Raw genomic sequence first — 57,671 nt, forward strand, 5'->3', positions numbered from 1 at the left:
GCCGCTGTCCCGGAGCAGGAAGGCGGCGGTTTCCGGCTGGACCGCTGCCGCCTGCGAAGCCGGAGCATCCCACTCCACAGCGGCAAGGAGTCTGGAGGCGCTTAGCTTGTCGCCGATATCCACACGCTGTCCCCGCACCAGTGTAGGGACAGCCGCAGCACCGGCGGCTGTCGGTGCTGCCGCCGGACGCAGGCCGGATGAAGCTGCTGGTGCTCCCCCTTCCGCGGCCACCGTTCCGCCTACCGGCAATCCCGCGCTTGCAGAAACCGCAGGCGCAGCCGCTGCCTTCTTCCCGGCCGCCGGCTTCTTCGCGGCCTTCTTGGGCACGGCCTTGAACGGCGTATACCCGCCGTCATACATCGTCCCGGGCTTGTAGCCCTGGCTGCCGGCTAACAGCAGCGGATCGAACTGCTGCCACTGCTCCATCAATTTCAGCAGAATCAGTGCCGAGGCTCTGGCGTCCTCCAGGGCATCATGGTGCTTCAGCCGGATGCCGAAATGCGCCGAGATGACATTCAGCTTATGGGAGGGGAGGTCCTGGAGCATTTTTTTGCCGAGCAGGTAGGTACATAAATATTGAAAGCCGGGATAACCAAGCGATGAGTCATCCAGGCAGTAGCGCAGCACACTCATATCGAAGGAGGCATTATGCGCGATCACAATCTCGCCCTGCAGCAGCGGCTCCACCGTGGGCCACAGCTCGGCGAAGGTAGGCTCGCCTCTGACCATCGAGGGTGTAATGCCATGAATGGCAATATTCATCCCGTCGAACCGCTGCCGCGGATCAATCAGCCAGTTATGTTCCGCTGTGACCACGCCGTCCCGGACCTGAACAAGCCCCAGGGCACAGGCGCTGGAGCGGCCGGAATTGGCAGTCTCAAAATCTATCGCAGTGAAGTCCATCAGGAAAAGCCCCTATCTATCATCTAATACTCTCATATTATAGGAGCTATGCAGGAAATACAATCTGTTCAGGTTGTGCAATGCGGCCTCAATGGGGTATACCTAATCTATGAACTTCTGGAACAGAATTCTATGAAGAGGAGATGAGTGCCTTGCTGCTGTCCAAAGGACAAAAGGTCGATATCACCAAAGGAAGAGATGTAAGCGATATAACGGTTCAGCTCGGCTGGAATACACGGCGTAGTGGAATAGGGGTGGATGTGGCGGCTTTTCTGCTCTCCGGCCAGAACCGGTGTGAGCGGGATGAGGATTTCATTTTTTATGGCAATCCGGTCTCCAAGGATGGGGCCGTAGCTCATTCTGCGGAGGGGGAGGACAGGGCGAGCCTGTCCATCGCATTGTCAAGAATCCCAGAGCAGTATGCCCGCATTGCGATAACCTTGACGATCTATGAGGGCGAGCAGCGCAACCAGCGGATGAAGGACTTGTCCGGCCTGCAGCTGACGCTGACAGACCGCAGGACTGGTGAGGAATTGCACCGCTTCGAGTACGGGGCGGATCTGTCGGAGGAGACAGCCGTCGTAGCCGGGGAGCTGTACCGCCATCAGGGAGAGTGGAAGTTCAGCGCCATCGGCAGCGGGTATAACGGGGGACTCGCGGCACTGTGCAGCAGCTACGGGCTTGAGGTGGAGCAGGAGTCCGGGAACGAAGCAGCAGCGGCGGCTGAGGTAACGGAGCGGGAGGCCGATGTAGTGGAGCAGGCTCCGCAGCCGCAGCAGGTCCCGCAGGTCATCCAGCAGCCCGCCGCCGAGCCTCCGGTGAATGTGCTGTCATCTATCAATCTGCGCAAAAAGCTCGTGGAGCTCACCCTGGTCAAAAAACAGCTGACCGGTGTAACCGCAAGAGTGGGGATCGTGCTGGACATCACCGGCTCCATGCGCAGCCTCTACGCCAGAGGCGTGGTGCAGGAGGTGGTGGAGCGCATCCTTGCCGTGGCCAGCAAGTTCGACGACAACGGCTCGCTGGATGTATGGGTCTACGACACGGAATTCAGCCGGCTGCCGCCCGTTACCGAACGGGAGCTGGGCAGCTATGTCTTCACCCATATTACAAATAATGACACCATTCATAAGTACGGACGCAATAATGAACCGCCGGTGATGCAGGATGTCATCCAGAAATACACCAAGGAGGAGCGGGACACGACTCCAGTGTTCATTATCTTCATCAATGACGGCGGCGTAGTGAAGCCGACCCGTAAAGTCATTATGGCCGCCTCCGCCCTTCCGATCTTCTGGCAGTTTGTGGGCATCGGCGACTCCGACTTCGAGGTGCTGAAGCAGCTCGATACAATGAGCGGCAGGCTGGTGGATAACGCCAGCTTCATCCATCTGGACCGCATCGAGGACGTATCCGATGAGGAGCTGTACGACCAACTGCTGAATGAATTCCCGCAGTGGCTGAAGGCCGCGAAGGCGAAGGGAATTCTATAATAAGAAAAAGGATGCCATCCCTATGCCAGGGAGGCATCCTTCTTGCAATTACAGACCATACCGTCAGCTTACTTCCGGTTACGCAGGCGCTCCAGCTCGGCTTCCACCGCGCTGTTCATGGACGAGTCATGAGCGGCTGCGGCCAGCCCGGCTTGCTCGGCCAGTGCTTCCTGCATGGCGATCTTGTCCTCCATCCGTTCGAAACCGCGTGAGGCAGCACCGTTGTTCAGCACCTGGCCGGGATAGCCTGCCGGAGAAGCAGCGCCAGATGCTTGAGCCGCTTGCTTGATTTCCGCCGCCTTGCGGGCGCGTTCGGCGAGCTCGGCTCTTTTGGCTTTGAGGCGTGTATGCTCTTCCTTAACACTGGCAAGCTGTATTTCAAGAGAGTCCAGCACAGTCTGGGTCTCTTTCAGACCGGCGGTGCATTCCTGTTCGCTCTCCGTGTAGCGGAGCTTAGCCATGACTGCCAAGCGGGCAGCAGGTTCATTGCCCTCGCTCATGAACTGGACCGCTTCCGCTTCACTGCGCTCTGCGAGCACCTTGTATTCGTAGATCCGGCGCTCCAGCACAGTGGCCGCTGCCTTCAGTTCACGCTGTTTGCCTTCTGCTCCGGTGATTTTATCCTCCAGGTCACGCAGGTATTGGCCGGTCAGCAGAATCGGATCTTCCAGCTTGTTCAGTCCTTCGTGAATAGCCGCTTTGGTCAGGGTGGTGATTCTTTGGAATATGCTCATTGTAATGATCTCCTTTAATGTTGGTTTAGTTGGTTAGATTGCTTTGGTTAGTTGGGAAGGCGTACGGCAAGTAATTAGAAGTTGAAGTTGTCATCGAATCCGCCGTAGGATTCCTGTGGGACAAGAAGGCTGCCGATGATATAGAGAAAAATAACAGTGCCGAAGCTGAAAAAAGCGGCAGCAGCTGTAATCAATCTGACAGCGGTTGTATCAACGCCCAAGTAGCGTGCCAATCCTCCGCATAAGCCTGTGAGTTTCTTGTCTGTTACGGAGCGGGTTAATTTTCTTGTCATAATGAATCTTCCTCTCTTATTAGATGACCGCCGGTAGCCGGCGTGTTCATTTCCGTTGTCTATGTATGTATTGTACGAATTTATCCTTCCTCGCAAAACGGCCTGCAGACTGTTCTTGATTCCAGACTTTAGTCGGGGATGGTGACCGCAATAGGGCGGGGATGAGGCTGGCAGTCACAACAGAATCGGGGAAAAGCCTGTCTTTTTACACAATCTGAGCCTGTGATTCATGCCGGGTTAACACTGGAGGGGTACACTGAACTCTAGCGTAGCCTATCTTGAACATACGGGAGGACTAGCCTCATGGGAATTCACAAGTATTTCCGGTCACTGAATGAGCTGGAGCGCATCATCCGCTGTCCGGGCAAATTCAAATTCGAGGAGCATAGCGTAGCGGCCCATTCCTGGAAGGTCGTGCAATACGCGAAGACGCTGGCGGATATTGAAGAGAAGCACGGCGCGGTGATCGACTGGAAGAAGCTGTACGAGATTACGAGCAGCCATGATTATGGAGAGATTTTTATCGGGGATATCAAAACGCCGGTGAAGCACTCCTCGCTCCAGCTCAGATCATTGATCCAGCAGGTGGAGGAGGGGATGATCGACAATTTTATCAGGGAGCATATTCCGGACGAATTCAAAAGCATCTTCTACCAGCAGCTGCGCGAGGGCAAGGATGAGTCGCTGGAGGGGCTGATTCTGGAGGTTGCGGACAAAATGGATCAGGTGTACGAGGCATTCGCCGAGCTGCAAAGAGGGAACACGGAGAAGGAATTCGTGGTGATGTACCGCAATGCGCTGATCAAGATCAAGCATATCGAATTAAAATGTGTAGATTACTTCCTGGCAGAGATTCTGCCGGACATGGTGAACGAGGAGACGCTGTCTCCGATCGATATCAGACGCATTACGGAAGAGGCGCTGGCTCTGTAGAGGAGCTGTGGCTCTTTTTTTGGTACCAGACAGCCGATCCGTTAAAAGCAATATGCAGCGCAAGCGTCAGCACCAGCGACTCCGTAACCTGCGCGAGCAGCCCGAAGAAGATCCCTCCGCTCAGGGCAAACAACATAAACCGGACGCTCTCGCGGTTCAGCCGGTAATACTGCAAATGGGACACAGCGAACAGGAACGCACTAAGGAGAATCGCGCCGCTGACATCAATGATTCCCGTAGCATGCAGCGGTCCAAGCACCGGATGCTGCGCTAATATAGGCAGGACAAGCCCCCGGAAGGCAATCTCTTCAAAAATCGGAAAAGCCAGCACGAAATTGACCGTATTAAATGTGCCCACGGGATTATAGCCGGAGGATCGGGAGATGATCAGGTTCACAAGCAATATGATAAGGAACAGTGGAAGCACCCTCATCACCTGATGCGGGACCCCGAACGTATAGCTGCCCCTCCACAGAATACTCGCGCCAATCATGGCGGCTCCCCAATAATAGATTGTATAGCGCACCTGAGTTTTAGAGATCAGTCCAAGTATCCGCTCGAAGATCCGGTAGGAGAAAGACAGCAGTACAGCAATTGCGCATAGCTTCATTAGCAGCATAAATAATACCCCTCCTAGTATGGTCAAATGTTATAATAGAGGAAAAATAAGGATGGTGCATTTTCGTTGCAATATTTCAATCTCATTCCGTTCTCGACTACGCTGGTCTGGTTCAGTGTTCTGTTACTGATTGTATGGGCCGTAGACTTCCTGCAGGGCGCGACCCCTGTACCGGTTCATGCGCGTAGCCTCCGGGAGCGGACTAAATGTATCCTGGCGGATATTCTAATTTTTGCTGCCTTGAACGGCTTGCTTATGTATGTCCTTCATCCCATGGGCAATCTGCTGCTAATTTCACTGGCTGCTGCGGGACTGCTCGTTACATACTACTTATCTTCAAAAACAGACGGGAAGCGCTTACGCCTCCGGCCTTGGATTGTGCTGATCCATGTTCTGCTCGGCGCAGGCTTCTACCTGCTGTTCGGTATGCTGCTGATGAGCAAGCTGGTCGTTACATATAACCTTAACATGACCAATCAATTTCATATACTCTTTTTTGCCTATGGCCAGGACCGGCCGGTGGTGTACGGAGTGCTGCTGATTATGGCTGTGCTGTATTTCGTAATCGGGAAGCTGCTGATGCACCCTCTATATAGCTGGTACAGGGTGAAATACTGCCAGCGTAGCTGTTCAAGTATAATAGAAGAAACATAGAATTTGGGCAAGCCGGACAGGAGGAGCAGGATGGAACAGACATGGGAACAATTCAGTTGGACAGGCAGCGAGGAGATGTATCTGGATCATCCGGCAACCTCCACACTGAACAGGATCGTTATCGGCCGGTACGGCGGGAACACGGCGGCAGGTGCTGATAAGAATGAAGACGGTGTCTATGTATTAAGCGAGCCGGGCAGCGGCTGGGAGTTCGCGGTGCTCCTGGATGCGCACAATACGGCGGAAAGTGCTGAACTGCTGGTTCGCACGATCAACGGCGAAGCAGCTGAGATCATCAGACTTCTGGCGCTGCCGGTTCAGCAGGCGTTCCGGGAGCTGGAGGCTTTTCTGTTGTCTATTTTCCAGTCGGAGGCATTTATTCGCCAGTGCCAGCAGGTAACGGGGGAGACCGCGTGCCTGATCTGTGTGCGTATGGAAAATTACCTCTGGTGGTTCTCGGTGGGAGATAACTCACTGTATCTGCTGCACCCCGAGCTGACGGCCCGCGGGCAGTATGCGCTTAATCAGCGCAATTATTATGAGTGGATCGGCTTCGTCAACACCTTCGCCCAGCCCGTCCCTTGTTACTCCTCCGGCATCCGCGAGCTGCGGCAGGGCCGCAACGTGATCGTGATGACCACAGACGGCCTGCTGGAGGTGGGCGCACGGCTGCTGGAGGACCCGCGAAGGCTGTATGAAGCTTTTACAGGGAAAGAGGATGAGGATCTGGAGAAATGTGTGGCGGAAGCATTGACGGGTGTGCATGAGCAGCTTGGGTGGGACAGCGCCACAGTGGTGGCTTGGAGCTATGATAATGGCAAGGCGGGGGCGATGCCGAGTGATTAGGGAAGCGTAGGTAGCCTGTACCTATTTTCCCCGTACATGCACTTCTAGGCACCTACCCACATACAATAAAAGGACCATGAACCCGTTGTTCTCCTAACTGATCGGTTTCATTGTACATGTGCGGGAGGTGTCGCCAACTTGCCTGGAATCATAAGCACGATTGCGCTGCTGATCAAAGAACTGACGCTGCTGGTATCTTACGTAAGGAACAACGCTTTTCCCCAGCCTCTATCGGAGCAGGACGAGAGCAAATACTTAGGCATGATGGCCGAGGGAGATGCCAAGGCACGGAACCTGCTGATCGAGCATAACCTGCGGCTGGTTGCCCATATAGTCAAGAAATTCGACAACACCGGCGAAGACATGGAGGACCTGATCTCTATCGGCACCATCGGCCTGATCAAGGCCATTGAGAGCTACCGCCCGAACAAGGGCACGAAGCTGGCTACTTTTGCGGCCCGGTGTATCGAGAACGAGATCCTGATGCATCTCCGGTCGCTCAAAAAAACACGTAAAGACGTATCCCTCCACGATCCAATTGGCACGGATAAGGAAGGCAATGAGATCACCCTGATCGACATCCTCGGCTCGGAGACCGACGATGTGATCAAGGAAGTGGATCTGAAGATTGAGAAGAGCAAGATCTATCGGAATCTGGATATTCTGGATGATCGGGAGAAGGAAGTTGTGGTCGGCCGCTTCGGACTGGACACGGGCGGGGAAGAGCGGACACAGCGGGAAATTGCGAAGGAGTTGGGAATCTCGCGGAGCTATGTGTCGCGGATTGAGAAGAGGGCGCTGATGAAGCTGTATCATGAGTTTTATAAGGCGAAGCGGTGAGATTATCGAGTCTGTCTTTTGACAGGCTCTTTTTTTGTCGAAATTAAGCCATATAGTGCAAAAGAATTATGTGAAAAGTCTGATTAACATGTAAAACATTTGAAGTATGATGTTATAATTTGGATAGCGTTATCCTATTTTTGTGTAATCTGGAGGGGTGAAGGTGGCTCGAAGTTTCGGAAGTACAGTTAATAGAATCATAAAAGAAACAGCAAAAGCACAGCGCGCAGCAGAAAGATCCAGAAATGCTACTATTCGTGAGCAGGAAAGGCATTTAAGACTGCAACGGCAATACGAACGTGAGCAGGAGCGTGCACTTAGACAAACGATACGTGAACAAAAGGCATATGAGAAAGAACAAAGAGTGTTATACATAGAAGGGCGTAAAGGAGAAACTAATGATTTAAATGCTGAGATCCATTACCGCCTGAACGAATTTAAATCCATTATAAGTGAAACACTCAGTGTGGACGGGAGGTTTTCTTTTGAAACATTATATAAGAAAGATGAATACCCTGCGTACGTGGAACCCTATGTTAAGCCAGTTCCTGCAAACTCTGTACCGGTGAGAGAACACTATTTTGGAAGAGTAGCTACGGAACCCCCTTTTATAGAGAGGATCATTGGCTTAGGGAAAAAGGCGCGCCTGAAGGTTATTGAAGCAGCGGAGAAAGAGTACAAGTATGCTCTTCGTGAATATGAAGCTGCAGAAATGAGAAGAAGTGAACGGATTAAGGAAAATGATATTTTTCTCAGCACTGCAAGAGAAGAATATGACGAGGCAAAGCGCTTGTATCTCGAGGAAATAGCTTCTTATAATAGCTCAATTGATGATTTTAAGAATAACTATTTCAATAAAGAAAAAGAGGAAATAGAAGCTTACAACACTCTGGTTTTGGAACGATCCAATTACGGTGACATCTTTCCGCAAACCTTTGATATGTTTTATTTGGAAGAGAGCAAAGAATTATTAGTAGAGTATGATTTACCTGATGTGACAACTGTGCCACAGAATAAGGAATATAAGTATATACAGAGCCGGGATGAGATTAAAGGGGTTCCTTTTAAACCCAAAGAATTGAATGAAATCTATTCTATACTTGTAGCTTCAATAGCCCTCAGGACACTTCATGAGCTGTTTGAAGCTGACCAAGGCGGACATTTGGATTCCATAGTGTTTAATGGAGTGGTATCTACAGTGGATTTAAGTACAGGGCTCGACATCCGGCCGTGTATATTAACCATTCAGACCCGTAAAGAAGAATTTATGAAATTCGATCTCGCTAGAGTTGATATTCTTGCCTGTGTTAAAGGTTTAAAAGCACAACTTTCTCCTTCAGTAACTGAACTAACCCCTGTCAAACCTATTGTCGATCTTGTCATGTATGATAAACGATTTGTAAATGAAAGAGATATGATATCTACACTTGATTCTCGGACTAACCTTTTGCACATGGACCCTTTTGATTTTGAACACCTGGTATGTAACCTGTTTTCGAAAATTGGTCTTGAATCCAAACTGACGCGTTCTAGCCGAGATGGTGGAGTGGATGTGATTGCTTTTGACCCGCGCCCTGTCTTTGGTGGGAAATATGTGATTCAGGCAAAAAGATATAAAAATACTGTAGAGATAGCTGCAGTCCGCGACTTGTACGGTACCATGATGAACGAGAATGCATCGAAGGGGATTTTGGTGACTACATCAACGTATGGACCTGATGCCAGAAGCTTTGCCAAGGACAAGCCTATTGAGTTAATTGATGGCCGGGTGCTTCTGCATATGTTAGAGGAGCAGGGAATTTATGCGAAGATACAGTTGTGAACTTGCGAAAATTCCTTAAAGAGAGAGAAAGGTATATTAATGGATACAATATTAAAAATTGTGCTCAGTGGTACGATCCCAATACTTATAAACTTAGTGATAAAAGCATTAACATCTTCGAGTTTTGATAATTTATTTTATTTGAAGCATCAGAAAATACAACAACGAATTATTTTATATGTGGTACTTGGGGTTCTTCTTTTAGCTTACGGTTCATTACTAACTGCAATCTATGCTTCATTTGCAAAAATGAAATACACCATTGTCGTAGCCGCAAGCAGCATAGTCTTATTCTTAATAGGGATTATAATTTTAGGAATTCTATGCTCCATTAAATGGATGAAGGGAAAGTGGTCAGTCAAAAAATTTACTTTATCAGAAACCAAGGCTAACCGACTAACCTTTACCATCTTCATGTGTAACATGGTTGTATTTGCAGTATCATTTTATAACACACTCAACCTAACTGATTTGGAGAGAATAGAACATGTAGCTAAGATTCTCATCTGTATAGGACAGTTTTATTTATACGCATTTCTTATATTAAAATCTTATTTTTACTTGATAGACTTTACCCGACATCAGTGGAATTATGTCATTTCACCAACTCCAGAAGACATTGATAAAAGGTATCTTTATGTTCTTTATTCACTATCACCAACTCAAATGGTGTTATCGGAGAGCAACGAAAATGTAGAAAATCCGTCGAGTGTTTATTTGTTTGATATTACTAAGCAGACGTATATTCATTTTGAGAGAGTGGCTACGTTGAAAGGGTGAAAAGTTGACAATCGTAGAAATGACAGCAGATGATATCGACTTTTATAATATAGTCTTTGGAATTAGATCAAGAGTTGGTTTGTAGGAGCTTCTTGCTTTAGATGGTAGTGGTTATTAATTAAGCTAATACCAATCGACAAAAAGAGTAAAACGCTAATTTGTTTGAAGTGTTAAGTCAAATACTAATTAATTTTCGTCTTGTATAAAAATCAATAAATAGAGGTGGAGTAAAAAATGGAAAATCAGAATAAGAGCATTACTGAGATTCTAAATAGAATCGAAAGGCTTTTTGAAGCGGCTAGTTTAGCATCAACTAAAGCAGATGCTAAACCTTTTCTCAACGAAATAAGATCACTAGAAGTTACTTTAAATTTAACCCCCTATCTAAGGATAGCTTTTAATGAATTTTTGGCATATGCGGAGGATGCTTCTGGTCAAGTGAAAGAAAAAGAGCACTGGAAAGCAGCTGCTGAACAAAGCCTATACAAATTAACTTCTGGATTAAATAGAAACAAGTAAAACAATAATCATTAACTCCAACTAAAAACATTTCTATTGAGTCTTTTCGGGAGGAGAAAGTAGCTTGTAGTTTTATAAAAATGAGCAGCGCTCATAGGAGGAGCTATGGCTAACATTTTTGAAAATTTAAAGTTATTAAAAAAGGATATGGAAGATAGAAGTTGGGTAATTGAGTCGTTTATATTTAGCTATAACAATGAAGATTTTATCGTATTAGTAAAGTTGTTTGTGGAAAATGAAAAAAAGAAAGAAAAATACGCACTATTAAAATTAGAATTTTTAAGACAGTCTGATTTAAAGAGTAGCCTGCAAGTCGAAGCAAACTCTAATGCATTGTTTATTGATACAAAAAGACTGAGAGAGTATTTTAAAATAGAATATAATGAAAATCTGGGAGATATACTTCGACAATTTAAGGAATATTTTTCGAGGTTCATTCCCAAAGAGGTGGTTGAAGATAAGACTGATGAACAATTGAGAGCAATTGTTGCTTCTTTGAGTAAAAGTGATTCTGAAAACCCTAATAAATTGTATTGCTATCAAGTTAGGAGGAATGGATGTAAATCGGATGGAACGTTAGCTCAAAGAAGTCTTTACAATGATAATAAGGCTAGAATCTTACGACCATTTTTGTATTCAAAATTAAAAAAGGAAAAAAATATAAGTTTTTGTTTTTCGGAAAATGAAAATGATGAAAATACTAATGAAACAATATTGGCAAATTGGGTTAAGAACAAGCAATGAAGTATTGGCTCACATTTTATTATCTTAGACTACTTCCATTCAAGTGATAAACAGCTTGGACGTAGGCAGGCTGTTTTTTGGATTTTTCGAAAATGAGTTTGCATTTACAAGAAAACTAGCATTGACTCATATTATGATGAATTTATTTCCATTCAGTAAGTTCATTGAAATAATATAGCCATGTTACAAAGTATATATAGGAGTCAAATGATATCAGTAGATGATAAGCTACCGAGAAAGTAGTGAACATTTTTCAATTACGCATAGAAATTCATTAAATATGTCTTTTTTCTCTTGTATACTACAATAACAGAGGGATATTTACCTATATTGTCGAACTTTTCTTAAGGAAAGAGGATACAAGTATGACAGAAGTGGAATGGTTTGTCTCGATTTTGAGCCCAAATGATATGAAAATGATTGGGCGTCTGATTCCTGGTTTTCCAACCGATCTTGTGACACCTGGACGATTACGGGAACAGTTGGAAAGGGCATTAGTCCTGGGATACAAAAAACAAGGGAATAAGGGTACCCAAAGGGCTTCCATTAATATTCGAGAACTATATATGAAACTTGGGAATGATTATGTAACCCGAAAGCCTGACTTGAAGCAAATCAACCTCCAGGCAACCTTATTCAAATTGCGTACCGCCTCCCGTCTTCGCCCGATGCATGCCGTAGGAATCTTGTATTTTTTATACGGTAGTGAATTTGACAATATTCTTCATCTGATGATGGAGAATACTACAAACAAGGTAGATTTCCTTGAGGGTATCGGCACCTCTGGAGAAATGAGTGAAATAGAGAAAATTGAGATTATCCTAGGCATTACACAAAAGAGCAGAATATCCCAAGTTCGAGAATTGTTTGAGAATTTCGCCCATACGGCTAAGATTGAAGGAGCAGTTCCTGCAGTGACCAACGAACATGAGCTTCTCCAAGCCCTGACCACAGCCGACAGGTTTGACAGCTTACTTCTGCTGGTCCAATTTTGCTTGTCCCAAAAAGATTGGGAACAAAACAATATTCGTCCCTTGCTCCTTTATGCAGAAACAGAATACTACAGTTACCTAATTGAGAATACCAAGAAATCACACCAGTACGAAAAATCCCAAACTGCTATACTTCATCAAAAGGAACAGCAACAGTGGGAAGAGGAAAGGAACGATCTCTCCAAACAGATCAATACTCTTACAAAGAACATGAACCAATTTGAAAAGACATTGATAGAGAAGGAAAATGAGCTCATTGATTGTCAAAAGAAAAAGGAAGAAGAACTACGCCCGTACACCGAACTTCTCATCCTTATAAAAGAACAGCTTTCAGTTCCTCTGTTGTTTGTAGCTCCTAATTCCGAATACCTGTGGGCTCAGCTTCTTCAATGTGAGGTTTTATCAAAAGAACAGCTGTTGAGCATGGGGAAAACGAAATGGAAAGGTTATGATAATCATGTCTTTTTTATTCTACGCTACGCCGTTGATTCCACTGCAGAATGGAGAACACTCCAAACGCTGCTCGAGGCCAATAATATTCGCTATTTTGAGTTGATGGACTATAACGAACTCGATCATTTCCAACAGTTAATCAGCCATATTAAGTTTCTTCGAGAGGAGATCTATGATGATGAGCTTAGCTATGAATACCATAACTGAAAATGAAAGGAGGGATATTTCAAACTGTATATTACTGGGGAAACTTATAGAAGACTATGACGATAATATTCCAGGCCTTGGGATAACACGAACAGCTATTACGTACCGATCAGACGACCGAGTCGTTATTTACATACAACCCCTTTCCGATGAACCGAAACTTCTCAGGAGATTAGGGAAAGATCCTAAGGGTGTATATATTACATTTGATAACCGCAGCCAAGCATTTTTTCGATCAATTAAATATCCTTACGGTGAAAATAATGTCAATTTGAAAATGGAATTCTTAAAGAATCATTTGAAGGATAGACTTATCTTATTTCGTCCCCAATTAAATTATCGTACAGATGGCACTCAGAATTTTCATTATAATTTTGATTTCGTTTGGGTGGGAGACAAGATTGAAAGTGACTGCTACTACGCAGTTCCTTACGTTGAACGTAACTTGTCTTCCCAGCGGTTTGAAAAATTTCTTACAGAAACAAATAAATTTGCTCCATTTACCATGCTCAATTATCCTAACCTCATGGATTCGCCAGAATTTATACTTTGTGACAAACAGATCTACTATTTGACTGATCCAGATGCTCTGGGAACCAATCCAGAGAATCGGAAATTGTATTTTTGCAAGAAACCCGGTGATATTTACCGGATGGATCTGCCAGCGGATTGGCAGGACAATACCCGCGCAGCTTATCAAGACCTTGTATTCATTACAGAACAATATCGAATGGAGCTTAAACGATTATTTGCTGAACAGGGCCGCCCTATTAACGAAGAGCGTATCGTAATACCCGAGCGCTCGCTGGTCAATAGCATCACCGAGCGAGGGAGTCGTACTGATGAACAGCCGTTAGACGTTACGATGAAGTTGACCGAGATTAACTTCATTAATAGGCTGAAACATATGGCTCAGGCCGAGGATTTATTTTATGAAGACCATGATCTTTACAATTTTCATACTGCATTAAAAACAAACTTTATTACTATCTTGGGCGGGATGTCTGGAACCGGAAAAACTAGACTCGCTACCCTCTATGCCCAAGCTCTTGGTCTTACGATAAACGATGACTGTTTAGTCATTCCCGTTAGCCCTTCTTTTACTGAACCAGCTGATATCTTGGGCTATCTTAATCATCAACTTGCCATCTATGTGGAAAGCGAAACAGGCTTAGTATCCTTTTTAAAAAAAGCTTCAGAGAACACAGACAAACTTTATATGGTAATATTTGACGAAATGAATTTGGGTCAGGTCGAACATTATTTTAGTCCGTTCATTTCGTTGTTGGAAATGAATGAAAAAGATCGGCATCTAACCCTCTTTAGTGAAAATTCCATCTGCCGGGACAAGACCTTTTTTCCCCGGATTCAGATAGGCAACAACGTGATTTTTGTGGGAACGGCAAATTTTGATGAGACCACCAAAGATTTCAGTAAACGTCTTCTCGACCGCGCCAATGTTATCCAACTGGAAAAGATGGATCTTACTCGTGCAGCCACAATCCCTCATGTGGAGCAAAGTGAATTCTTCGGCGATGGAGAACTAGTGGATGCTGTCCTTTACCGTAACAAGTGGACCGAAAAGTCTAAAGGAATCCTAGACTTGGAGGCTGAAGAAATGACATTCTTGGACGATCTTCATATACTGATGTCCAATGTCGATGCTCAAACGGGAGTTTCTTTCCGGGTAGTCACTGCGATTAGCAATTATCTCAAGAACATTCCAAAAGATGAAAGTGGCAATCCACTGCTTACACGATACCGAGGTTTAGATTACCAAGTGAAGCAGCGGTTGTTAACGAAATTACGTGGGCATCGCGAGCAGTTAGAGAACCTAATTGGAACCTTCGATTTTTCCATGAGTGCCTACAAACCGGGGGATCTTGGCGCCATGTTTGAAGATGAGCAGAGTTGGAAGTATTCTCGAGAGTATCTGATTCAAAAAGCGAAAGAGTTGACTCGGAATGGCTATACACTATAAAGAATTTTTACCTTTTCAGTTGGATTTTATAGCTGGGAGAGAAGGGAATCTGGAACTTCCGATAAAGGTTTTTTGGGACGCTGAAAACGAATTAGACCACACCCAGTTTCAAACCATTCACGAAAACGTCCCGCTTTCTGTTCGTTTTGTTGCGTCCGAAGGAGCCGTACCTGCAGATAGTGAATTATGGATCGAAACTGCCTCGTTTAATGAAGTCGGAGAAAACAGGTCGTTTTCTATCCCAATTTCCTGCGAAAGTCGGCAAACCCATCTTTATTCTCACGAAACAAACGCTCCGGGACAAGAAACATTCCCTTGGAGGATGGGCCATTATATTGTCAAAATTCATACCGGATCAACGACGTATTTCACAGGAATACAGGTCATTCCGAACAACTTGACTTTACAACAAGTACATGAAATTCAGAACAGGCTGGAAAGTGAAGTCGAGGGGCTCTGTCATGAACTGATCTTAAGCCAGCGATCGTTTGCAGAACCTGAGCAAAACGAGATTGCGGAGCGATGGTATTACGATTACGCGATGTGGATCCTGGATAAAAAACAGTCGATACAAGGTTTCCTTTACGCTATCGAACGGAAGCCGCAAGATGAGGTGCATACCTCCTACCGAAATTCCAACCAAGTCAAACGGCAGGATGCCCGTACCGAACGCTGGTCCCAGACATCCAATGGTATGGCCGTAAATCAAGGTCTTTCGCCGGGTCCCTTTACGCTTAACCGTTTGAAAGATATTACGTTAGACACATCGGCGAACCGATGGATGAAGAAAATCATCACAATGTGGAAGAAGGAGTTGATGGAGGTTTCCCAACTCCTTACCAGCGATATTATCACGATGATTCAGGAAGAAACACTTCTGTCTCAAACAATGCAGCAGGCTAATAATCTTACTCTACGTATGGAGCGGGTACAAAATGTTTACCAGCGCTATCGTAGAACTTCTCGCAGCCAGTTTTTTATTGCCCAGAATAAACGAAATGCTTTGCAGAAACGAAGACTCATTATAGTCGAATGGGTTAATGTGCTTAAGGCACTTATTGGCCGCTTTTCCTTCTTTTTGACTCAGCCTTTCGTTCTCGACGTCGGAGAGATTGGGGCTAAGCCTATCCTGAAACAGCGGGATTACTTCCGTCTTAATGAGTTGTTTGAAGAGAGTAGAAACCTCAAGAAAGATGAGGGGAGCTCCCGTTTGTATAAAAAGTTCCCGCGCCCAACTTGGCGCGTATACGAATACTTTGTCTTCTTTCAAATGCTGGATATTTTTCAAGACCTAAACTATATGATCGTGGAGGGTTTACCCTCTCGGATGGAGAGTTTCCATGTGGAGGGTATAGCAGAGGGAGCACGAGTCGTATTGGAAAACGAGCATGGCCAAGTTCACGTTTGGTTCAACAAGTTGCTTCCTTATACATGGGAGGACGCCAGGCGGCAAGGAGAATCATTCTACTTGTTCGGTGAACATCGCTGGCCGGACCTTCGAGTAGATTATTATGTCCGAAAGGGCCCAAGCACATTTGAGTTCAGCAAGCACTCAATAGTGGCCGATGCCAAGTTAATCAAGTTCCGTCACCTTCATAATATGGACGGACTTCCGACAAAGACCCAGGCCCAACTCATTGCCTACTCCGGTATTTTCTTTCAGGAATCAAGACGCCCCGTAGTAGATAGGGTTCTTTGTCTATATGCCGGATTGGGTGAACCTCGTGAGGCTGTAAGACATGTTCATCCTGTCTCCTTTATCCAGCTCTTTCCGGACCCTACTGATTTAGATGATGTTTGGGGGTATGAAGAGCTTAGAGAAATTATGATGTCTTGGCTACTAGAAGATGTTGGGGTTCCGGTTCAACCATAATGGCCATTGTTGTATAGGGTTTCCAAGCCTGAATTGACTATAAAAGGTACGAAGAGGGACGCTTAAGTCGTGCCCGGATTGTTGAGAAACCCACGGCTTTGAGCCGTCGGGTTTATGTTTATAATTCAAATATTTATGACATCGCATTGTGTCCATAACCTCAAGAAATTCGACAACACCGGCGAAGACATGGAGGACCTGATCTCTATCGGCACCATCGGACTGATCAAGGCCATCGAGAGCTACCGCCCGAACAAGGGCACGAAGCTGTATCATGAGTTTTATAAGGCGAAGCGGTGAGGTAAGAAAATTGCCTGTAGGAATGAGACATTAGATGTCTTGGTCCTGCAGGTTGTTTGTGTTTTTTAAGATATTCAAAAATCACTGTGTTATCTGTGTGGATTGAAGCGGATATAAAATGCGCTGTACTGTGGTATACTCGAACTATAAGTGCGAAATGAGGTATTTGTGATGATGAACCTTACAAGAGACCTTGCTAAATTGATTCGGTTAACAGGTGACCGGGCGAAATTGGATGCTAAAGCAAACGGAAAATATATAGTATATAAGACAAATGAGGGGCAAATTGTTAGAGAATATAGTACGGGTGAAATTGAGAAAATGAATGAACAGGATTTCATCCATGAATGAGACAAAGGTAACGATGTTTGTGTTTGCAGGTAATAATGGAAGTGGCAAGAGCATAATCCGCAACTTGATTGTTGACAGGCTTGGGGTAGTGTGAATATTGATCCAGATGCACTAGCCCGGAAGCTCGATAATAGTTGACATCCCATCGTGTCCACAACTTCAGGAAATTCGACAAGAGCGGCGAAGACAAGGAGGACCTATTCTCCATCGGCACCATCGGTCTGATCAAGGCCATTGAGAGCTATCGCCCTAACAAGGGAACGAAGCTGGCTACTTTTGCGGATCGGTGTATTGAGAATGAGATACTGGTGTTTTAATAGTCTGTTTGGTACTTCAGTTGTAGTTGGGGTATCGTATGAGGTGTCAAAGTGCTAACTTTTTTTAATTCATTTTCTTACAATGGTGTACTAATATTCACTTTTGGATGTGGTACATGCTTGCTGGCCTTATCTTACTTTGCAAGCAGATTAAATAAAATGATGGGTTTTGCATTAATTTTATTTGGGATAGCAATGATGGGAATAGGCATTGTTACAATTTTGAAAAAGTACAATTATGTTGATCCATCAAGTATGATTACTGTAATACCAGCTTTTATAGCACTATTGAGTATCCCTTTACTATCACTATCCTCCTTAAAGTTGATCGAAAGAAAACCGGAACTGATGAAGATTTATAATCATGTAAAAGTTAGCTTGTTAATATTTACAGCTTTTTTGGTTATTTTTATAATTCTCATTATTTTTGCATTCACTAAATGAACTTTAACCACAAGCAGCAGTACAAATTAAGAATTTTTTACAGCAAGTTAAAGGCCATCCCTTTCGGGATGGCCTTTCCTTTACACTTTTAACTTCCCTTACTTCCCACCCTCCAACAACCTCGCTACCATAGTAGCGAACTCTGCCCGGGTAATGTCTTTAGCAGGCTTAAAGGTACCGTCTTCGTATCCGGTAATAATTTTATTGGATGCGAGTGCATCGATGGAGTTATAATACCATGCCTCTTTGTTAACATCTTTGAATGATGCTGTTCCGGTTCCCGTCAGCTTGAAGGCTCTGGTGATTAGTGTTGCTAATTCACTGCGGCTAATCTTAGCGTTTGGACGGAAGGTGCCGTCGCTGTAGCCGTTCATCAGGCCGGCACTGGCGGCTGCGCCGATGTATTTATTGGCCCAATGCGACCCAGATACATCTGTGAAGCTGCTTGCTTGTCCGTCGAGTCCCATGTGTGTTGTAATCACCTTAATGGCTTCGGCACGGGTCAAGCCTGCATTCGGACGGAAGGTTCCATCTTCATAACCTGTTAGTAATCCTTTGGAAATCAGCAGGTCAATGCTTGCTTTTGCCCAATGATTCAGTGTATCGGTAAAGCTGACCACTTCCGGCGTAGGTGTTGGTGTTGCTGCTGGTGTTGCTGTAGGAGCCGGTGTCGCTGTAGGTGTTGGTGTAGGCGTTGCTGTTACCGGTGGAGTTCCGGTACCTCCTCCAGGACTTGGATTGCTAGGATTGCTTGGTTCATTATCTACTGGATCGGGATCAGTAGGGTTTGGAACATATTGAAGTGCTGGAGCGAAGGCGGTCAGCAGTCTGGCTTGACTTTGCTGCTCAAGCGCGTAGCCCATACCCAGAACCTTGGCATCGTCCCACGCTCTGCCCACAAGCTGCATGGAGACCGAATATCCGCTGTCGTTCGTTCCTACAGGAACCACTACCGTAGGGAGACCGACATTAGACGTTAATACGCCTGTGCCACGGTCCGAACTTAACTGAGAGGCTGCTGCGTCATTGTTGTATACGTCACTGATGAAGCCTGCATATACAACGGCATCTACGCCGTTCTCGTCCATCCAGCCTTTGATCACTTCTTTATAATCCGTTCTATACTTGATGTAATCCTGTACAGCCTGTTCCGTCATCCGCGTAGGTGCAGTATATGATCTCTGATTATAGATAAGCACCTTATCTGAAGCGAGTACACTTGCTCCATCTGCGTAAGGGAAGGCCTTATGAAGCTCAATGTAGCGTGCCCAGCCTTCCGTAGAACCGTTAATGCCCGACGGACGGGTAGGGGCTGATGGCATTTTTGACATCTCAACCATGGTTGCGCCTGCGGCCTGAAGCTCTGAGAACTTATTCATTACTGCTTGTCCGGTATCATCATCTGCGTAGCTGGAGACAAAGGATGATGGGATGTATCCGATTTTCTTTCCTTTTAATGCGCCAGCATCCAGGGAATCCTTCCAGTTCTCCGGACGTTTATGATCTGCATCAGCAGTTACGGTGAAAATATCCTGCGGGTCCGTACCCGTTGTTGCATTCAGCATAATGGCCAGGTCTGTTACGGTTTTGGCAATGGGCCCCGCATAATCCTGTCCCCAAGTGAGCGGCAGTACACCTGTCGTACTGGCCATGCCGTCTGTACCGCGGAAGCTCTTTAAGCTGGCGCCTGTCGTCGGGGCATAGAGAGATACCCCTGTTTGCGATCCCATAGCTGCCGCTGCAAAATCAGCTGCCACCGATACGGCCGACCCGCCGCTGGAGCCAAAAGAGGTTTTGGATGGATAGAGCGCATTCCATGTCTGCATCCAGCCGCTTTCACTGAAGCTTCCGCTGTTGGCGAATTCCGAAGTATTCACTTTACCAATAATGACCGCGCCGGCTTCCCGCAGCTTATTCACCTGGAAGGCATCCGATTCCGGCCGCCAGCCTTCAAGCGCTTTACTGCCGCCGGTTGTAGGCATGTCTTTGGTGTCATAGATGTCTTTGATCGCAATTGGAATTCCCAGCAGATCGCCTGAAGCACCTTGCGCACGGGCATCGTCAGCTGCTTTGGCTTGCGCCAGCGCAGTTTCGGATACATGCAGGAAGGCATGGAAGCCAAGCTGCCCCAAATCGTAAGCCTTGATCCGATCCAGATACGCTTGCGTAATTTGGACAGAAGTCGTTTTACCGCTAATCATATCCTGCTGCATCTCGGCAATGGATTTGTTCACAACATCGTAGGGGGAGGAGGTAACGAAGCTTTGCGCTGCAGGAGCCTCTGGAACGAACAGGGTATCTCCAGCATTAAGCCCCTCTATACCTGAGGTATCCCAGTTGCTGATGGAGCGGATCTGGGCAGGGGTTAAGCCGGACACATCCAGCTGCTGATTCAGCCCGTTAAGCGTGGTTACCAGATTGTTCAGTCCAGCTTCACCGGCTTCTCCAACTTGCACAAAATGTACCAGGGATTTCGACTGGCCCGGCTCCAGATTTAAGGTATTAATAAAGCCGTAGAAATTCGCCTCATTACCGGACTTAGCCAGAGGTGTGGTGAATGGATTCTGCTGCTGATTCCCGAGAGCGGTTAATCCATTATTAAAAGGATGTGGAGACCCGACTGCAACACCTAGAGGTTTATTGTTTCTGGCACTGCTATCGACAACAATCCATGAATCGTCTGTCGTTACGTCCAGATCATTAGTGTAGGTGGCCTTGACCACCGAAGCGTTAGCTGATGTGCCATATCCTAAGGAGCCGCCGAAGGAGACATCGACCTGTACAGCCATATCATTCTTATTGGTAAAAGTATCAAAGAATCTAGTTCTATTATTGATAGTATCTACATACACATCACGGGTGACGGTTACATTTCCCAGATTAACAGATTGAGAGGAAGTGAATCGGTTAACGCCATCGTATTTGAGGTCAAAGCCGCGCATCATTTGTCCATTCATTAGGGAGGCGGAAGGCGAGGATACCTTAACAAAAATATTACCGAAGCCTTGTACTTGTGTAGCGCCGACGGTACGCAAGCTTCCTGTGTCTAAGCTGGGAGCAAAAGCATCGTGAATCTCCCAGACGGTGCCACTGGATGAAGTGACCCGGGTTAAAGCATCAGCGGTTTGAAACGGAATGACTCCTGAAGCAATGACAGATAATGCAATGGAAGTAGCTATAACTTGCCTCTTCGTTCTACGCAAACGTTTCAACTTACTCATGTAGGCAATCTCCCTTTCCTCTATGTATATTATTAATTGTGTTAAGAAATATAACATTGTATATTAATTCAGTCAATGAATAATATGAAATTGAACTATTTTTAGAGATTTTAACAAAGAGAAGTACTGAAATTAGTATATTATATGATAAATACAGTAGAGATACGGCATATTATCTTACATATAGAGTTGTGGAATCGTTGGATATATCAGGAAACTATAAAATCTGCACTGTGATATACTCAGGAAATGAATATAAATAGTTAAATACTGCAGGTCTGTAATGAATTAAGGAAGCGGGGATAAAGAAGCATGATCTACAGCAAATACGCAGGAAGAGGCACGCCCAGTGTTGTCTTTGTAGCAGGCTTAGGTGACGGCAGTGATACTTGGAATGGCGTGCAGGAGAGAATTAGTCAAGAGACTTCAACGTTCACATATGACAGGCCAGGAACAGGGAGAAGTCAGGCTGTGCCTGGGCCGCGCAGCTGTGCCGACTTGGTGGAGGAATTATCCGGATTATTGCAGAAACTGAACATATTACCGCCCTATATTTTAGTGGGACACTCGTTTGGAGGTCTGGTCGCAAGATTATTTGCAGCCAGATATCCTGAGCTTGTCTTGGGTATGGTTCTTATTGATGCTGCCGTTGAATATAAGGAGCTTGCCTATGAGCGGGTATTGCATGACAAGCTCGTTGTCCATAACCGGGAGTATTACTTAAACCCTTTGATGAACAAGGAGAGCATCGACAAGCCGCGAAGTTATATGCAAGTGGCAGAATTAACGCAGATAAGCGATTTGAATATTTCTATCATTATGCGAGGCTTGCCGGACACTTACAATGAAGAATGGCCGAATGAAGCCATCCTGAGAATCGACCAGGAGATGCAAGCGGAGGTTCAGAAATTATATCCTTCGAGCCAGTGCCGGATAGCGGCTGGTAGCAGGCATTATATTCATCAGGATGAACCGGAGATTGTAATTGAAGAGATTATGGCTATGATCAAAGGAAGAGCGTGAAGGCGAGACACGGAGACCTTAGCGGAATAACGCACAAAAAAACAGGCACCATCCTCCTTCAAGGATGATACCCGTTTGTCTTACTGCCCCAAACAAAGCCTGATCAAATCATCCACATGGGCGGTGGCCAAACATTCCACGGTGTCGGCCGCACCGTAATAGATTTTGACTTCGCCGTCGTCCTCCAGGATCATGCCGCCGGGGAAGATGACGTCATTGCGGAAGCCTCCGTCGATTTCGTAGGGGGCTTCAGGGGCGAGCAGCGGAGAGGCGCTCATCCCGAGGATTTTCTTCGGATTGTCCAGGTCAAGCAGCATAATGCCTGCTGTATACCGCTTCTTCCAGGATGGCTCCCAGCCGTTCTTGCCTCTGGCGGGATCAAGGTCCACCGCATGGAAGGTGGTGAGCCAGCCCTTGTCTGTCTTCACCGGCGGTGCTGCCGGGCCGATCTTGTCATTGGCGAACGGGACCTGCTCCACGGCCAGCAACAGATCGGAACGTCCCCAATAGATGAGATCCGGCGACTCTGCGATCCATGTGTCGAACCGGTCCTTGCCTCCGCGGCTGTATACGGTGAACGGCCGTTCCAGCCGCACATAGTTGCCGTTGATCTTCTCCGGGAACAGCACCATATTCCGCAGGTCCGGCGTAGACAGGCTTAAGATTTCAAAGGATTCGAAGTCATCTGTGACTGCGATCCCGCCCCGGATGCCATGCCGTGTATCTACAGCGAAGCACATGTAGCAACGACCATCGATCACCGTCAGCCGCGGATCATATCCGCGCACAACCTCTTCGCCCTGCAGCTTGAACACCGGCTTCGGCCCGGCCGTCCAGTGAATCCCGTCTTCACTGAATGCTATACCGAGATCCGTTGTATGAGACGGCTCCAGGGTCTGCTGCTCAAGCGAGCCGTAGTCATTGCGGAATACCATCACGTACCGGCCGCCGAACTTCACCACTCCCGCGTTAAACACAAGTGCGGTGGGATAAGGCACCCGCGCTGCATCCAGCACAGGGTTGGCCGGATGACGGCGGATGAGGGGAGTGGATGCCAGAGCTCCTATAACGGGTGTATGGTTATAACTCATCGTGGAATATCCTCCTTGAATGTTGAACTACTTTTTCTTTAACTTGAATTTTTAGTTCAATCTATTTAGACAATACTTCCGTAGGATGCGAACGGATAGTCAACCGTAATCCGTCCGGCCTGGCAGTCGCCAACCCCGCTGTACAGATCGGCCTTGCCGTCTTCGCGCATCACGATCCCCGCAGAGAAGACGCAGTCCGTCAAATACGGAGCCTTGGCCGGTCCGGGCGGGTAGCAGGAGCGGCTTCCGATGATATGCAGGTCATGGGATTCCCGGGTCACCGGATCGAAGATGAAGGCCATGTTCATATAGACCTTGATTTCCTGCCCGCTCTGCTCCTGATGGGAATAACAAATATGGCCGATAATTCCGATCTTGCCGCTGCTCAGAAGGTAGGCCTGATTGACGCCTCCCCATTCGCCTGCTCCGAAGATACCATGAATGTACGGGGCATTCTCAATGACATCAGCGGTCAAATCCTCCAGCTTGTCAATCACCGTGAAGCCGATCATCGATTCGCTGCCGTATTGGCCCTTCACCTCATGGCCCCGCGGACGCGAGAAGACGCCAATTCTGCCGTCCGCCAGGGCAACAAGGCGGATATCCTTCATTTTGTTGGGACCGGTCGTGAAGTAGTATAAATCATGGAGATCCGTCCCCCGGTAAAAGTAACCGAAATACGTGCTGTATTTGCCTCTTTCATATTGTACATGCGTTCCGCCCAGTACGAGCTCATCACCTATTTCGCTGATATACGGGTCCTCCAGCGTGTAGATCATGCTGTTCTCCACCAGGGTCCACTCATCCTGGCCTGTCTCCTCGAACAGACGGACCCAGGAGCGGGCCCATTCCTCCCGGCGTTCTACCCGGCCGAACAAGTAGCGTTTGCCATCCCGTTCAAAAGGAATCGAAATATTATAGACATCGAATCCATCCACGTTTTTAAATACCAGGGTTGCGCTGTCATAGATGGTTTTGGTTGCTTCAAATTGTTGTTTTTGCTGATGCAGGCTCACGATTTCTCCGCTCCTTTGGTGTAACAGCTCATTTTATTGCTGAGAAGCTTGATATTCCTTGAACTGCTTTTGGTATTCGGCAACGACCTTATCCAGACCTGCCTTCTTCATTTTATCCAGCGCTTCGGGGAAGGCCTTGTCGTAGTCCAGCACCCCCATATAGATTGGAGTGATGCTGGCTGAAGCTTCCGAGAGAATATTGGTATATTCGGTTCTTACATTTGTCGGGTCAAAAATAAAGTTGGCTGCAATACTATTGACCGCACTCGGATTAGGCTCGAATAAGACCTTGTTATTCTCAGGAATACTGCTCTCCTTATCAAAGCGCATAAAGTTCACATTGCCGTTCTGCGAATCGGAGCCTCTGTATCTTGGATTATTATTGTTGTTCGGGTCTCTGATCGGCTTCAGGCCTTTGTCGCCATCCTTGGTGTAGTGCTCACCCTCTATGCCGTATTGAACCAGGTCATAGTTCTCCTGGCTGGCCAGCATCCAATCCATAAATTTCACCGCAGCCTCCGGGTGCTTGCTGTTCGCCGGTACAGCATTTCCGTTCTTGAAGGAGAGGGGGCGCAGATACTCTTTCTCCGGGTTAAACCATACTACGCCGATATCGTCCACTGTAGCATCCGGATTGTACTTCTGGAGTCCGTTTAAGCTTCCGCCGGTTCCCAGACGTACGAACCATTCCCCGCTGTCAAGCTGGGCATCTACCTGCTCCTGCTTCATAACCAGAATGTCAGGATTCGTAATTCCCTTGGTGTACAGCTCGTGCATGAAGGCAGCATCCTGCTTGAATTCGTTGGTTTCAATCCAGGATTTGACCTCTCCGTTCTGGTTGACATAGAAGAACTTATCCTTAACCGTGAACGGGAAGGTGTCATAGGTCCGGTGCAGGATGGAAGTATGCAGATTGATCGGGTCAAAATCGGCCCGGGTGCCTAAGTAAGGCTTGTTCTTTCCCTTCCAGTTCTTCATCACCGTCTCCCAGGCGCTGATCAGCTCAGCCGGAGTTGTGGGCTCCTGCAAATTGTTCTCGCGGAGAATGTCGCGGCGGATATTGAACTGGCCTTCGCTGGCCATTTCAACCCAGTAGGAGGGGACGATATAATATTTCCCGCCGATGGTGGCGCCGCTAAAGATGTCCTCCGGAATATTCTTTTTCAGGTTGGCTCCATACTTCTCAATTTCCTCCGAGATATCGGCCAGTGCACCCCGGGTATAATAGTTGGAAAAAGGAGTGCGGTCCTGCATGACATGAAACAGATCGAACTCTTCACCGGTGGACAGCATCAGGTTCAGCTTCTGGTCCCAGGCATCCCAGGGAATGAAGACTTTCTCTACGGCAACACCGACGCCGTCTGCGGCCAGCTTCTCATTGACCTTCTCGAACACCTTTTGGTAATCCTTGGGCTCGGTGCCGGGAACCACGTATTTGATCTTCACGACCTCAGAGGCATTGGCATTCCCTGCATTCGGGGATGAAGCATTGCTTTCTCCATTTGCGCCAGGGCTGGCATTATCGGCCTTGCCGCACCCGACCAGGGTGGACAGGGCAAGCGCCACAGCTAACAGGGTTGCATAGGATTTTCTCATGAATAATACGGACCTCCTCTTATGTTGTCTTCTATATGTTAACCCCTAAGGGATGACATCAGCCTTTCACTGAACCGATCACAAGCCCTTTCACGAAGTACTTCTGTAAGTAAGGATAGAGGAAGACGATCGGCCCGATGGTTACGATGGCTGTCGCCATCTTGACCGACTCTGAAGGAAGCGTTACGTCGCTTGTTCCGGCCAGCATGGCCATATCGTTCAGCATACTGATCTCCGACTGCATCTGCAGCAGCATGAATTGCAGCGGATACAGGTCCTTCGTGTCAATCAGCATAATCGCATTCCACCAGTTGTTCCAATAATCCAGTCCATAGAAGAGGGCAATCGTCGCCAGTACCGGTTTACATAACGGAAGATAGATCTTAAAAGCGATGACAATATCACTGGCTCCGTCGATGGTGGCGGATTCCCGCAGCGAGTCAGGAATGCCGTTCATGAAATTGCGCACCAGGAAGAGATTGAACGGGCTGAACAGCAGGGACGGTATAATCAGGGCGAGAATATTATCGGTTAATCCGAGCGCCCGGTTCATCAGATACCAGGGCACAATGCCGGCTGAGAAAATCATGGTGATAAAAAAGTAAAGGGCCAGCAGATTGCGGTGCCTCACATTTTTGTTCGCCAGGGTGTAGCCTGCCATAGAAGTAATCAGCAGGGCCAGCGTGGTACCAACGACTGTGACGAAGATCGAAATGCCGTAGCTCTGAATGACCTGGGAGCCGCTAGTAAAGATCAGCTTGTAGGCATACAGAGAGAATTTCTCCGGAAACAGGCTGTAGCCGTTCTTAAGAATGGCATCCTCATCCGTGATGGAGATCATCAGCACAAGCAGCATCGGAAGCAGGCACAGCGCCGAATAGACCGCAGTCAGCGTGTACATGACCGTTCTGCTGATTGAAATTCTTTTCATGGATACTCCTCCTTCCCGGATTTAATATAATGCGCCATCTTTGAAGTACTTGCGGGTAACGGCATTGGTACCAAAGACAAGGATAAATCCGATAACCGACTGGAACAGTCCCACGGCCATCGCTTCAGAAGGGTCGCCGATCTGGCGCAAGGAGCGGAAGACATACGTATCAATAATATCCGTAGTCGAATACAGGGTGCCGTTGTCCCCGATGAGCGCATAGATCATCCCGAAATCGCCGTACATAATTTTGCCGACCGAGAGCATCGTCAGAATAATAACCGTTGGCATCATTAGCGGAAGCGTAATCCGAAAACACATCTGCAGGCGGTTCGCCCCGTCAATCTCGGCGGCTTCATACAATGTCTCGTCGATGCCGGTAATGGTCGCCAGGTAGATGATCGCGCTCATGCCGGCGCCCTTCCACACATGCATGATGGTCAGAATCGCCGGCCAGGACTGGGCTTCGGTATACCAGTTCACGGAAGCCATGCCGAATTGGTTCAGAATTCTGTTGATTACGCCCATATCCATCGAGAAAAGCGCATACAGCACATAACTGATGACGATCCATGAGATGAAATTGGGGAATAACATCAGCGACTGGCTGATCTTCACAAACAGCTTCTTGCGCAGCTCGTTCAGCACCAGTGAAATGGCCAGCGCCATCAGCGTGCCGAAAACAATAAACAATAAATTGAGGTAAATGGTATTGAAGGTAACTGTAAGCGCTTTATTAGAACGGAAGAAAAACTCAAAGTTTTTGAAGCCGACCCATTCGCTATGGAAGATTCCTTTTGTATAATTGAAGCGCTGGAAAGCAATAACCATATAAGGATAAGTCAGATAGCCGAAAATAAATGTGTATGCCATGGCCGGCAAAACCAACAAATAGGATGTGCCATTTCTGCGGATGTCTGACAGTATGCTGAACCCTGGACGCCGTTTTTTCTTCAATTCCTGTTCCCCCCCTATTTGCTATTGGTTTGTTATAGATGACTGTTGCCTTGCTTTCAGCTTAGCTATAGCCGGAGTAAGAGTCTATTTTAAAACCCGGCAAACGCTTTCAAATTAGCACACAAGGCTTTCAAAAAAGCAGAATGGCTTTCATTTTCGCCTGATTCAGTACCTTTTCGGCTGGAAATGTACTATATTAAGAAATGATAACGGGCAGCTTGGGGAGGAATTCAGCATGCGGGCAACCATCAACCGGCTTGTTCGATACAAGGCATTTCAGAAGCTCACCATCTCATATTTCCTGCTCGTTCTGCTAACTGTAAGCCTGCTGTCCAGTGTACTCTTCTCCCTGTTCTCCCGAAGCGCCATTAAGGAGATCGAACGTAATTCCCGGGCGATGCTGTCCCAGACCACTTACGCCTCGGATGTCGTCTATAATCAGGTCAACACGATCGGAAATACACTGCTGATTCAACCGGAGGTCCTTACCTTTCTGGATGAGACGGTGGAGGACAAGGTGAGCAATTATCATATTTTTCAGCAGATTGAACAAATCACCAATCTGAACCCGTATATCCACAGCATCGGAATCCACCGGCCTTCTACAGGCACGACTATCGATACCGCCGGGCTGCCGTTCGACGCATCACTCACCGCGCTCAGTGCGAAGCAGTACATGGAGTTCAATCCGCGCAGTCTGAAGGTTGCAGGCCGGAATAACGGCAGGCCGTTACAGTTCCTGACATTCTTGCTGTACCCGAATTTCGCATACCAGACCGCGGGCAGTCCGCTGATCTATATCAATGTGGAGGAGCAGTCGATCCTGACGACCATCCGTAAGATCGGCAAAGCGGATGCTGCGAATAATGTGTTTGTAATTAATAATGAAGGAAAAGTGCTGTCCCATACCGATTCCAATCTGTTTCTGGATGATTTATCCCGGGAAGAGTATGTGCGCACGATATTAATCGAGAACCGGAATGAGAACAGCTTCACCACAACAATCGCAGGCGAAAAGAATCTGGTCACTTATGTAAAATCAGAGGAACTGGACTGGTATTTTGTAAGCGTTTCACCGTATTCTGAGCTTATTTCTGACATCGACCAGCTCCGGGGGATTACGCTGCTGGTGACAGCCGGAATTGTACTTGCAGGTCTGTTGAGCTCTATCCTGCTGACCTCGAACATGAATAAGCCCTTATCGGCGCTGCTGGACAAAATCATGCCTGCCCCGGCCAAACCCGCCTCCGGCTTGGCGCTGATCGATGAATATAAGATGGTGACCGAGGTGTTCCACTCCTATCATGAACGTGAGAAATCGATGCAGTTTGTCATCAGCCATTCCTCCCGGACTGTCCGTGAGCATTATCTTCATGCCCTGCTGCGTGGTCATTCCCTGGAGGACTCGGTCTCAAGCGACATGATTAAGGAGATCGGTGAGGAGGTTGCGGGGCCGTTTTTTGGCGTGCTGGTGTTCAAGATCAATGAGCTGGAGCCGGCAGGGGAGAGGGGGGAAGGGAAACAGCAGGCCTTATTGCGCTTCGCGCTGGGGAATATCGCCAAAGAGCTGCTGGAGCATATTGGCCCCTGTGATGTACTCATTATGGGGGGGAACGAAGCCGTTGCCATCCTTCAATACACGAAAAATCAGCCGCCGGAGGAGCTAAAGCCTGCCTTACGTAATGTTCAAAGCTTCCTGAACCGTTACTTCAAGGTCACAGTTTCTATAGGTATAGGAGATATAGCCTTTGGAAAAGGGAATATTCCGTCCTCGTATACCTCCGCGCAGCAGTATGTGAAATACCGGCTAATCTATGGGAAGGAAGCGATTCTGGATGCTGTAGCGACCCGCCACCATGTGCTGACAGCCTTAAGTTATCCCAGTGGCTGCGAGAAGAAGCTGATTGAAGCCGTGCAGCAGGGCAAGCCGGAGCCTATTGTTAGCGCTATTGAGGAATTTACCGATACCCTATCCAGCGGTTCGGTTCATCAGATCATCACCTTCAGTACGCAGCTTATGCTGTCGTTGCTGAAAGCTTTTGACTATTTACAGCATGTGCCGGATTCAAATTTCAATGATTACCTGCAGGCGGTAACCGATATTGAAGCTGCTGAGGACTTGACGGAGATCCGTAACATATTCAACCGTTATTGCTCCACCATCTGCACGTTAATTGAAGATAAACATCACTGGATGAATGCCAAGAAGCATAATATTCTCATTGAAAAAGTGCAGAATTATGTCCATGAGCATTATGCCGAGCCTAACATCTCTCTCGATCTGGTGTCCAAAATCGCCGGACTGTCCCCCAGCTATCTGGGCAAGCTGTTCAAAGGAGCGACCGGGCTATCCTTCAGTGAATACCTGAACAACACCCGGCTGGACAAAGCAAAGGAGCTGCTTGCTTCAACGAATGACACAGCGGCCAAGATCAGTGAAGCGGTAGGAATCTACAATATCACTTATTTCTCCACCTTGTTCAAGAAAAAGTACGGGCTGACTCCTTCAGCCTTCCGCGAACAGGAGGCGATGAGAGGCGCTGTAGGTGATGAAGAGTGATATAAAAAAACACCTGCTGAAGAGCGCAGGTGTTTTTACTTGGTTACGGCTGCTCCGCATATCTCCACCAGGCGAAGGTTCCGGCGATTCCAATAATTCCGGTATACGCAAGGATGATGATACTGCTCAGCTGCAGCGTACCGGTGCTTAGGAATACCGACGGGATGGTCCATGGGAAGTAGGGTGCAAATCCAAAGGAACTGAGCACATTGGACAGAATGACAATGATCAGGATGAGCCCCAGAGGTGCCAGGTAGCCCTTGGTCACATTAGCCAACAGAACGCTTGGTGCGGTCACCAAAATGAACAGCAGCGAGGTGATCAGGAACTTAAGGAACAAGCTCCAAATGAACGCGGCGGACCCGCCAGCAACACCAAGGATAGCTCCTACGGCAAGACCAACGGCAAACATATAGATGGACAGCAACACGCACCATGCTAAAATGACCAGGAACTTGGACAATACAATTTTCGCTCTGGATATGGGCTTGGCCAGTAAATCTTTGATGGTCCGGTCTGAAAATTCCCGTCCGAATACCCATGCGGCCACAAAGGTGTATCCGATCACTCCCAGCGGGGCAAGTGTCTCCAGCAATCCGTTCAAATACGCTTCCCAGGTGACACCGCCGGCGTCACTGGATAATACATTTCCGACGCCCATCATGATCGGCCCGAAGCCTAGCACCAGGAACATGATCCAGAACACGTTCGAGCGGACAATCTTGCGGAGCTCACAATGCAACACCGATAGAGTATTCATTATACAATCCCCCTGTTAACCCCGATGGTGCGGAGAAAATAGCCTTCCAGGTCCTCTGTAACCACCCGGAGCGACGTTGGCGGCTGATTGTTTTGCACGAGCAGTTCAGCCAGCCGTTCCGGATGATCTGCGGCATGTTCATTGGTTAGCTTAAGAGTGCCGTCCGGGGTATCCAGGAAGTCATAGCCATGCGCCTCCAGCACCTTCTTTAAGGCAGGCTTGTTCCGGCCGTTCACGACCAGGCTTTTCTCCAAGGACTGCTCCAGCTTGTCCATAGCTACTTCTTGCACCAGCTTGCCACCGTGAATAATCCCAATCCGTGTAGACACCTTGGAGAGCTCCTCTAACAGATGGCTGGATATAAACACCGTGATGCCGAAATTGTGCGCCAGATTATATAACATATTCCGTATCTCTGCTACGCCTGCGGGATCAAGACCGTTGATCGGCTCGTCCAGGATCAGAATCTCCGGGTTGTGAATCATCGCTTTGGCCAGTCCCAGGCGCTGCTTGTTCCCGAGGGAGAGATGTTTTGCTTTTTTCTTTTTGTGCGGCTCCAGCCCCAACTTATAGATCACCTGCGGTACAGCATCCTTGTCCGGCACCCCTTGCATACGTCTGGCGATCTCCAGATTCTCCGTTACAGTCAGATCCGGATAAAAGGTCGCCTCCTCCAAATACCCGACGTTGCTCCATAATTTAGAGTTTCCGGCGTCGACCTTCTCACCTAACATATAGAGCGAGCCCGAGTTAGGCTTGATCATCGCCAGCAGCATCTTGATCGTCGTTGTTTTCCCGGCGCCGTTCAGTCCCAGGAATCCGTAGATCTCGCCCCGGCTGACCTCCAGCGAAAGATTGTTTAATATGGTATAGTCGCCAAACCTTTTGTGCACGCCGTCAATTTGTATCGCGGGCGTGCTGCCGATTCTTTTCTTGGATAAAATACTCATTCTTCCTCAGACCTCCTACTAGTAAAGCCAGTGTTTGTTGTGTTCTGCTACAACCTATTTTCACATCCAAACATGAAGCTTCTTTAAAGGAAAAATAAACAGATCTGAAGAGAATATAAAAAATTATAAAGGCAGACTGAATCTGATCCCCAGACCGCCATGTTCAGAGGGGAAGGCCACAATCTCGCCTCCATGGTGCTCAATAATCGATTTACAGCTGGCCAGCCCCAGGCCAAGTCCGCCCTTGCGGATCTGCCGCGACGGGTCCACCGTGAAGAATTTGAGGAACAGCGATGACATGTCCTTGTCCGGCACACCGATGCCATTATCCTCAATCTGAAAATAGGCATAATGCTCCCGCAGGTATCCCGTCATATACACCTTCAGATCAGGCTTCCCCCCATATCTAACAGCATTGCTGAAGAGGTTGCCGAACACCCGGCGAATCATCGGTTCATTAACCGTCAGCCATATGCTGTCCGTGAAGGAATGGCGGCAAGTCAGTTCAATATCAAGTCCCGCCAGCTCGTATTCATATTCAAAAGCAATGTCGGCAAACAGTGCTGTCGCCTTTACAGGCTTAGCGGTCATGGATTCAAGCTCCGATTTTTCTTTGGTGAAGCTGGAGAAATCATTGAGGAGGTCAACCATATAGGCTGATTTCCGCTGAATCAATTCATAATATTCCTGCTTCTCTGCTTCGGGTAAGTCCTCATGGGTAGCCAGCAGTTCAGTGAAGCCGTTAATCGAGGTCAGAGGTGTCTTCAGATCGTGGGCGATGGCGGCAAGCATATCGGTCTGTTCTCTGTGGGCGAGCTGAAGCCGATGCTCCATTTTATTGAAATGGTTATATAGCTCTCCAATCTCGTCCTTACGCTTCAAAGCCAGCGGGGACAGGGGATGGACGACATTGACTTCCTCTAGCCGGGCATTCAGCCGCCGGATCGGCTGCTCGATGCGGAAATGAATATAGATGATCAGAATGAAAAATATACAGCCGGCCATGGCGAAGATGGGCAGCAGCAGCGCCAGGTATCGTGAGTCCAGCAAGTTGGTGCGTATCGGGGAATATACGGCAAAGACAAACTTTAAATACAAACCAATCGAAAACATCAGAATCAGCAGCATCAGCAGGAATAACAGGGGAAGCTTGATTTTCAGTTTCATCCTATTGCTCTCTTTCTGTGTATTTATAGCCTATGCCCCAAATGGTTTTGATGAAGTTATGCTCAGGACCCAGCTTCTTGCGGATATTCTTGATATGAACTGTTACGGTATTGATCTCTCCGTATTCATCTCCCCAGACGTTCTCATAGATTTGCTCCCGGCTGAGTACCTGGTTGGGATGACGCATCAGGATCGACAGAATCTGAAATTCCTTCGCGGATAAGTCGAGCTTCTGGCCGTACAGAAAGGCTTCATACGTTTTATCATTCAAAATAAGCGGAGCATCAGCCTTGTCTTTGGCAGGGCTAAGCTTATCCCACTCCTGATGCAGCCTGTCCACTTTGCGGAAATGCGCCTTGATCCGGGAGGCCAGCTCCTGAATACTGAACGGCTTGGTCATATAATCGTCCGCGCCGATTTCCAGACCGACAATTTTATCAATATCCTGATCCCGTGCGCTTAATAACATGATGGGCACATTATACGAGGACCGGATCGTCCGGCAGACATCCAGTCCGCTCATATCAGGCATGACGATATCAAGAACAATGAAATCGATAGGGTTACCCTCCACGGCCGCTAAGGCTTCCCGCCCGGAGCTGGCCGTGATGACGGCAAATTGCTCGTACCTTAAGCTCTTGCTGATGAGCTTCACAATTTCTGCATCATCGTCTACCACTAATATCGTTTTGGACATTTGATTACCTCCCGGGCACTGAGCATGTTGAGATTAATGATAATTGGTTGAGGTTGTGGTTGCAAACCAAGGGCTATATTCTGAGAATCGGGGGAAAGGAGAACCGCATAAATAATAACCGGGCCGGATAAGATGATCTCTTATCCGGCCCGGTTAATGTACTGCCCAACTGTCAGGCTATGGGTTCTTACGGTTCTTCTCTTCGTCAGGATCGGCTTCAAGGCCGGGAGCCGCTACCTCCGGGTCATTCCCCAGCACAGCACCCACGATCTCATCCAGCTTGTCTGTCTCGGATTGGCCGTCCGCCGGACTGGGTTCGCCCTCCGGAATCGGGTGGACACCTGCGGTGCGTCCGTCGAGCGGTGCTTTCTTCTCATCCTTCATCTGTAACTCTCCCTTCTGAGTGCAGTCTCTGTCTTAGGATGTGTCTGCGATTGCCGTTATATGTAACGATAACCGCAGGCGGGGGTGGTGAACCAAGCGGGAAAGGAATAAAAGCCGGGAATCCAGTTTGACTGGAAATCCCGGCTTTCTATTATCTTCTACTATAACAGGCTATACAACCGCACCCCATGCGCAGGCACGGTGGTCAGTAGTGCGCCTGCGTTCAGCGCAGCAGGTGTCTGGCTCCACAGCTCTGTGCCTGCGGCCACGCCGCCGAGACCGATCTCTGCGAGGCTCAGGTTCACCGGCAGCGGGCTGCTGCCAATATTGAAAACGGCCGCATAGCGGGTGCCATCGTCGTGAGCGGCGGTCCAGACGATCAGATCGTCCCGGCAGAGGGCTTCTCTGGCGCTATGGCTCTCGCGCTGCATGCGCAGCACCTCGCGGTTGGTGAGCAGCGACAGGGTCCAGTCGTCGTTGTCGCGCAGCTCGCCGCCGAAGATGAGCGGTGAGCGGAAAATGCTCCACAGCGACATCATCGTCAGCTGCTCGTCACGGGTGAAGCGGGTCCAGCGGTCATCCCCGCCGCCATCGACGGAGCGGACGCCGATGTGGCCGAGCGGCAGCATGTCGCAATCCGGCCAGGAGCCGGCCTGCGGGACGCCCTGCCAGCTGCGGCAGCGGCTGAACATGTCCAGCAGCAGCTCCCAGCGGTCCCAGAAATCATCCGTTATGCGCCACATGTTGGCATGTTCGATGAAATGTTGTGCGTATTCTACCGGAGCAGGGCCAGGGGAGAGGCTCAGCACCATCGGGCGTCCGCAGTTCTCAATCGCCCGAGAGATCAGGGCAATCTCTGGCTGATGGGTGTCGTGCAGCCTGGAAGCGGCGATGTCATCCACCTTAACCAGATCGACGCCCCACTGCGCGTACAGTTTAAAGAGTGAATTATAGTAGGCCTGAGCGCCTTCCTTGGAAGCATCGACACCGTACATATCCGTATTCCACGGACAGATGGAGGCGGTGTGCGCGATCTCGCGCGCCGTTGCGTCCGTCCCCAGAACGGCAGTGCCGGCATGGGCGGCCTGACGCGGGATGCCGCGCATAATGTGGATGCCGAACTTCAGTCCCAGGCTGTGGACATAGTCAGCCAGCGGCTTGAAGCCCTGACCGCCGGCGGCGGAAGGGAAGCGGTTCTCGGCAGGCATCAGCCGGGAGTATTCATCCATAACCAGCGGGACGAAGGGACGGTACAGGGAGGATACGGCACCAGGCTCATACCACTGAATGTCAACGGTAATATAGCTCCAGCCGAAGTCTTTGAGATGCTCGGCCATATATTCCGCATTGCCGCGGATTTCCGCTTCCGTTACGGCTGCGCCGTAGCAATCCCAGCTGTTCCAGCCCAGCGGCGGGGTGGGTGCTGCAAGCTTATGATTCATTGTGTATTCTCCTTTTGTGAATAGATGATTGCTCTTGTCATGTTCATCATAATCAAGGAGAATCCTAATATCTATAGTAATCTTAAGCGTTGAATAGCACTATATTGCGCTTAATCGAAAAAGAGGCGGCGGTAGGTCAGACTCTCATCCCCGCTGCGGAATTCCCCCGGCGTCAGTCCGGTCAGGCTGCGGAAGGCCTTGATGAAATAGCTTCCGCTGGAGTAGCCGACCTGTTCAGCGATCGCTTCAATACTTAAGCTGGTCCCCCGCAGCAGCTCCATGGCCTTCTCGGTACGTACTCTGGTCAGGTAAGCGCCGGGTGTCAGGCCCGTGCTGGCCGAGAAACGGCGGATAAGATGATATTTGGACAGGGAGACATGCTCAGACAGCTGGTCCATGCTGATCATCCGCGAATAATGCTGCTCAATGAATTCGGCGGCCCGTCTGATATTCTCTGACCAGGTGTCCCGGTCACGCAATGTGGCCGCCTGCATCCGGGCCAGCTCGGTCACGAACTGGTAGACGCTGGACGAGGCAATCAGCGGATCGGAGATCCGGCCCGCACCGGCATCCATTACAATCATCCGCGCCAGCCGGACAGGTGCACAGTCTGCAGGCAACCGCGGCACCTCGCCCGCTTCGCGCAGGAATTTGCGCCAGTGGGGCAGGATCAGATTCGGACGGATCAGCAGGAACAGGAACTCCCAGGGCTCTGCCGCATCCGCCGGGTAGTAATAACGGTGCGGCCCGGGAATCTCCGCCAAAAGCGCCTGTCCTGCCCGCACCCGGTAGGTCCGGCTCTCCGACTCGAACACGCCCTCACCGGAGAGGGTGTACTGGAACAGCAGCAGCGGGCCATCACTGCGCTCCAGACCGTCCCAGCGGTAAGCGGGATCAGAGACCGCATCATAACCCGCTGCGAATAAGACGCATAGCTGCAGCTCCTTGTCTTCCGCAAAGCGGAAGCCGTAGGTTCCTTTGGGGATGTCCATAGTGTCCTCCTTATCTCAGGGATGGCATAGCCGTGTTTGTCTCCCCGCATGTATTTTTATCATACCTGACCCCGCACTAATCTTCATTGATAATTGAGAATACCTTTGTTACTGTACAGATAGAATCAGAGAAGGATGGTGCAGGTATGTCTACAATGCAAGTGTACAAACCAACAGAGAAGCATGTCAAAATCATCGGGCGGACCCATCGTGTCAACGATGTGCTGTGGCTGGCCCTGTCGGGCAGCGGAGTAGAATTCTCGTTCTATGGTACAGCAGCCCGGATTACCCTGGCAGGCGATGATATTGCTGTAACCGGCAATAATCTGGCCCGGATCGGGATCAGTGTGAACGGCCGGCGGGTGATTGACGATCAGATCGACCAGCCAATCCGAAGCTATACCGTGTTCGAGAGCGGCACACCGCAGGAGATTACCGTCAGAATTACGAAGCTCTCCGAAGCGGCGATGTCCACGGTTGGCATCCGGGAGATTGCCGTAAATGCTGCCGAGGGCATTCAGCCAACCCCGCGACAAGTACATACCATTGAATTCATCGGCGATTCGATCACCTGCGGCTATGGCGTGGATGACGAAGAGGCGCTGCATTCTTTTTCTACGGCTACTGAAGATGTGACGAAGGCTTATGCTTACTTAACGGCTGAACAGCTTGGAGCGGATTATAGCATGGTGTGTTACAGCGGCTACGGAATTATTACCGGTTATACGGAGAACGACCAGAAGCTGACCACGCATCTGCTGCCCGATTATTATGAGAAGGTAGGCAAGTCGGAGGGGAGATTTGGCGGCAGCCTGCTGCCCCAGGAGGTGCCTTGGGAGTTCAGCAGGTTCACACCGGAGCTGATTGTGATTAATCTGGGCACGAACGATGATTCTTACACCAAGGATGACCCCGCCAAGCAGGCGGATTATGCTGAGAGCTATGTAGCTTTTCTGCAAAAAGTCAGACGGAACAATCCCGATTCTACGATTCTATGCACGCTGGGGATCATGGGGGACAGACTGTATCCTCATCTGGAGCAAGCGGTGGCCCGCTATTCCCGGGAATCCGGCGACAGCAATATTAGCACTATGAGATTCGAGGTACAGCTGGAGGCCGACGGCTATGCCGTCGATTATCACCCGTCCCAGGCAACCCACCGCAAAGCGGCAGACAAGCTGACGGCTGAGATTCGGAAGCTGATGAACTGGTAGGAAGGTTACGGTGAGAGGGCGGGGACGAAGCGGAGCGGGGAATCAAGTGGTGATTGCACTATGTACAGTAGAAATCATAAAAACTTCACTAAGAACGCTGCCTATTGTATTTAGTACAGTAGAATGCTGGATGAAAGCTCATTATGGGCAAAATCTCTGAATTCTGTTGTACATAATACAGTAGCAGGGAGTAAGGGGAGGTTTACAACCTATTCTAATGTACAAAGTACAATAGCCCCATGCTTAGGAATGAAATTCCGCTCCCGCCCGCCGCCCACGCCTAACTCAACCCCGCGGTAACTCCGCCTTTTTCACCAGTCCAGCGCATCAGCACTCCAGCAGACGTGCAGGGCCGGTTACCGGTGTATCCCCTTCTCCCGTACGAACTGCTCCAGCACCCCGAAATCCTCGGTGACCCTGCGGAACGGAAGTGCAGCCAGCACCTGCTCCCGGTAATGGTTGCGCGCTCCGGCGGACAGCCGGGAGTCGAGGATGCTGACGATGCCCAGGTCCGTCTCGCTGCGGATCAGGCGTCCGGTGCCTTGCCTCAGGCGGAGCAGCATGTCCGGCACGAACACCTCCTGCATCGGATCACCGGCCATAGCTGCCTTGTACTCATAGACCGGATCGGCCGGGACCGGGAACGGCAGCCGGAATACGATCAGATGTGACAGGTCGGAGCCCTCAATATTCACGCCTTCCCAGAAGACGCCCGTACTCAGCAGCACCCCTTTGCTCGCCCGGAATTCAGCGATAATCGCGTCCTGGGATGAGCCTTCCCGCTGCATATGCAGCGCCCAGCCCAGCTTCTCCGCACTTAGCTTCTGATGAACATATTTCATATCCTCCTTGGCCGAAAAAAGCACCAAAGCCCGCCCGTCCGTAACATTGCACAGCCGCAGCAGCTCCTTGTACGCCGCCTCCAGATAAGCCTCCCGGTTGGCCGGAGTGTAGTAAGGAACATTCCTGGCGATGTACATCATCGTGTGGTGAGGATAGTCAAAAGGGGAGGGCTGGCGCTCCATATATTCTCCCCGGTAGCCAAGCGACTGTGTCAGGTATGCATACTGCTCCTCCAGCGTCTCCCCGGTCTGGCAAAGGGTGGCGGAGGTGAGAATGACCGGGGTTTTGCCATTGAACAGACTGTGCTTCAGAAATTGGCTGATCCCCTTCGGGCAGATGCTGAGAGTTGCTTCTCCCCGCGGGCTGCCGGCCCAGAGCAGATAGCGCTTCTCTGTACCGGCAAGCACCTGGAACAGGTGGAGCATTCCGCCCACGGCTTCATACGCATTGTCGATCTCCCGCTCGTGCCGGGACACCAGAACGGAGAGGCTGAGACGGAATTCCTGCAAAATCTGAATGCCCCGCAGCAGCGGCAACCCGGTAATCTCTGATACTTTAATCCGGTCATTGTCCTGCTTGGCTGTGAGCCGCAGGTCTGCCTCGACCTGTCTGAAGATGCCGCGCAGGCAGCGGGTGACCAGCTGCAGCGAGGACATCAGGCTCCGGTCGGCGGAACGCCTGACCAGAATCTGCACCGCGTCCTCCAGCGCCCGGCAGGTTCCGCGTAAGGTGAATTCCAGCGTCTGGGCATCCCGGACCTTAGCTTCCAGATTATGCGCTTCATCGATCACGATCAGTGCAGGCCGGTCTGTGATCAGACCCTTGGTCCCTTCCTTCTTCTTGATCAGGTCGCGGATCAGCAGGTCCTGGTTGACGATAATGAAGTCCATCTCAGAGGTTCCGGCGTTAATCTTCGCTCTCATCTCATAGAAGGAGCAAGTGCTCCGGTAATGGCAATACTCGAACCGGCAATCATTCACACACACGTTCGACCAGAGGGCGTCACTGACTCCACTCTTCAGATCGGCCCGCTCGTTGATCTCTCCATGCATAATCCGCTCTGCCAGTGACAGGAGGGGGGAGCCGGAGGAGGCTTCAGCCCCTGACAGCTCCGCTGCCCGCAGCCGGCAGGCATATTGGCCCATACCTTTACCGACAACGGAGCGGACCATGGAGAAGCCCAGCCGGCTGCCGATGAACCGCAGGTCTCTATGGATCTGCTCGGAGAGCTGGATAGAGGAGGTGGCGATAATGACCGGCTGCCGCGAGATCTGATTGATCAGCAGGCCGGGAATGAGATAGGCGAAGGATTTGCCGATGCCGACACCGGCTTCAATCATCGCATTGCGGCCATGGATATAAGCGTCGGCGATATCCAGAGACATATCCTGCTGGCCGGTCCGCCCGGTGAGGCCGAGTCTGGGGAAGCGGTCATACAGGCGGAAGATGGCATTGATTAGAGCAGGCTCGATGTCTTTGACCGGCTCCTTCTTCTGTGAGTTGTAGAAATCTTGTAACCAGCTGATGCCGACCGCCCCTTTTCTATACAATGATTGTCTTGTCCTGCATGAATTCCCATGAGGCTGTTATTATTCCAGATCGAAGGCTGATAGTCAAGGACTTCATTCGAACCGGTAGGGTAAATATACTATAATAATCACAAGATTCTGATTTGCATATCCACCCCGAAGGGAGAGGTACAATGAGCGAGCGTCTGCCTTGTCAGACTCCGGGCTGTACGGGAACGATACTTCCCGCAACTGCACTGAAAACCGGAGGCATCTGTATGCCCTGCTACCAGCAGAAGAAAGCGCTGGAGCACCAGGCTTACATTGAACAGAACCGGAAAGAGGTTAACCGGTACGCCGGGATCAATGATCCGGTGGAGATTCTGAAGATTATGCACAGTCCGCGCAGACATGACCCGCTGATTCAGGAAGTGCCTTACCCCCGAACTGCACAGGAGATCTATCATGGGCTGACGAAGGAAGAACGTGACCGGATGGAGAGCTACGCAGTAGATTTATTAGAAGAAGAGGATACCGATCAGGCCGAAATGATTCTGTTATCGCTCGCTTGCTTCACCCGTGGAGAGATTAAGCTCGGGCTGGAAGCGTTCATGCGTGAAGAGATCTATCATCCTTCCATTCTGTATAAAGATGCAGGAGTGGAAATCAGGTCACAGCTGATAGAAAAAGTTGAATCCGATCCCGCCAACCGCAATCACCTGCTGCTGGCGCTCGCCTGGATTGGTGATGAAGCGGTGGTCAGACAGTTCGCGGTCTGGCGGGAGTCCCCGCCGGAGTGGGCGTCCGCGTTGTATCAGCCGCCTGAGGCCTATGCCCGCTTTGCGGGCTGGGAGCTGGATGAAGAGGGAGGGCAAAGGTGGCTGTTCCACCGCGAATGTTATCCGTTCAAAATAAGCGCGGAAGATAGCACGGAAGCACCTGCTACTCCGGCAGCGGTCACCGTGCTCCAGGCAGGAATGCAGTCCTGTCCATGGTGCGGGGGCGGTTTGACTGAATTATTCGATTTCGACTTGCAGCATCCGCAGCTTGAATTCATGAAGCTTCCCGGCAAACGCCTGCGCATTGCCGCCTGTATGCATTGTAACTGTTACGGAACCGTATATATGAAGGCCGATCTGGAGGGCAGGTATTCCTGGAGCGAATATAATGTGGTCCCGGAGTACCTGCCTGAACATGGGGGAGGAACGTATGAAGCGGACTGGAGGGAGATGCGGCTGTCGGAACAGCCTGCCGGTACCTATGAGAGTGCCGAATGGACACTGGAGGCGCCCGCTTCACAGATCGGAGGACACCCGGCCTGGATTCAGGATGCGGACTATCCGGCTTGCCCCTGCTGCGCCCGGACGATGACCTTTGTGGCTCAGGCCGATATGGGACAAGTGGCGGATGATGAGGGGATCTATTATGCTTTTGTCTGCCGGGAATGCCTGATCACAGCGGTGAATTACCAGCAGACTTAGACGGCTTACTGCTCCCCGGCCGACAGCCTGATCTTGAATGAATTTCCATGAGGTTGTTAATTAATGCACTTCAGTACCCTTAATTTGTCACAGATAAGTTTCGCTGGAAGTGCTAACATGGATGGAAATAAACTGGCTGCGGGAGCTGAAATATGAGTGATTTCTCAGTTCATCACATGATGCATTACTCGCTGTATTCTTATGCCGAGTATAGTCCGGACCCGATGTATATTCTAAGCACGGACAAAAAGGTATGTTATGCTAATTCTAACTTTGTGGAGCTGTATGGGTGGACCACGGAAGAATTGAATCTGTATGATTTCCCTCATGTTCCCAGTGAGCTCAGGGATGAGCTTGCCCGGATGTACCTCTTCATTGATCAGGGACAGCGCCTGTTTGCCCTGGATACCTTCAGGAATAAACGGAATGGTGAGCTGATCAGTGTCAAAATTACGATATCCCCAGTGAAAGATCTGGAGGGGCGTATAACGGCTTACGTGTGTGTGCTGAGAGATGTAACGGACATCAAGTTCTCTGAGCTGAAATATTATAAATTATTTAATGAAGCCAATGATTCCATGTATATCTATGAGCAGGATGATCAGGGTAAACCGCTCAAATTCCTGGATGTCAACGAAGCAGCCTGCCGGGTGCTGGGCTACACACGCCAGGAATTGTTGAATGAAACACCGCTCACTATAGCTGCTGAAGCGCTGATTTCAGAGGCAGACCATGTCTTTCGTGATATTCATTTGGGAGAGCGGGCATTTGTAGAATGGGTTCATGTTACGAAGGAAGGCAGGTCCATTCCGGTGGAGATCAGTGCGAAGCCGCTTCAGCTGAATGGCCGGAGGATGGTGCTCTCCATTGCCCGGGATCTGACTGAACGCAAGAAAACAGAAGATTTCCTCCGGTACAATGAGAGCCTGTCCATGATCGGTGAGCTGTCGGCGGGCATCGCTCATGAAATCCGCAACCCGCTCACCAGCATCCGGGGGTTTGTTCAGCTTCTGTTCTCGCAATCGAAGATGAATAAAGAGCTGTATGAGATTGTATTATCTGAGGTAGACCGGATTAATTCAATTATCAGTGAACTGCTGCTGCTGGGCAAGGAGGCTCCGTCTGCAATGAAAGAATGTGATCTGGTCCAGCTGTTAAGACAGGCAGTTATACTGCTGAATGGACAGGCGCACATGTCTGACAACGAGATTGTTATGCAGACGGATCTGCACAGTCTGCCTCTAAGATGTGCAGAGAACAAGCTGAAGCAGGTATTTATCAACGTGCTGAAGAACGCAATAGAAGCAAGCCCGTCTGGTGCAGAAATTAACGTAGCGCTGAACCGGGTGGGAGCGACCGGAGTGATTCACATCATGGATAGCGGACCGGGCATACCGGAAGAGCTGCTAAGCCAGATTGGCTCGCCGTTCTTTACCACCAAATCGGGAGGCAACGGACTGGGCGTCATGATCAGCAAAAAAATCATACATAATCATATGGGAACATTCCAGTTCAATCAAAAGCAGCCGACAGGGACTACAGTTGAAATTACGTTGCCCGTGCTTCAGGAAATGAAGCCTACAGCTCCGTAGAGGCCTCAACCCTCCGGCAGGAGCCCCGTTCGATCAATAGCGTATCCACCTTAACCTTGGTGCTGACTGCGGGCCGGACATGAAGGGAGGCGGTGAACAGATCCACGGCCCATGCGGCCATCCGTTCCTTCTCGACATGAACCGTAGTCAGCTCAGGGGTCACAATCTGCGATTCATTGATGTTATCGAATCCGATGACAGATACATCCTCTGGTATGGACAGGCCCAGCTCACCCAGCGCCTTCATGGCGCTGATGGCGATGTAATCACATTCACAGAACCAGGCGGTCGGGAAGGGCTGTCCGCTGTCCAGCAGACCCTTCAGCTTGTCCCGCAACGGTCCCTGCGAGGAGATCATCGTCGGGGGAACCGCCAGGATGTGGCTGGGCTGAATGTCCGTCTGAAATTCCGCGATAGCGGCCATGAAGCCGCGCTGCCGTTCTTCAAAGTTATGAATCCGCTCCTCGGACGCGAGATAGCCGATTCTCCGGTGTCCCTGCCGCGCCAGATAGCTCCCCGCCTGATAGGCCCCCATATAGTTGTTAATCTCCACAAAAGGCACAGGAAGCGCATCGAAGCAAGTATCCAGTACGATCAAGCCGGGCAGCTTCTCCGCGAGATCCGCGATTCTGGAGGCAGCCAGGCTGGTGCCGAGCAGAATCACACCGCTGGTCCGCTCCTCCATCAAGGTCTGAATTCCCTGCGCATAGTGCTTTTCTTCAATAGTGGAGAAAATAAGACTGTACCCGCTCATCCGGCAGCGTTCCTCAATATGATGAATCAGCTCCCGGAAAAAGGGCTGCTGGTAATACTCCTCATGCACCAGTCCGGCGTTCGTGAACACCAGAAAGCGCAGCGTCCTGGCGTTGCCTTCAGCGGCCGCCGCTCTCCCCCTGCCTGTATATCCATAGGCCTCAGCCAGATACAGAATCCGCTTGCGTGTCTCCGGCCCGACCCCCGGTTTGCCGTTCAGCGCCAGCGAGACTGCGCCCTTGGAGACCCCGGCCAGCCGGGCAAGCTCCTCCATATTCAATGCAATTCCTCCGTTTCCGTACGTTATAAGTATCTTTAGTGTAGGGGAAGAGAGCAAATTTAGCAATTCGCCTGTGTTTTGTGTTTTGTTTAGTATTGTTTAGTTTATAGACTATGGCTAATCATCCGAAAATCGTGCGAAATTAGAATATTGACGGGCATTTTCATGTGAGGTAGGATGAGCTTATCATCGATTATATTATATTAACATCAATATTTGTTTAGCTATCGTTTAGTTTGCATTTGCGGTTCATACAGAAGGGAGCAGGATGTATGGCAAATCAGGAGGATGCAAGACAGGCGGCTGCGGATCAGGAGAAGGTTCAGCTGTCATACCCGGCGCAGGCGTCCAAATGGGGAGTGTATGAAATGGTACTGCATGGGGGGCCAAGCCAGGGGAATCCATATACGGATGTGGCTCTGCAAGCGGAATTTACCTTCGGAGAAAGCTCCGTGTCAGCTCTGGGCTTTTATGACGGGGAGGGTGTGTACCGCATCCGGTTCATGCCGGATCGTGAAGGGAAGTGGTTCTTCCGTACCAGCAGCAATGAGCCTGCTCTGCATGAGCTTGAAGGGGTGTTTGAATGTACCGCTGCTGCGGAAGGGAATCACGGCCCGGTCCGGGTGAAGAATACCTTCCATTTTGCCTATGAGGACGGAACGCGCTATTTGCCTGTCGGTACTACCTGCTATGCGTGGACACATCAGGGCGAGGAGATGGAGCAGCAGACCCTGGAGACACTGCGGGCGTCCGCTTTTAACAAAATCAGAATGTGCGTGTTCCCGAAATCCTACTCTTACAACGAGAATGAGCCCGAATATTATCCCTACGAAGGCTCGGTCCAGGAAGGCTGGGATTACACCCGGTTCAATCCGGGGTTCTTCCGGCATCTGGAGGAGCGGATTGCGGACCTGGGCGGGCTGGGGATCGAGGCTGACCTGATTCTGTTCCATCCGTATGACCGCTGGGGCTTCGCGGATATGGGCAAGGAGGCGGATGACCGGTATCTCCGCTATCTGGTGGCCCGGCTGTCGGCTTACCGCCATGTCTGGTGGTCGCTCGCCAATGAATATGATTTCATGCGGAACAAATCGCTGGCAGATTGGGAGAGATATGCCCACATTGTAACGTCGTATGATCCTTACGGGCACCTGATCTCTAATCACAACGGCATTGCCTTCTATGACTTCAACCAGCCTTGGGTTACACATTGCAGCATCCAGCGGGTGGATGCCTATAAGACCTCCGAGAATACAGACGAATGGAGACAGCGCTGGAATAAGCCTGTCGTCATCGACGAGTGTGTCTATGAAGGCAATGTCGAGCACGGCTGGGGAAATATTACCGGGGAAGAGTTAGTCCGGCGCTTCTGGGAAGGGGCGGTCCGCGGCGGGTATGTCGGGCATGGCGAGACCTATCTTCACCCGGAAGACAAGCTCTGGTGGGCCAAGGGCGGACAGCTCTATGGGACGAGTCCGGAGCGGATTGCTTTTCTGCGGCGTGTGCTGGAGGAGGGACCTTCAGAGGGGCTGAACCCGTTGCCTTCGGAGTGGGATCTGCCCAGAGCCGGAGTGGAAGATGAATATTATCTCTACTATTTCGGCTTCAACCGTCCGAAGTTCCGCCAGTTCACGATGAACCCGGAGTTCCGCTATAAGGTGGAGCTGCTGGATACGTGGAATATGACGGTGGAGGTGCTTGCGGGCAGTGTTCAGGGGACCTTCCGGGTCGATTTGCCGGGGCGGATGTATATGGCGGTGAGAATCACGCGCCTGCACGGAGATCATGGCTTGGAGGCTAAATAGAATGTGGAAGATTGGGATTGTGGGGGCCGGATATTGGTCAGATAAGCATTTGCAGGCCTGGCAGCGTATCCCCGGCGTTCAGATTCAAGGCCTGTGCGACCTGGATTCGGCTAATCTGCACAGGAAGGGTGAGGTATACGGGATTCCCCGGGAGATGCTGTACGCTACTCTGGAAGAGATGCTATCTTCGGCTGACATTGATATCGTAGATATTATTACCCCGCCGGATACCCATCCTGTGCTGGTTGGACTGGCCGCCCGGGCCGGGAAGCAGATCATGTGCCAAAAGCCTTTTGCCCGCTCCATGGAGGAAGCGCGCGGGATGGTGGAGACTGCGCGTGCTGCGGGCGTCCGGCTGATGGTCACCGAGAACTGGCGCTGGCTCCAGCCGGTCCAGGCGGTCCGCAGGCTGCTGGATGAGGGTGCGGCCGGGCGGCTCCAGACGATCCGTTACATTCATACGGATTATTATTCACCGCGTTTTGCCCCGGAGAATGAGCTGCCGCAGCCGTTCTTCAGGGAGATGCCGAGGCTGCTGTTCTATGAGATGGGCGTGCACTGGTATGATACATGGCGCTTCCTGTTCGGGGAGCCAAAGCGGCTGTATGCCGAGACCCACAAGGTCAGCCCTTATATTGCCGGGGAGGACGCCGGGCTGATTACCCTCGGCTATGACGATTATATGGGCCTCATGGATATGAGCTGGGCCACCCGGCAGAATCTGTCCGGCCCGCTGACTCTGCCTGTGCTGCCGGACCATAAGGAGCAACTGATCATCGAAGGTGATCAGGCCACGATTAAGCTGTACAGCAGCGGCACCCTTAGCGTGATAGATAATAGCGGGACCGAGACCGTTGTTTCGGAGGGCAACGGGCTTGATTTTGAAGAGAGCCATTACCGTCTCCAGTCTCACTTCATTGATTGTCTAAACACGGGCGAGGAGTTCCAGACGAGCGGGGAAGATAATCTGAAGACACTGGAGCTGGTGTTCGGCACGTACCGGAGTGCGGCGGAGCATGAGGTTATTCATTTGGGGTAATGGTTCATAGCTAGTGAGGAGCCGGACAGCCGCTGTCCGGTTCTTGTTGATGTTTTGGGGTCCCCGCAAAATACCTGAGTCATCACCTATGCTAAAGCCTCACTTTGTGGGGTTATTTTGCTGCCCTGCGGACAGACGTGACATTGGCTGTTCGCCGCAGAATAGCGTACACTAAGCTAAATAGAATTCTTAACAACCATAGCTGCGGGGTGTCAGGCATGGAGAAGCTGCTGAAGCAGATCACGGACGAACTGTTAGGTCAAGTTATCATTGAGAGCGTGAATCCGCTGGAGCCGGTGGTGGTCCGCAATGTCCCCAAGCCCTGGAAGATCCTCGGAACCGGAAATTATGCGGCGGTGTTCTGCCGTCAGGGGGCGGAGGCATATGCGGTGAAGATCTATGCGCCGGGCCGGCCCGGCATCGGGGAAGAAGCAGAAGTTTACCGTAGCCTCGGCCGCCATCCCGCCTACTCGGAGTGCTATTATGCCGAAACGGACTTTCTGATTCTCAAAAGGTTAGGCGGAGTTACCTTCTACGATGCCATGAAACGGGGCATTCTCATTCCCGGACAGGCTATTGAAGACATTGACAACGCGCTTAAGTATGCGAGATCCCGGGGACTGCGTCCGCATGATATCCACGCCAAAAATGTAATGCTCCGGGACGGCCGCGGACTGATCGTGGATATCTCCGATTTCCTGAAGGACGACGATTGCAGCATGTGGGAGGACTTTAAGCGGCTGTATTACCGGCTATATTGGCCGGTGGCTTCCCGCCGGGTGTTTCCGCTGCCCCGCCCGGTGCTGGAGACGGTACGCCGAGGGTACCAGTTATGGCGGCGGTGGAAGGAAAAAACAAGCCGCCCCAATTAAATGGAGCGGCTTGTTGAAATAGAAGAATTTATACTTTTTAATTATGGATTCATTTACAGTCAATGCTTCCCCATCTGTGCTTTCAACCTTAGGATTTGCTGTTCTGAGAGACCTGAAGCTTTAACAATAACTGAGTCCTCTACACCAAGTGCAAGAAGTTCAAGTACTATGGCCTCTGCCTTTTTTTGTTCACCCTTAGCAATCCCTTCGGCAATCCCTTCCGCCCGTCCTTCTGCTCGCCCTTCTGCTCGCCCTTCCGCCTTAGCACCGTTCATCCGTGAAGCCTCATCCCGCAGATACTTCATCCGGGCATCATATTCCATACGTGTAGCGGCATCCTGGCTCAGAAATTCAAGAGTATCCATTGCTTTTTTCAGCATGGGTTCATTCATGGTCAGCACCTCCCAGGTCATTCGGCAGACAGGATAATTCAATAAATTAATTGTAACATACCTCTTCAATTGGCTGTAATCGTCGCCTTTTTCCATACTGCGCCCCGGGAGCCGGGAACAGGCAGATGCGTGGTATAATCGGAAGGGCTGAGTACAGATTTCGCGGCAGATATGGATACACCGGAGCAGTATGCGGATCTGCTGCATTTTATCAAAAGGGAGTGAGCTCATGGACAGCGCATTATTTGAAATTACCAGCTTACCTATTATACCTTCCGAGGTATCCGATAAAGTGGTGCGGCGTGAAGCGGGAGCGATTACCTTATTCATTGGCACGGTAAGAGAGATTACACAGGGGAAGCGGACCTTATATCTGGAATATGAAGCTTATCCGTCGATGGCTGTCGCCCAACTGGAGCGGATTGGGCAAGAGGTTATCGGGCGTTGGCCGGATACGAAGGTGGCGGTGACCCACCGAATTGGCAGGCTGGAGATTAGCGACATCGCCGTGGTGATCGCGGTCTCCTCGCCCCACCGTAAGGCGGCTTATGAAGCGAATGAATATGTGATTGAGCGGATTAAGCAGATCGTTCCGATCTGGAAGAAGGAGATGGGCGAGGACGGCGAGTTCTGGATTGGCGACCAGCTTGGCCGGCAGACGTACCCGGAGGGGCGGCCCGAACTGCCGGATATTCCGGCGGAGGACAGGAAATAGCGGCTGCTATTTCAATTTGAAGGGAATACTTCATATAAAGGAGTGCTGCATCATGAACGCTGAACAGGTCATGCAGGAGCTTGAAGCGCTGGGCAAGGAACGGACGAAGAAAATGTACTGTGCGAACGGGGCACAGGAGCCGCTGTTCGGTGTGGCTACCGGCGCTATGAAGCCGATTTTCCGGCGGACCGGCATCGACCAGCCGCTGGCAGAGCAGCTATATGCGACCGGCAATTATGACGCCATGTATTTTGCCGGGATCATTGCTGATCCGAACGGCATGACAGAGGCGGATTACAACCGCTGGATGGACGGGGCGTATTTCTACATGCTGTCCGATTTCGTGGTCGCTGTAACGCTGGCGGAAGCAGATATCGCCCAGCAGGTGGCGGATGCCTGGATCAGCAGCGGGGAGGACCTGCGGATGTCGGCGGGCTGGAGCTGTTACTGCTGGCTGCTGGGCAGCCGGCCGGACCGGGAGTTCTCTGAGGCCAAGCTGGCCGGTATGCTGAAGCAGGTGGAACAGACCATTCATCAGTCGCCGGAGCGGACGCGGTATTCGATGAACAATTTTATGTACACGGTAGCCGTATCGTATTCACCGCTCCATGATCTGGCGCGTGAGACGGCGGAGCGGGTGGGTCCGGTCGAGGTGGGTAACGAACAGCCGGGCAAAAGCAAGCAAGCGGGTAAGCGCATCAGCGCATACGATAATATTATGAAGGCTGTGGAAAAAGGCCGGATCGGCTTCAAACGCAAACATGTGAGATGTTAATTTTGCAGGGGATGCTGGATCATCCGGTAACGTTTCGCCTTTTCTGGTTAATAAATGCTATGCGTTTGGACAACCTATTCCCTATCCCGGAAGAAAAGAGGCGGTAAAGATGTCAACGACCCACCACACTCATGAAGAAGCCGTGGAGACGGTGCGCAAGCTGATCAAAGGCATCGATCTGGCGATGCTGACCACAATCTCGGAGGAAGGGCTGGTCTCCCGGCCCATGAAGACCCAGGAGGTCGAATTCGACGGAGACCTGTGGTTCCTGACCAAGAAGGATACCAGCAAGTTCGGGGAGATTCTGTATGATCCGCGGGTGAACGTGGTCTATGCAGATAAATCCTATGTATCCATCCGCGGGCGAGCTGAGATTGTCGGCGATGTGAATAAGAAGAAAGAGCTTTGGAGTCCAGGGTACGAGGCGTTCCTTAAGACAAGCTATGATGACCCGAATGTCATTCTGATCAAAGTCCATGCCGAAGCGGCTGAATACTGGAAGAGTGGCAATCTGGCCGAGAAGGCGGTATACATGTTCAAGCGGATGACGGGCCAGGACACGGACGAGCTGAAGCTGAATCAGACGGTCGAGCTGGAATAGAGTACAATAGAATAAACAGTCAGTTCAAGCAATTCTACACTGGGGGATCAACAGCATTTGTCTGTTGGTCTCTTTTTGTTGTGGAGCCGACGGGAAAATAAATGTCACGTTACATACGCCTCATGTGTTATATCTATAGATTTACAGAATGAAAGCGAAAGGAGACTATTGTGGACTCTACGGAAGAGAAAGTTAGAAGGATACAGGCTGGAGAGGCCCACCTGTTCTCGGATGTCATCAGGCTGTACCAGCACCGGATCTACCTCTACTGCTACCGGCTGCTGAATAACAGGGAAGAGGCGGAAGACGCCGTGCAGGATGTCCTGATTAAGGCTTACCAGAATATCCGGCAATATAAGCCACAGGCAGACTTCACCTCATGGCTCTACAAAATTGCTTATCATCACTGCCTGAACCAGCTCCGGCGGCAAAGGTTCCAGCAGCAGGTGCGCAAGCTGCTCCGGCAGGAGGTTACGGCGAAGAGCGCCGAGCAGGTGGTTGAGAACCGCCTGTTCAGCGGGCCGGTTGCCGCAGCCCTGGAGAAGCTTAAGGTCGAAGAGCGGAATCTGCTGATTCTGCGGATTTTTGAGGATAAATCATTTGCGGAGATCGGCGAGATTCTGGGGATCAATACGGAAGCGGCGCGGAAGAGATATGAACGGACCCGGAGCAAATTAAAAATCGATATGGAGCGAAAGGAGCATCAGCTATGGGCAAGAGTGAATTGACACAGGAAGAACGGTTCTTGAAGGAGGGAGACCGGTCCGCCGGCATTCCGCCCGTGGATGTGCATGATCCGGTGATGCAAATGCTCGGTATAGCAGGCATCTTGCCTGCTGAAGGAGAGGACACCATGCTGCAGACACTTCCGCCAAGGGAAGGAACTGCAAAAGTGATGCGCAAGCTGGAGCCGCAAGCCGCAGCCGGACGGAGCCGGAGAAGATTTCTGGGAATGCCGGTGCAGGGCTGGGTGGCGGCAGCGCTTGTTCTGGTGATGCTGGGCGGAGGCTATACCCAGTTCTCCGGTGAAGCCGGGAGGGGGGCGGGAGCCAAAGCTCAGTACAAGGTACTGCCTTACAAGCCGATTCCGGCGACGAATTCAGGCCATATGATTGAGAAAACAAAGTATCCCATAATTCCCAGCAAAAATCCCTCCAAGGTAGAGCCGTTGAGTAAAGAGGATGATATGTACAGCCTGAAATATAAAAAGAGCATTAATACCCTTGAGAAGTTGCTGCCTCCTGGTGAATATGCGACCTTTCTAATCGAGCGTAAAGACGGGAAGGGGACGCCTGGACTTGGCTTGTACTGCCCGCCGATAATACTCAAAGAGTATTCTGTCTATAAAACTAGTGTGGAAAAGTACAAAGCTCCGGAATTGAACAAGCCGGAGTATTTGCCGAACGGCTATACCTTGGAGCGAGCCATCGTCAGACCTTCCTTCATCAAGGTGGATGATAACCTCAAGGTTACGGGGGTAAGCAAGATCGATCTGGGTGATAATTTCCAGATGCGCTGGAGAAAAGAGAAGCCGGAGAACATTACTTATGAATCTTCGCTGGTATACAAGAAAGACAAGATTCAGGTGAGAATTAGCGCCTCGCGTGTCGATGAGAAGGCTAAACCGGGAGAGAGCTTGTTGTGGACTAAAACGACCAAGGTCGAGAACATTGAGATTGACGGCAAGCAGCTTATTTATCTCGAAACCTCGGCTAACGAGGAGATCAATCTGGGCTTTAAGAATAGGCTCGTCTGGGCAGACCCGGAAGCAAAGATCATTTATAATATGTCAGTCGCCCAGGAGAAATCAGAGCTGAGCAAGGATGAGATCATCCGCATTGCCGCAAGTATGATGAAATAGGCATTTCATTCTATATAAGTACTGGGTGCGCCACGTAGGCCGGATGTAATCGAAAAACCGACCACATTGGGCACTGCGTGGGCGCGTGGCCCAAATGTAATCGAAAAACCGATCACAATTGGACTCTGCTCGGTGCGTGGTCCAAATGTAATCGAAAAACCGATTCACATTGGGCACTGCGTGGGCGCGTGGCTCAAATGTAATCGAATAACCGATCACATTCGGCCTGCGCAGACGGATGAGATATAGAAAAGTGAGTGAGCCGTTCACGCGGCAGAGTGATTTTTTCGTAAGATTTTATAATAATTCGTGCATTGCTCTCCTATGAACTTCAATTCCATATTGTTACTATAACTATGTAGCAAGAGAATACAGATGTATACAGGAGGGTTAAAGATGTTGAAATGGAAGCGTTCTCTTTCGGTGTTGGCCATGACAGCTATACTGGGAACATTGGCTGCCTGCGGCGGCGGAGGGAATAACACGAATAATGCGGGTGCGGCTACGGAAGCGCCTGCCAGCACCAATGCGGCGGCTGCAACGGAAGCACCAAGCAGCGGTGGAGAGCCGGTCAAGCTGCGGATTATGTGGTGGGGCTCCCAGCCGCGGCATGAGGCTACCCTGGCAGCGCTGGACTTGTACACGAAGAATAATCCGAACGTAACATTCGAGCCGGAATACTCCGGGATGGACGGATACCTCGACAAATTGTCCACCCAGGCTGCTGCCAACAATGCGCCCGATGTAGTGCAGCTTGACCCGGGCTGGATGCCGGACTGGATGGCCCGTCAACAGCTGGCTGACCTGGCCCCTGAGGTGGATGTAAGCAAATTCGATACCAAGCTGCTGTCCGGCGGACAGCTGGACGGCAAGCAATACGCTGTTCCGCTCGGCTCTGTAGCCTTCGGTATGGTCTACGACAAAGCCGCGATGGATAAGCTGGGCATTGCCAATCCTGCCAACGGCTGGACGTGGGATGACTTCTTCGCCCTGGCGAAGGAATCCAAGTCCAAGCTGCCGCAGGGCCAGTATTTCACATTAGACTATGCAGGTAACTACTTCATGTACTCCGCCTACCAGTATGCCAAAGGTAAAGGACAGGTCATCACGGATGACGGTCATTTCAACGTAGATGAAGCCACCTATCTGGACTGGACCCGCAAGTTCGAAGAGCTGCGCAAGGAAGGCCTGGTTCCTCCGGCGGATGTGAACGCATCCGATAAGGAAATGGACCCGCAAATGGATCTGCTGGCTGCCGGCAAGGTGCTGTTCCGTTACAGCTTCTCCAACAACCTGGGAACCTGGGACAGTATCAAGCCGGGCGCTTACGCCCTGGTGACCATGCCGCGTGCTGAAGAGGCCGGCGGCTGGCTGAAGCCATCCATGTACATGGCGGTAACCAAGACCTCCAAGCATGCTGAAGAAGCCAAGAAATTCATCAACTGGTTCGTGAATGACCCTGAAGCGGCTAAGATTACCCAAACCTTCCGCGGCTTGCCGGCCAACAAGGATAATGCCGCTCTGCTGGAAGCGAACATGAGCGATCTGGATAAGGTGGGCCTCGGTCTGCTCCGGGCCACGGAGCCGGATGGTCAAGTCTGGTCGGCTGGAGCCGGCGGCTGGACGAACTTCGTGGACAAAGACTGGGTGCTTGTGCGTGACCAGCTCAGCTTCGGTAAAGTTACACCGGAAGAAGCCTTCAAGCAGCTGAAGGAAGCTTCTATGTCCTACGAGAAATAAACGAAAGAACGGAAAGCCCGGGCAGACAGATGCCCGGGCTTTTGCTTTGAGTCATTTCAAGCTGAACTTATCGTTATATTTTGAAAGAATTCGAGCATTGCCCTCCTTTAGCAGAAGCGCTTGTGAATTATATACTTAAGCTATACAAATTGACGACAAGAGGTGACCACAGATGAACCGTTCCACAACCACTATAGCCGAAGGCGCACCATCGCTGAAGAAAAGCTCATACTTCAAAAGCCGATGGAACGCTCCGCTTGCCGGCTATTTATTTATTTCGCCTTGGCTGATCGGGTTCCTGGCGCTGACGGCGTATCCGTTATTTTTATCCCTGTATTATTCATTCACTGACTACACGCTGATGCAGCCCATGAAATGGATCGGGGCCCGCAACTATGAAAGGATATTCACCGCCGACCCGAAATTCATTCAATCCGCCAAAGTCACATTTACGTATGTGCTGGCCTCCGTGCCGCTGAAGCTCGCCGCCGCCCTGTTCGTAGCGATGATCCTCAGCAAGGCCGTGAAGGGGATCGGCGTCTACCGCACAGCGATCTATTTCCCTTCGCTCATCGGAGGCAGTATCGGTGTCTCACTGCTGTGGCGGAATATTTTTGGCGTAGACGGTGTGTTCAATAAGCTGATTGCGGTCTTCGGCATCGAGGGCAAAAGCTGGATCACCAACCCTGACACGGCGCTGAGCACACTGATTCTGCTGACGGTCTGGCAATTCGGCTCCACGATGGTTATTTTCCTGGCCGGGCTGAAGCAGATTCCGAATGACCTGTACGAGGCCTCATCGGTGGACGGAGCCAACAAGGTGGTCCAATTCTTCCGCGTCACCCTGCCAATGCTGTCGCCGATTCTCTATTTTAACCTGATCATGGCTGTCATTAACGCCTTCCAGATGTTCACCTCAGCCTTCGTAATTACGAACGGCGGGCCGATGAACGCAACTTATGTATACGCGATGTACCTGTATGAAAGGGCATTCAGCCGCTATGAACTGGGTTATGCCTCTGCTCTGGCCTGGATCATGCTGATCGCTATTGTGGCTGCAACGCTCCTGATCTCCTTCAGCTCGAAGTATTGGGTATTCTACGAAACGGACACAGGAGGGAAAAAACGCAAATGACAACATCTCTGAATTGGAAGCCTGCACTGCGGCATGTATTCATGATTCTCTTCAGCTTCGTGATGGTCTATCCGATTGTCTGGTGGATTGGCGCCTCACTGAAGGACAGCACCGAGCTGGGCTCGCCGGGGATTTTCCCGTCGGTCCTCAAGTGGGAGAACTTCACCAACGGCTGGAACTCGGTTCCCGGTCATACATTTACGGACTTCTACATTAACACCTTCTACCTGGAAATCATGGTGCTGATCGCAACCCTGCTGTCGACTACACTGGTTGCCTTCGGATTTGCGAGACTGGATTTTCCGCTCAAAAAGTTCTGGTTCTCCATTCTGATGCTGACGCTGATGATGCCCGGACAAGTTCTGATTATTCCTCAGTACGCCTTGTTCCATCAGCTGGGCTGGGTCAATACGTATCTGCCGTTCGTCGTTCCCCATCTGCTGGCGGGCGGGGCCGGGGGGAGCTTCTTCGTCTTCCTGCTGATCCAGTTTATCCGCGGTGTGCCGAAGGAACTGGATGAATCGGCCAAAATCGACGGCTGCTCCTGGTTCGGCATTTTCTGGAGAGTGGTGATGCCGCTGGCCTTCCCGGCGGTTGTTACGGTGACCATTTTCTGCTTCCTGTGGAACTGGGATGACTTCCTGGGCCACCTGCTGTACATCAACACGGTCGAGAAATATACAGTCGGTCTTGCACTGCGCATGATCAACGACTCCCAGTCTGCGGCTGAATGGGGCCAGCTCCTGGCGATGTCGCTTGTCTCTATTATTCCGGCTACCCTGGTATTCACCTTCCTGCAGAAGTATTTCGTGGACGGGATTGCGACAACAGGCATAAAGGGATAAGATTTAAAAAACATCACTCCGATAACGGTAAAGCGCCTGATTCCCATTCGCCGCTTTACCGTTTATTTCGAAATATAAGCATTTATAGGTTTCACACAATAATTTATCCTTCTATTTCTCGCTGAAACGGCACCGTCCTTTAAAAGGACGGTAAAGCCGTTTCTACTTGTGTGAACGGGAGGCAAAGGAAGGGAAGCGCTTGACCAATCCTTTTAAGAAGTACAGGATCGACCGTCTGTTTTTCCATAGCTTCGCGATTGTGCTTATTCTTGTAATCGCTGTTACGGCCTGGACCAGCTACAGCAATTCCTCGAAGGCGCTCGTGGAGACGACCTCACGCTATCAGCAGCGGCTGCTGGATGAATTGAACAATGAGATTTCTACCCGGCTGAATATGATCGAGCAGATCTCGCTGTCCACCTCACGGGACAATGAGCTGACGGCCTACCTGCAGAACCGGCAGGATGATTTCGAACGCTACCGCAAGCGCGTCGGCGTGGAGAGTGCGCTCGGCAATCTTACCTATGCCATTCCGTTAATCCAGGGGATTGACCTGTATATGGATCAGCCGATGCCGAGCGACGGCCAGAGCTATATCCAGTTCCGCAGTATGGCCGATCTGGATAAGCAGCCCTGGTCCGTCAGCCTGCGGAAGGTCGACTTCGCCTGGTCCGGCGAGCATTCCATTCCCAGTATTCAGGGGGACGTACCGGTTCTCAGCTTCGCCCGGAAGATCATGGTAGAGAACGACTATTTGGGTGTGCTCGTCATCCACATCAAAGCGAAGGAGATCCGGGAGCTGCTTACCGGCAACTCCACCGGGTCGAACCGTATTATGACCGACAGCGGGGGCAAGCAGATTCTGAAGATCGGGGAGACGCTTGAACCCGGCGAGTGGTCGAAGTGGATTGATCTGAAGAGCAACAAGTCCGGTTATGTGCATATTCCCGGCAACGAGGATTCGGGAAATAAGCTGCTGGTCTATTCGCGGATGGACAACTCCATCTGGACGCTGATCGAATTCACCTCCTGGAGCCAGATTACGGCAAGCAGTCTGAAGCTGGCGGAATGGATCGGCCTGATCGGTCTTGGCGCCATCCTGCTGGTGCTGCTGCTGACCCACTATCTGAGCCGGCAATTCACCAAGCCGATCAAGCAGCTTGTCAACGCCATGAGAATGTATTCAGTTGGCGTGAGTAAAGAGGAGCTGCCCGTGGATTACGAGAATGAATTCGGTTATCTGTTCTCCGGCTACCGTAAGCAGAACGAGCGGATTGAGGAGCTGTACCGGTCGCTGGAGCAGCGGTATGAGCAGCAGCGCAAGGCGGAGATTGA

Annotated in this window: 50 protein-coding genes and 3 pseudogenes (2 of these 53 cut by a window edge); 33 read left to right on the forward strand and 20 right to left on the reverse strand. The window is 50.2% G+C overall.

Annotation, left to right across the window (positions count from 1 at the left end; all coding sequences use genetic code 11):
- A protein-coding gene (locus MHI24_RS23550) for a TerD family protein (protein WP_340021944.1) crosses the window boundary here: on the reverse strand, nucleotides 1-903 show its 5' portion. The gene continues 459 nt to the left of window position 1, outside the view; the window shows 903 of its 1,362 coding nt (coding positions 1-903); its start codon is at nucleotides 901-903; the stop codon falls past the left edge of the window.
- 143 nt (nucleotides 904-1,046) lie between these two features.
- Between MHI24_RS23550 and MHI24_RS23555 the strand changes: the two are divergent.
- Nucleotides 1,047-1,520: pseudogene (locus tag MHI24_RS23555) on the forward strand (TerD family protein); the annotation flags it as partial.
- 210 nt (nucleotides 1,521-1,730) lie between these two features.
- Nucleotides 1,731-2,396, forward strand: a complete 666-nt coding sequence (locus MHI24_RS23560; RefSeq protein ID WP_340026767.1) for a VWA domain-containing protein — start codon at nucleotides 1,731-1,733, stop codon at nucleotides 2,394-2,396.
- Between the two features lie 68 nt (nucleotides 2,397-2,464).
- Here MHI24_RS23560 and MHI24_RS23565 read toward each other — a convergent pair whose 3' ends face one another.
- Nucleotides 2,465-3,130: a PspA/IM30 family protein gene (locus MHI24_RS23565; RefSeq protein WP_340021945.1), complete on the reverse strand. Its 666-nt coding sequence runs from the start codon at nucleotides 3,128-3,130 to the stop codon at nucleotides 2,465-2,467.
- Nucleotides 3,131-3,204: 74 nt separating this feature from the next.
- On the reverse strand, nucleotides 3,205-3,423 hold the full coding sequence (locus MHI24_RS23570; protein WP_340021946.1) for a PspC domain-containing protein: 219 nt from the start codon (nucleotides 3,421-3,423) through the stop codon (nucleotides 3,205-3,207).
- Nucleotides 3,424-3,726: 303 nt separating this feature from the next.
- On the opposite strand from MHI24_RS23570, the gene MHI24_RS23575 reads away from it, so the two are divergent.
- Nucleotides 3,727-4,356: a YfbR-like 5'-deoxynucleotidase gene (locus MHI24_RS23575; protein ID WP_340021947.1), complete on the forward strand. Its 630-nt coding sequence runs from the start codon at nucleotides 3,727-3,729 to the stop codon at nucleotides 4,354-4,356.
- Here MHI24_RS23575 and MHI24_RS23580 read toward each other — a convergent pair.
- The gene (locus tag MHI24_RS23580) at nucleotides 4,331-4,975 is read right to left on the reverse strand and encodes a CPBP family intramembrane glutamic endopeptidase (RefSeq protein WP_340021948.1); all 645 of its coding nucleotides are present in this window, start codon (nucleotides 4,973-4,975) and stop codon (nucleotides 4,331-4,333) included. The genes MHI24_RS23575 and MHI24_RS23580 overlap by 26 nt on opposite strands.
- Before the next feature lie 66 nt (nucleotides 4,976-5,041).
- Here MHI24_RS23580 and MHI24_RS23585 point away from each other — a divergent pair, with 66 nt between their 5' ends.
- From MHI24_RS23585 to MHI24_RS23645, 13 genes and pseudogenes are all read left to right on the forward strand, one after another.
- A complete protein-coding gene (locus MHI24_RS23585) occupies nucleotides 5,042-5,629 on the forward strand; it encodes a hypothetical protein (protein WP_340021949.1) in 588 nt (195 codons plus the stop codon).
- Nucleotides 5,630-5,659: 30 nt separating this feature from the next.
- On the forward strand, nucleotides 5,660-6,475 hold the full coding sequence (locus MHI24_RS23590; RefSeq protein WP_340021950.1) for a protein phosphatase 2C domain-containing protein: 816 nt from the start codon (nucleotides 5,660-5,662) through the stop codon (nucleotides 6,473-6,475).
- 138 nt (nucleotides 6,476-6,613) lie between these two features.
- Nucleotides 6,614-7,315, forward strand: a complete 702-nt coding sequence (gene sigK / locus MHI24_RS23595) for an RNA polymerase sporulation sigma factor SigK (RefSeq protein ID WP_221800242.1) — start codon at nucleotides 6,614-6,616, stop codon at nucleotides 7,313-7,315.
- Between the two features lie 163 nt (nucleotides 7,316-7,478).
- The gene (locus MHI24_RS23600) at nucleotides 7,479-9,137 is read left to right on the forward strand and encodes a restriction endonuclease (protein ID WP_340021951.1); all 1,659 of its coding nucleotides are present in this window, start codon (nucleotides 7,479-7,481) and stop codon (nucleotides 9,135-9,137) included.
- A gap of 39 nt (nucleotides 9,138-9,176) precedes the next feature.
- Nucleotides 9,177-9,917, forward strand: coding sequence for a hypothetical protein (locus tag MHI24_RS23605; protein WP_340021952.1), 741 nt, complete (start codon nucleotides 9,177-9,179; stop codon nucleotides 9,915-9,917).
- Nucleotides 9,918-10,151: 234 nt separating this feature from the next.
- Nucleotides 10,152-10,436, forward strand: coding sequence for a hypothetical protein (locus MHI24_RS23610; RefSeq protein WP_340021954.1), 285 nt, complete (start codon nucleotides 10,152-10,154; stop codon nucleotides 10,434-10,436).
- A gap of 105 nt (nucleotides 10,437-10,541) precedes the next feature.
- Nucleotides 10,542-11,180, forward strand: a complete 639-nt coding sequence (locus MHI24_RS23615) for a DUF6037 family protein (protein WP_340021955.1) — start codon at nucleotides 10,542-10,544, stop codon at nucleotides 11,178-11,180.
- Between the two features lie 365 nt (nucleotides 11,181-11,545).
- Entirely contained in the window at nucleotides 11,546-12,832 is a 1,287-nt protein-coding gene (locus MHI24_RS23620; protein WP_340021956.1) for a hypothetical protein, read from the forward strand.
- The gene (locus MHI24_RS23625; RefSeq protein WP_340021957.1) at nucleotides 12,798-14,813 is read left to right on the forward strand and encodes an AAA family ATPase; all 2,016 of its coding nucleotides are present in this window, start codon (nucleotides 12,798-12,800) and stop codon (nucleotides 14,811-14,813) included. The genes MHI24_RS23620 and MHI24_RS23625 overlap by 35 nt, the downstream gene beginning before the upstream one ends.
- Nucleotides 14,797-16,686, forward strand: a complete 1,890-nt coding sequence (locus tag MHI24_RS23630; protein WP_340021958.1) for a hypothetical protein — start codon at nucleotides 14,797-14,799, stop codon at nucleotides 16,684-16,686. The genes MHI24_RS23625 and MHI24_RS23630 overlap by 17 nt, the downstream gene beginning before the upstream one ends.
- A gap of 114 nt (nucleotides 16,687-16,800) precedes the next feature.
- Nucleotides 16,801-16,956 (forward strand): annotated as a pseudogene (locus MHI24_RS23635) (sigma factor); the annotation flags it as partial.
- A 201-nt stretch (nucleotides 16,957-17,157) separates the two neighbouring features.
- The gene (locus tag MHI24_RS23640; protein WP_340026866.1) at nucleotides 17,158-17,337 is read left to right on the forward strand and encodes a hypothetical protein; all 180 of its coding nucleotides are present in this window, start codon (nucleotides 17,158-17,160) and stop codon (nucleotides 17,335-17,337) included.
- 134 nt (nucleotides 17,338-17,471) lie between these two features.
- A pseudogene (locus MHI24_RS23645) lies at nucleotides 17,472-17,648 on the forward strand (sigma factor); the annotation flags it as partial.
- 548 nt (nucleotides 17,649-18,196) lie between these two features.
- Here MHI24_RS23645 and MHI24_RS23650 read toward each other — a convergent pair.
- Nucleotides 18,197-21,319 carry an amidase family protein gene (locus tag MHI24_RS23650; protein ID WP_340021959.1) on the reverse strand — a complete coding sequence of 1,041 codons (3,123 nt, stop codon included), beginning with the start codon at nucleotides 21,317-21,319 and terminating at the stop codon, nucleotides 18,197-18,199.
- 312 nt (nucleotides 21,320-21,631) lie between these two features.
- On the opposite strand from MHI24_RS23650, the gene MHI24_RS23655 reads away from it, so the two are divergent.
- A complete protein-coding gene (locus tag MHI24_RS23655) occupies nucleotides 21,632-22,342 on the forward strand; it encodes an alpha/beta hydrolase (protein ID WP_340021960.1) in 711 nt (236 codons plus the stop codon).
- Nucleotides 22,343-22,422: 80 nt separating this feature from the next.
- On the opposite strand, the gene MHI24_RS23660 is transcribed toward MHI24_RS23655, so the two are convergent.
- From MHI24_RS23660 to MHI24_RS23680, 5 genes are all read right to left on the reverse strand, one after another.
- Nucleotides 22,423-23,433 carry a glycoside hydrolase family 130 protein gene (locus MHI24_RS23660; protein WP_340021962.1) on the reverse strand — a complete coding sequence of 337 codons (1,011 nt, stop codon included), beginning with the start codon at nucleotides 23,431-23,433 and terminating at the stop codon, nucleotides 22,423-22,425.
- Between the two features lie 65 nt (nucleotides 23,434-23,498).
- On the reverse strand, nucleotides 23,499-24,449 hold the full coding sequence (locus tag MHI24_RS23665; RefSeq protein WP_340021963.1) for a DUF1861 family protein: 951 nt from the start codon (nucleotides 24,447-24,449) through the stop codon (nucleotides 23,499-23,501).
- Between the two features lie 33 nt (nucleotides 24,450-24,482).
- Nucleotides 24,483-26,045, reverse strand: coding sequence for an extracellular solute-binding protein (locus tag MHI24_RS23670; protein WP_340021964.1), 1,563 nt, complete (start codon nucleotides 26,043-26,045; stop codon nucleotides 24,483-24,485).
- 58 nt (nucleotides 26,046-26,103) lie between these two features.
- Nucleotides 26,104-26,976 carry a carbohydrate ABC transporter permease gene (locus MHI24_RS23675; protein WP_340021965.1) on the reverse strand — a complete coding sequence of 291 codons (873 nt, stop codon included), beginning with the start codon at nucleotides 26,974-26,976 and terminating at the stop codon, nucleotides 26,104-26,106.
- A 21-nt stretch (nucleotides 26,977-26,997) separates the two neighbouring features.
- Nucleotides 26,998-27,933, reverse strand: coding sequence for an ABC transporter permease subunit (locus MHI24_RS23680; protein WP_340021966.1), 936 nt, complete (start codon nucleotides 27,931-27,933; stop codon nucleotides 26,998-27,000).
- 235 nt (nucleotides 27,934-28,168) lie between these two features.
- Between MHI24_RS23680 and MHI24_RS23685 the strand changes: the two genes are divergently transcribed.
- On the forward strand, nucleotides 28,169-30,493 hold the full coding sequence (locus tag MHI24_RS23685; RefSeq protein WP_340021967.1) for a helix-turn-helix domain-containing protein: 2,325 nt from the start codon (nucleotides 28,169-28,171) through the stop codon (nucleotides 30,491-30,493).
- A 43-nt stretch (nucleotides 30,494-30,536) separates the two neighbouring features.
- Here MHI24_RS23685 and MHI24_RS23690 read toward each other — a convergent pair whose 3' ends face one another.
- From MHI24_RS23690 to MHI24_RS23720, 7 genes are all read right to left on the reverse strand, one after another.
- Nucleotides 30,537-31,253, reverse strand: a complete 717-nt coding sequence (locus MHI24_RS23690) for an ABC transporter permease (RefSeq protein ID WP_340021968.1) — start codon at nucleotides 31,251-31,253, stop codon at nucleotides 30,537-30,539.
- Entirely contained in the window at nucleotides 31,253-32,203 is a 951-nt protein-coding gene (locus MHI24_RS23695; RefSeq protein WP_340021969.1) for an ABC transporter ATP-binding protein, read from the reverse strand. The genes MHI24_RS23690 and MHI24_RS23695 overlap by 1 nt, the downstream gene beginning before the upstream one ends.
- 123 nt (nucleotides 32,204-32,326) lie before the next feature.
- Nucleotides 32,327-33,370, reverse strand: coding sequence for a HAMP domain-containing sensor histidine kinase (locus MHI24_RS23700; protein WP_340021970.1), 1,044 nt, complete (start codon nucleotides 33,368-33,370; stop codon nucleotides 32,327-32,329).
- Nucleotide 33,371: 1 nt separating this feature from the next.
- Nucleotides 33,372-34,067 (reverse strand): response regulator transcription factor, encoded by a 696-nt coding sequence (locus MHI24_RS23705; RefSeq protein WP_340021971.1) that lies wholly within the window; start codon nucleotides 34,065-34,067, stop codon nucleotides 33,372-33,374.
- Between the two features lie 177 nt (nucleotides 34,068-34,244).
- Entirely contained in the window at nucleotides 34,245-34,451 is a 207-nt protein-coding gene (locus tag MHI24_RS23710) for a hypothetical protein (protein ID WP_340021972.1), read from the reverse strand.
- A 161-nt stretch (nucleotides 34,452-34,612) separates the two neighbouring features.
- Nucleotides 34,613-35,893, reverse strand: a complete 1,281-nt coding sequence (locus MHI24_RS23715; RefSeq protein WP_340021973.1) for a glycoside hydrolase family 27 protein — start codon at nucleotides 35,891-35,893, stop codon at nucleotides 34,613-34,615.
- A gap of 110 nt (nucleotides 35,894-36,003) precedes the next feature.
- Complete coding sequence (locus MHI24_RS23720; protein WP_340021974.1) at nucleotides 36,004-36,885, reverse strand: AraC family transcriptional regulator; 882 nt, start codon at nucleotides 36,883-36,885, stop codon at nucleotides 36,004-36,006.
- Nucleotides 36,886-37,031: 146 nt separating this feature from the next.
- Here MHI24_RS23720 and MHI24_RS23725 point away from each other — a divergent pair, with 146 nt between their 5' ends.
- Nucleotides 37,032-38,099: an SGNH/GDSL hydrolase family protein gene (locus tag MHI24_RS23725; RefSeq protein WP_340021975.1), complete on the forward strand. Its 1,068-nt coding sequence runs from the start codon at nucleotides 37,032-37,034 to the stop codon at nucleotides 38,097-38,099.
- Nucleotides 38,100-38,455: 356 nt separating this feature from the next.
- Here MHI24_RS23725 and MHI24_RS23730 read toward each other — a convergent pair whose 3' ends face one another.
- Nucleotides 38,456-40,492, reverse strand: a complete 2,037-nt coding sequence (locus MHI24_RS23730) for an ATP-dependent DNA helicase (protein WP_340021976.1) — start codon at nucleotides 40,490-40,492, stop codon at nucleotides 38,456-38,458.
- Between the two features lie 152 nt (nucleotides 40,493-40,644).
- Here MHI24_RS23730 and MHI24_RS23735 point away from each other — a divergent pair, with 152 nt between their 5' ends.
- Both MHI24_RS23735 and MHI24_RS23740 read left to right on the forward strand, forming a co-directional pair.
- The gene (locus MHI24_RS23735; protein ID WP_340021977.1) at nucleotides 40,645-41,931 is read left to right on the forward strand and encodes a DUF1963 domain-containing protein; all 1,287 of its coding nucleotides are present in this window, start codon (nucleotides 40,645-40,647) and stop codon (nucleotides 41,929-41,931) included.
- Nucleotides 41,932-42,083: 152 nt separating this feature from the next.
- Nucleotides 42,084-43,523: a PAS domain S-box protein gene (locus tag MHI24_RS23740; RefSeq protein WP_340021978.1), complete on the forward strand. Its 1,440-nt coding sequence runs from the start codon at nucleotides 42,084-42,086 to the stop codon at nucleotides 43,521-43,523.
- On the opposite strand, the gene MHI24_RS23745 is transcribed toward MHI24_RS23740, so the two are convergent.
- Nucleotides 43,510-44,556 carry a LacI family DNA-binding transcriptional regulator gene (locus MHI24_RS23745; RefSeq protein WP_340021979.1) on the reverse strand — a complete coding sequence of 349 codons (1,047 nt, stop codon included), beginning with the start codon at nucleotides 44,554-44,556 and terminating at the stop codon, nucleotides 43,510-43,512. The two genes, MHI24_RS23740 and MHI24_RS23745, sit on opposite strands and share 14 nt — an antisense overlap.
- Before the next feature lie 272 nt (nucleotides 44,557-44,828).
- Between MHI24_RS23745 and MHI24_RS23750 the strand changes: the two genes are divergently transcribed.
- The 3 genes from MHI24_RS23750 to MHI24_RS23760 all read left to right on the forward strand — a co-directional run bounded on the left by MHI24_RS23750 (nucleotide 44,829) and on the right by MHI24_RS23760 (nucleotide 48,272).
- On the forward strand, nucleotides 44,829-46,361 hold the full coding sequence (locus MHI24_RS23750) for a DUF5605 domain-containing protein (protein WP_340021980.1): 1,533 nt from the start codon (nucleotides 44,829-44,831) through the stop codon (nucleotides 46,359-46,361).
- A gap of 1 nt (nucleotide 46,362) precedes the next feature.
- Nucleotides 46,363-47,400, forward strand: coding sequence for a Gfo/Idh/MocA family oxidoreductase (locus MHI24_RS23755; protein ID WP_340021981.1), 1,038 nt, complete (start codon nucleotides 46,363-46,365; stop codon nucleotides 47,398-47,400).
- Nucleotides 47,401-47,618: 218 nt separating this feature from the next.
- Nucleotides 47,619-48,272 carry a serine/threonine-protein kinase gene (locus MHI24_RS23760; protein ID WP_340021982.1) on the forward strand — a complete coding sequence of 218 codons (654 nt, stop codon included), beginning with the start codon at nucleotides 47,619-47,621 and terminating at the stop codon, nucleotides 48,270-48,272.
- Nucleotides 48,273-48,331: 59 nt separating this feature from the next.
- Here the strand turns inward: MHI24_RS23760 and MHI24_RS23765 are convergent, their stop codons facing one another.
- A complete protein-coding gene (locus MHI24_RS23765; protein ID WP_340021983.1) occupies nucleotides 48,332-48,760 on the reverse strand; it encodes a hypothetical protein in 429 nt (142 codons plus the stop codon).
- Nucleotides 48,761-48,893: 133 nt separating this feature from the next.
- On the opposite strand from MHI24_RS23765, the gene MHI24_RS23770 reads away from it, so the two are divergent.
- From MHI24_RS23770 to MHI24_RS23810, 9 genes are all read left to right on the forward strand, one after another.
- The gene (locus MHI24_RS23770) at nucleotides 48,894-49,379 is read left to right on the forward strand and encodes a molybdenum cofactor biosynthesis protein MoaE (RefSeq protein ID WP_340021984.1); all 486 of its coding nucleotides are present in this window, start codon (nucleotides 48,894-48,896) and stop codon (nucleotides 49,377-49,379) included.
- Between the two features lie 52 nt (nucleotides 49,380-49,431).
- Nucleotides 49,432-50,154: a DNA alkylation repair protein gene (locus MHI24_RS23775; protein WP_340021986.1), complete on the forward strand. Its 723-nt coding sequence runs from the start codon at nucleotides 49,432-49,434 to the stop codon at nucleotides 50,152-50,154.
- A 109-nt stretch (nucleotides 50,155-50,263) separates the two neighbouring features.
- The gene (locus MHI24_RS23780) at nucleotides 50,264-50,755 is read left to right on the forward strand and encodes a pyridoxamine 5'-phosphate oxidase family protein (protein WP_340021987.1); all 492 of its coding nucleotides are present in this window, start codon (nucleotides 50,264-50,266) and stop codon (nucleotides 50,753-50,755) included.
- Between the two features lie 170 nt (nucleotides 50,756-50,925).
- Nucleotides 50,926-51,483 (forward strand): sigma-70 family RNA polymerase sigma factor, encoded by a 558-nt coding sequence (locus MHI24_RS23785; protein ID WP_340021988.1) that lies wholly within the window; start codon nucleotides 50,926-50,928, stop codon nucleotides 51,481-51,483.
- Nucleotides 51,465-52,616: a DUF4367 domain-containing protein gene (locus MHI24_RS23790; protein WP_340021989.1), complete on the forward strand. Its 1,152-nt coding sequence runs from the start codon at nucleotides 51,465-51,467 to the stop codon at nucleotides 52,614-52,616. Before MHI24_RS23785 ends, MHI24_RS23790 begins: the two co-directional genes overlap by 19 nt.
- 396 nt (nucleotides 52,617-53,012) lie before the next feature.
- A complete protein-coding gene (locus MHI24_RS23795) occupies nucleotides 53,013-54,356 on the forward strand; it encodes an extracellular solute-binding protein (protein ID WP_340021990.1) in 1,344 nt (447 codons plus the stop codon).
- A gap of 172 nt (nucleotides 54,357-54,528) precedes the next feature.
- On the forward strand, nucleotides 54,529-55,491 hold the full coding sequence (locus MHI24_RS23800) for a sugar ABC transporter permease (protein ID WP_340021991.1): 963 nt from the start codon (nucleotides 54,529-54,531) through the stop codon (nucleotides 55,489-55,491).
- Nucleotides 55,488-56,336, forward strand: coding sequence for a carbohydrate ABC transporter permease (locus tag MHI24_RS23805; RefSeq protein WP_340021992.1), 849 nt, complete (start codon nucleotides 55,488-55,490; stop codon nucleotides 56,334-56,336). The genes MHI24_RS23800 and MHI24_RS23805 overlap by 4 nt, the downstream gene beginning before the upstream one ends.
- Nucleotides 56,337-56,535: 199 nt before the next feature.
- Nucleotides 56,536-57,671, forward strand: partial view of a sensor histidine kinase gene (locus MHI24_RS23810; protein ID WP_340021993.1) — the 5' portion only. 628 nt of this gene lie beyond the right edge of the window; 1,136 of the gene's 1,764 nt are visible here — the first part of the coding sequence; the start codon lies at nucleotides 56,536-56,538; the stop codon falls past the right edge of the window.

It is taken from the genome of Paenibacillus sp. FSL K6-1096, assembly GCF_037977055.1.
GTDB lineage: Bacteria > Bacillota > Bacilli > Paenibacillales > Paenibacillaceae > Paenibacillus_AQ.

Excerpts from the sequence above, each read along its gene's own strand:
- MHI24_RS23760 (WP_340021982.1), top strand. The coding sequence starts at position 47,619 with ATGGAGAAGCTGCTGAAGCAGATCACGGACGAACTGTTAGGTCAAGTT.
- MHI24_RS23720 (WP_340021974.1), bottom strand. The coding sequence starts at position 36,885 with ATGGACATCCCCAAAGGAACCTACGGCTTCCGCTTTGCGGAAGACAAG.
- MHI24_RS23710 (WP_340021972.1), bottom strand. The coding sequence starts at position 34,451 with ATGAAGGATGAGAAGAAAGCACCGCTCGACGGACGCACCGCAGGTGTC.
- MHI24_RS23740 (WP_340021978.1), top strand. The coding sequence starts at position 42,084 with ATGAGTGATTTCTCAGTTCATCACATGATGCATTACTCGCTGTATTCT.
- MHI24_RS23610 (WP_340021954.1), top strand. The coding sequence starts at position 10,152 with ATGGAAAATCAGAATAAGAGCATTACTGAGATTCTAAATAGAATCGAA.
- MHI24_RS23770 (WP_340021984.1), top strand. The coding sequence starts at position 48,894 with ATGGACAGCGCATTATTTGAAATTACCAGCTTACCTATTATACCTTCC.
- MHI24_RS23780 (WP_340021987.1), top strand. The coding sequence starts at position 50,264 with ATGTCAACGACCCACCACACTCATGAAGAAGCCGTGGAGACGGTGCGC.
- MHI24_RS23725 (WP_340021975.1), top strand. The coding sequence starts at position 37,032 with ATGTCTACAATGCAAGTGTACAAACCAACAGAGAAGCATGTCAAAATC.
- MHI24_RS23705 (WP_340021971.1), bottom strand. The coding sequence starts at position 34,067 with ATGTCCAAAACGATATTAGTGGTAGACGATGATGCAGAAATTGTGAAG.
- MHI24_RS23795 (WP_340021990.1), top strand. The coding sequence starts at position 53,013 with ATGTTGAAATGGAAGCGTTCTCTTTCGGTGTTGGCCATGACAGCTATA.
- MHI24_RS23655 (WP_340021960.1), top strand. The coding sequence starts at position 21,632 with ATGATCTACAGCAAATACGCAGGAAGAGGCACGCCCAGTGTTGTCTTT.
- MHI24_RS23615 (WP_340021955.1), top strand. The coding sequence starts at position 10,542 with ATGGCTAACATTTTTGAAAATTTAAAGTTATTAAAAAAGGATATGGAA.
- MHI24_RS23570 (WP_340021946.1), bottom strand. The coding sequence starts at position 3,423 with ATGACAAGAAAATTAACCCGCTCCGTAACAGACAAGAAACTCACAGGC.
- MHI24_RS23735 (WP_340021977.1), top strand. The coding sequence starts at position 40,645 with ATGAGCGAGCGTCTGCCTTGTCAGACTCCGGGCTGTACGGGAACGATA.
- MHI24_RS23750 (WP_340021980.1), top strand. The coding sequence starts at position 44,829 with ATGGCAAATCAGGAGGATGCAAGACAGGCGGCTGCGGATCAGGAGAAG.
- MHI24_RS23695 (WP_340021969.1), bottom strand. The coding sequence starts at position 32,203 with ATGAGTATTTTATCCAAGAAAAGAATCGGCAGCACGCCCGCGATACAA.
- MHI24_RS23625 (WP_340021957.1), top strand. The coding sequence starts at position 12,798 with ATGATGATGAGCTTAGCTATGAATACCATAACTGAAAATGAAAGGAGG.
- MHI24_RS23590 (WP_340021950.1), top strand. The coding sequence starts at position 5,660 with ATGGAACAGACATGGGAACAATTCAGTTGGACAGGCAGCGAGGAGATG.
- MHI24_RS23685 (WP_340021967.1), top strand. The coding sequence starts at position 28,169 with ATGCGGGCAACCATCAACCGGCTTGTTCGATACAAGGCATTTCAGAAG.
- MHI24_RS23670 (WP_340021964.1), bottom strand. The coding sequence starts at position 26,045 with ATGAGAAAATCCTATGCAACCCTGTTAGCTGTGGCGCTTGCCCTGTCC.
- MHI24_RS23660 (WP_340021962.1), bottom strand. The coding sequence starts at position 23,433 with ATGAGTTATAACCATACACCCGTTATAGGAGCTCTGGCATCCACTCCC.
- MHI24_RS23580 (WP_340021948.1), bottom strand. The coding sequence starts at position 4,975 with ATGCTGCTAATGAAGCTATGCGCAATTGCTGTACTGCTGTCTTTCTCC.
- MHI24_RS23755 (WP_340021981.1), top strand. The coding sequence starts at position 46,363 with ATGTGGAAGATTGGGATTGTGGGGGCCGGATATTGGTCAGATAAGCAT.
- MHI24_RS23565 (WP_340021945.1), bottom strand. The coding sequence starts at position 3,130 with ATGAGCATATTCCAAAGAATCACCACCCTGACCAAAGCGGCTATTCAC.
- MHI24_RS23575 (WP_340021947.1), top strand. The coding sequence starts at position 3,727 with ATGGGAATTCACAAGTATTTCCGGTCACTGAATGAGCTGGAGCGCATC.
- MHI24_RS23690 (WP_340021968.1), bottom strand. The coding sequence starts at position 31,253 with ATGAATACTCTATCGGTGTTGCATTGTGAGCTCCGCAAGATTGTCCGC.
- MHI24_RS23805 (WP_340021992.1), top strand. The coding sequence starts at position 55,488 with ATGACAACATCTCTGAATTGGAAGCCTGCACTGCGGCATGTATTCATG.
- MHI24_RS23790 (WP_340021989.1), top strand. The coding sequence starts at position 51,465 with ATGGGCAAGAGTGAATTGACACAGGAAGAACGGTTCTTGAAGGAGGGA.
- MHI24_RS23640 (WP_340026866.1), top strand. The coding sequence starts at position 17,158 with ATGATGAACCTTACAAGAGACCTTGCTAAATTGATTCGGTTAACAGGT.
- MHI24_RS23630 (WP_340021958.1), top strand. The coding sequence starts at position 14,797 with ATGGCTATACACTATAAAGAATTTTTACCTTTTCAGTTGGATTTTATA.
- MHI24_RS23700 (WP_340021970.1), bottom strand. The coding sequence starts at position 33,370 with ATGAAACTGAAAATCAAGCTTCCCCTGTTATTCCTGCTGATGCTGCTG.
- MHI24_RS23765 (WP_340021983.1), bottom strand. The coding sequence starts at position 48,760 with ATGGAAAAAGGCGACGATTACAGCCAATTGAAGAGGTATGTTACAATT.
- MHI24_RS23675 (WP_340021965.1), bottom strand. The coding sequence starts at position 26,976 with ATGAAAAGAATTTCAATCAGCAGAACGGTCATGTACACGCTGACTGCG.
- MHI24_RS23620 (WP_340021956.1), top strand. The coding sequence starts at position 11,546 with ATGACAGAAGTGGAATGGTTTGTCTCGATTTTGAGCCCAAATGATATG.
- MHI24_RS23800 (WP_340021991.1), top strand. The coding sequence starts at position 54,529 with ATGAACCGTTCCACAACCACTATAGCCGAAGGCGCACCATCGCTGAAG.
- MHI24_RS23605 (WP_340021952.1), top strand. The coding sequence starts at position 9,177 with ATGGATACAATATTAAAAATTGTGCTCAGTGGTACGATCCCAATACTT.
- MHI24_RS23775 (WP_340021986.1), top strand. The coding sequence starts at position 49,432 with ATGAACGCTGAACAGGTCATGCAGGAGCTTGAAGCGCTGGGCAAGGAA.
- MHI24_RS23650 (WP_340021959.1), bottom strand. The coding sequence starts at position 21,319 with ATGAGTAAGTTGAAACGTTTGCGTAGAACGAAGAGGCAAGTTATAGCT.
- MHI24_RS23715 (WP_340021973.1), bottom strand. The coding sequence starts at position 35,893 with ATGAATCATAAGCTTGCAGCACCCACCCCGCCGCTGGGCTGGAACAGC.